Source organism: Algoriphagus faecimaris (assembly GCF_900101705.1).
Lineage (GTDB): Bacteria > Bacteroidota > Bacteroidia > Cytophagales > Cyclobacteriaceae > Algoriphagus > Algoriphagus faecimaris.
This window is the reverse complement of sequence record NZ_FNAC01000023.1, coordinates 1-57,671: the sequence shown is the minus strand read 5'-3', so window position 1 is coordinate 57,671 and position 57,671 is coordinate 1. Positions and strand designations below refer to the sequence as shown.

At 40.8% G+C, this 57,671-nt stretch carries 46 protein-coding genes, 1 tRNA gene and 1 pseudogene (1 of these 48 running past the window's edge); 39 read left to right on the top strand and 9 right to left on the bottom strand.

Features of this window, described 5'->3' with window-relative positions:
- Positions 1-446, top strand: the 3' portion of a protein-coding gene (gene pyrR, locus BLQ57_RS12810) for a bifunctional pyr operon transcriptional regulator/uracil phosphoribosyltransferase PyrR (RefSeq protein ID WP_087940265.1). The gene continues 103 nt to the left of window position 1, outside the view; 446 of the gene's 549 nt are visible here — the last part of the coding sequence; the start codon falls outside the window, past its left edge; its stop codon occupies positions 444-446.
- A 3-nt stretch (positions 447-449) separates the two neighbouring features.
- Positions 450-1,376, top strand: a complete 927-nt coding sequence (locus BLQ57_RS12805; RefSeq protein ID WP_087940264.1) for an aspartate carbamoyltransferase catalytic subunit — start codon at positions 450-452, stop codon at positions 1,374-1,376.
- A 90-nt stretch (positions 1,377-1,466) separates the two neighbouring features.
- On the opposite strand, the gene BLQ57_RS12800 is transcribed toward BLQ57_RS12805, so the two are convergent.
- The gene (locus BLQ57_RS12800; RefSeq protein WP_087940263.1) at positions 1,467-2,075 is read right to left on the bottom strand and encodes a hypothetical protein; all 609 of its coding nucleotides are present in this window, start codon (positions 2,073-2,075) and stop codon (positions 1,467-1,469) included.
- A 97-nt stretch (positions 2,076-2,172) separates the two neighbouring features.
- Here BLQ57_RS12800 and BLQ57_RS12795 point away from each other — a divergent pair, with 97 nt between their 5' ends.
- The 4 genes from BLQ57_RS12795 to BLQ57_RS12780 all read left to right on the top strand — a co-directional run bounded on the left by BLQ57_RS12795 (position 2,173) and on the right by BLQ57_RS12780 (position 6,705).
- Entirely contained in the window at positions 2,173-2,895 is a 723-nt protein-coding gene (locus tag BLQ57_RS12795) for an ABC transporter ATP-binding protein (RefSeq protein WP_087940262.1), read from the top strand.
- On the top strand, positions 2,882-4,516 hold the full coding sequence (locus BLQ57_RS12790; protein ID WP_087940261.1) for a putative ABC exporter domain-containing protein: 1,635 nt from the start codon (positions 2,882-2,884) through the stop codon (positions 4,514-4,516). The genes BLQ57_RS12795 and BLQ57_RS12790 overlap by 14 nt, the downstream gene beginning before the upstream one ends.
- 136 nt (positions 4,517-4,652) lie before the next feature.
- The gene (locus BLQ57_RS12785; RefSeq protein ID WP_087940260.1) at positions 4,653-6,020 is read left to right on the top strand and encodes a pyridoxal-phosphate dependent enzyme; all 1,368 of its coding nucleotides are present in this window, start codon (positions 4,653-4,655) and stop codon (positions 6,018-6,020) included.
- 7 nt (positions 6,021-6,027) lie between these two features.
- Positions 6,028-6,705: a DUF2189 domain-containing protein gene (locus BLQ57_RS12780; protein ID WP_087940259.1), complete on the top strand. Its 678-nt coding sequence runs from the start codon at positions 6,028-6,030 to the stop codon at positions 6,703-6,705.
- On the opposite strand, the gene BLQ57_RS12775 is transcribed toward BLQ57_RS12780, so the two are convergent.
- Positions 6,683-7,411, bottom strand: coding sequence for a lysophospholipid acyltransferase family protein (locus BLQ57_RS12775; RefSeq protein WP_317042231.1), 729 nt, complete (start codon positions 7,409-7,411; stop codon positions 6,683-6,685). The genes BLQ57_RS12780 and BLQ57_RS12775 overlap by 23 nt on opposite strands.
- Before the next feature lie 507 nt (positions 7,412-7,918).
- On the opposite strand from BLQ57_RS12775, the gene rpsA reads away from it, so the two are divergent.
- Complete coding sequence (gene rpsA, locus BLQ57_RS12770; RefSeq protein WP_087940258.1) at positions 7,919-9,688, top strand: 30S ribosomal protein S1; 1,770 nt, start codon at positions 7,919-7,921, stop codon at positions 9,686-9,688.
- Positions 9,689-9,745: 57 nt separating this feature from the next.
- On the opposite strand, the gene BLQ57_RS12765 is transcribed toward rpsA, so the two are convergent.
- The 3 genes from BLQ57_RS12765 to BLQ57_RS12755 form a co-directional block, all read right to left on the bottom strand.
- The gene (locus BLQ57_RS12765) at positions 9,746-11,959 is read right to left on the bottom strand and encodes a xanthine dehydrogenase family protein molybdopterin-binding subunit (protein WP_087940257.1); all 2,214 of its coding nucleotides are present in this window, start codon (positions 11,957-11,959) and stop codon (positions 9,746-9,748) included.
- Positions 11,960-11,962: 3 nt separating this feature from the next.
- On the bottom strand, positions 11,963-12,427 hold the full coding sequence (locus BLQ57_RS12760) for a (2Fe-2S)-binding protein (RefSeq protein WP_087940256.1): 465 nt from the start codon (positions 12,425-12,427) through the stop codon (positions 11,963-11,965).
- Between the two features lie 185 nt (positions 12,428-12,612).
- Positions 12,613-12,683 (bottom strand) — tRNA-Cys (locus tag BLQ57_RS12755).
- Positions 12,684-13,048: 365 nt separating this feature from the next.
- On the opposite strand from BLQ57_RS12755, the gene BLQ57_RS12750 reads away from it, so the two are divergent.
- The 22 genes from BLQ57_RS12750 to BLQ57_RS12645 all read left to right on the top strand — a co-directional run bounded on the left by BLQ57_RS12750 (position 13,049) and on the right by BLQ57_RS12645 (position 40,770).
- Entirely contained in the window at positions 13,049-14,311 is a 1,263-nt protein-coding gene (locus BLQ57_RS12750; RefSeq protein WP_087940255.1) for a c-type cytochrome, read from the top strand.
- 36 nt (positions 14,312-14,347) lie between these two features.
- Positions 14,348-17,434, top strand: coding sequence for a TAT-variant-translocated molybdopterin oxidoreductase (locus BLQ57_RS12745; RefSeq protein ID WP_087940254.1), 3,087 nt, complete (start codon positions 14,348-14,350; stop codon positions 17,432-17,434).
- Between the two features lie 17 nt (positions 17,435-17,451).
- A complete protein-coding gene (gene nrfD / locus BLQ57_RS12740) occupies positions 17,452-18,816 on the top strand; it encodes an NrfD/PsrC family molybdoenzyme membrane anchor subunit (RefSeq protein ID WP_087940253.1) in 1,365 nt (454 codons plus the stop codon).
- Between the two features lie 2 nt (positions 18,817-18,818).
- A complete protein-coding gene (locus BLQ57_RS12735; RefSeq protein ID WP_087940252.1) occupies positions 18,819-19,349 on the top strand; it encodes a DUF3341 domain-containing protein in 531 nt (176 codons plus the stop codon).
- A 13-nt stretch (positions 19,350-19,362) separates the two neighbouring features.
- Positions 19,363-19,989 (top strand): c-type cytochrome, encoded by a 627-nt coding sequence (locus BLQ57_RS12730; protein WP_087940251.1) that lies wholly within the window; start codon positions 19,363-19,365, stop codon positions 19,987-19,989.
- Between the two features lie 2 nt (positions 19,990-19,991).
- Positions 19,992-21,287, top strand: coding sequence for a quinol:cytochrome C oxidoreductase (locus BLQ57_RS12725; RefSeq protein ID WP_087940250.1), 1,296 nt, complete (start codon positions 19,992-19,994; stop codon positions 21,285-21,287).
- Positions 21,288-21,312: 25 nt separating this feature from the next.
- The gene (locus BLQ57_RS12720; protein ID WP_087940249.1) at positions 21,313-22,353 is read left to right on the top strand and encodes a cytochrome c oxidase subunit II; all 1,041 of its coding nucleotides are present in this window, start codon (positions 21,313-21,315) and stop codon (positions 22,351-22,353) included.
- Between the two features lie 9 nt (positions 22,354-22,362).
- Positions 22,363-24,249, top strand: coding sequence for a cytochrome c oxidase subunit I (locus tag BLQ57_RS12715; RefSeq protein ID WP_087940248.1), 1,887 nt, complete (start codon positions 22,363-22,365; stop codon positions 24,247-24,249).
- Positions 24,233-25,309: a COX15/CtaA family protein gene (locus BLQ57_RS12710; protein ID WP_087940247.1), complete on the top strand. Its 1,077-nt coding sequence runs from the start codon at positions 24,233-24,235 to the stop codon at positions 25,307-25,309. Before BLQ57_RS12715 ends, BLQ57_RS12710 begins: the two co-directional genes overlap by 17 nt.
- A 1-nt stretch (position 25,310) precedes the next feature.
- Positions 25,311-26,216 carry a heme o synthase gene (gene cyoE, locus BLQ57_RS12705; protein ID WP_087940246.1) on the top strand — a complete coding sequence of 302 codons (906 nt, stop codon included), beginning with the start codon at positions 25,311-25,313 and terminating at the stop codon, positions 26,214-26,216.
- 4 nt (positions 26,217-26,220) lie between these two features.
- Positions 26,221-26,802 (top strand): cytochrome c oxidase subunit 3, encoded by a 582-nt coding sequence (locus BLQ57_RS12700; protein ID WP_087940245.1) that lies wholly within the window; start codon positions 26,221-26,223, stop codon positions 26,800-26,802.
- A 27-nt stretch (positions 26,803-26,829) separates the two neighbouring features.
- Positions 26,830-27,606: a cytochrome c oxidase subunit 3 gene (locus BLQ57_RS12695; protein ID WP_087940244.1), complete on the top strand. Its 777-nt coding sequence runs from the start codon at positions 26,830-26,832 to the stop codon at positions 27,604-27,606.
- A 16-nt stretch (positions 27,607-27,622) separates the two neighbouring features.
- Complete coding sequence (locus BLQ57_RS12690; RefSeq protein WP_087940243.1) at positions 27,623-27,952, top strand: cytochrome C oxidase subunit IV family protein; 330 nt, start codon at positions 27,623-27,625, stop codon at positions 27,950-27,952.
- Between the two features lie 76 nt (positions 27,953-28,028).
- Positions 28,029-28,697 carry an SCO family protein gene (locus tag BLQ57_RS12685; protein WP_087940242.1) on the top strand — a complete coding sequence of 223 codons (669 nt, stop codon included), beginning with the start codon at positions 28,029-28,031 and terminating at the stop codon, positions 28,695-28,697.
- Positions 28,684-29,235: a DUF420 domain-containing protein gene (locus BLQ57_RS12680; RefSeq protein ID WP_087940241.1), complete on the top strand. Its 552-nt coding sequence runs from the start codon at positions 28,684-28,686 to the stop codon at positions 29,233-29,235. The genes BLQ57_RS12685 and BLQ57_RS12680 overlap by 14 nt, the downstream gene beginning before the upstream one ends.
- A gap of 11 nt (positions 29,236-29,246) precedes the next feature.
- On the top strand, positions 29,247-29,504 hold the full coding sequence (locus BLQ57_RS12675; RefSeq protein ID WP_394331267.1) for a hypothetical protein: 258 nt from the start codon (positions 29,247-29,249) through the stop codon (positions 29,502-29,504).
- Between the two features lie 54 nt (positions 29,505-29,558).
- Positions 29,559-33,263 (top strand): sensor histidine kinase, encoded by a 3,705-nt coding sequence (locus BLQ57_RS12670; protein WP_087940239.1) that lies wholly within the window; start codon positions 29,559-29,561, stop codon positions 33,261-33,263.
- Positions 33,264-33,303: 40 nt separating this feature from the next.
- Positions 33,304-36,774 (top strand): hypothetical protein, encoded by a 3,471-nt coding sequence (locus tag BLQ57_RS12665; RefSeq protein ID WP_087940238.1) that lies wholly within the window; start codon positions 33,304-33,306, stop codon positions 36,772-36,774.
- Positions 36,775-36,838: 64 nt separating this feature from the next.
- Positions 36,839-37,543 (top strand): SDR family oxidoreductase, encoded by a 705-nt coding sequence (locus tag BLQ57_RS12660; RefSeq protein WP_087940237.1) that lies wholly within the window; start codon positions 36,839-36,841, stop codon positions 37,541-37,543.
- Between the two features lie 3 nt (positions 37,544-37,546).
- Complete coding sequence (gene ispG / locus BLQ57_RS12655; protein WP_087940236.1) at positions 37,547-39,529, top strand: (E)-4-hydroxy-3-methylbut-2-enyl-diphosphate synthase; 1,983 nt, start codon at positions 37,547-37,549, stop codon at positions 39,527-39,529.
- Positions 39,530-39,601: 72 nt separating this feature from the next.
- Complete coding sequence (locus tag BLQ57_RS12650) at positions 39,602-39,796, top strand: DUF6728 family protein (protein ID WP_087940235.1); 195 nt, start codon at positions 39,602-39,604, stop codon at positions 39,794-39,796.
- Positions 39,797-40,020: 224 nt separating this feature from the next.
- Positions 40,021-40,770 (top strand): NIPSNAP family protein, encoded by a 750-nt coding sequence (locus tag BLQ57_RS12645; protein WP_087940276.1) that lies wholly within the window; start codon positions 40,021-40,023, stop codon positions 40,768-40,770.
- A gap of 44 nt (positions 40,771-40,814) precedes the next feature.
- On the opposite strand, the gene BLQ57_RS12640 is transcribed toward BLQ57_RS12645, so the two are convergent.
- Complete coding sequence (locus BLQ57_RS12640) at positions 40,815-42,446, bottom strand: ABC-F family ATP-binding cassette domain-containing protein (RefSeq protein WP_087940234.1); 1,632 nt, start codon at positions 42,444-42,446, stop codon at positions 40,815-40,817.
- 213 nt (positions 42,447-42,659) lie between these two features.
- Between BLQ57_RS12640 and BLQ57_RS21180 the strand changes: the two genes are divergently transcribed.
- The 4 genes and pseudogenes from BLQ57_RS21180 to BLQ57_RS12625 all read left to right on the top strand — a co-directional run.
- Positions 42,660-42,848, top strand: a complete 189-nt coding sequence (locus BLQ57_RS21180) for a hypothetical protein (protein WP_169712807.1) — start codon at positions 42,660-42,662, stop codon at positions 42,846-42,848.
- Positions 42,849-42,927: 79 nt separating this feature from the next.
- Positions 42,928-43,803: a GLPGLI family protein gene (locus BLQ57_RS12635; RefSeq protein WP_169712808.1), complete on the top strand. Its 876-nt coding sequence runs from the start codon at positions 42,928-42,930 to the stop codon at positions 43,801-43,803.
- Positions 43,800-46,451 (top strand): hypothetical protein, encoded by a 2,652-nt coding sequence (locus tag BLQ57_RS12630; protein WP_087941289.1) that lies wholly within the window; start codon positions 43,800-43,802, stop codon positions 46,449-46,451. Before BLQ57_RS12635 ends, BLQ57_RS12630 begins: the two co-directional genes overlap by 4 nt.
- Positions 46,452-46,825: 374 nt before the next feature.
- Positions 46,826-47,125: pseudogene (locus BLQ57_RS12625) on the top strand (DUF5118 domain-containing protein); the annotation flags it as partial.
- 389 nt (positions 47,126-47,514) lie between these two features.
- On the opposite strand, the gene sucD reads toward BLQ57_RS12625, so the two are convergent.
- Entirely contained in the window at positions 47,515-48,396 is an 882-nt protein-coding gene (gene sucD, locus BLQ57_RS12620; protein WP_087941291.1) for a succinate--CoA ligase subunit alpha, read from the bottom strand.
- 114 nt (positions 48,397-48,510) lie between these two features.
- On the opposite strand from sucD, the gene BLQ57_RS12615 reads away from it, so the two are divergent.
- Genes BLQ57_RS12615 through BLQ57_RS12595 form a run of 5 tightly spaced genes read left to right on the top strand, consistent with a single transcriptional unit; the run spans position 48,511 to position 55,505 of the window.
- Positions 48,511-51,954, top strand: a complete 3,444-nt coding sequence (locus BLQ57_RS12615) for an ATP-binding protein (RefSeq protein WP_087941292.1) — start codon at positions 48,511-48,513, stop codon at positions 51,952-51,954.
- Positions 51,955-51,986: 32 nt separating this feature from the next.
- On the top strand, positions 51,987-53,162 hold the full coding sequence (locus tag BLQ57_RS12610; protein ID WP_087941293.1) for a hybrid sensor histidine kinase/response regulator: 1,176 nt from the start codon (positions 51,987-51,989) through the stop codon (positions 53,160-53,162).
- 2 nt (positions 53,163-53,164) lie between these two features.
- Entirely contained in the window at positions 53,165-53,797 is a 633-nt protein-coding gene (locus BLQ57_RS12605; RefSeq protein ID WP_087941294.1) for an ABC transporter ATP-binding protein, read from the top strand.
- On the top strand, positions 53,794-55,041 hold the full coding sequence (locus BLQ57_RS12600) for an ABC transporter permease (RefSeq protein WP_087941295.1): 1,248 nt from the start codon (positions 53,794-53,796) through the stop codon (positions 55,039-55,041). The genes BLQ57_RS12605 and BLQ57_RS12600 overlap by 4 nt, the downstream gene beginning before the upstream one ends.
- A gap of 23 nt (positions 55,042-55,064) precedes the next feature.
- Positions 55,065-55,505: a hypothetical protein gene (locus BLQ57_RS12595; protein WP_092824115.1), complete on the top strand. Its 441-nt coding sequence runs from the start codon at positions 55,065-55,067 to the stop codon at positions 55,503-55,505.
- Positions 55,506-55,540: 35 nt separating this feature from the next.
- On the opposite strand, the gene BLQ57_RS12590 is transcribed toward BLQ57_RS12595, so the two are convergent.
- Positions 55,541-56,371, bottom strand: coding sequence for an aminotransferase class IV (locus BLQ57_RS12590; protein WP_087941296.1), 831 nt, complete (start codon positions 56,369-56,371; stop codon positions 55,541-55,543).
- 128 nt (positions 56,372-56,499) lie between these two features.
- On the opposite strand from BLQ57_RS12590, the gene BLQ57_RS12585 reads away from it, so the two are divergent.
- Positions 56,500-56,922: a hypothetical protein gene (locus BLQ57_RS12585; RefSeq protein WP_139162727.1), complete on the top strand. Its 423-nt coding sequence runs from the start codon at positions 56,500-56,502 to the stop codon at positions 56,920-56,922.
- Here the strand turns inward: BLQ57_RS12585 and BLQ57_RS12580 are convergent.
- Complete coding sequence (locus BLQ57_RS12580; RefSeq protein ID WP_087941298.1) at positions 56,919-57,365, bottom strand: c-type cytochrome; 447 nt, start codon at positions 57,363-57,365, stop codon at positions 56,919-56,921. The genes BLQ57_RS12585 and BLQ57_RS12580 overlap by 4 nt on opposite strands.
- Positions 57,366-57,671 lie beyond the last annotated feature (306 nt).

Genomic DNA, 57,671 nt, shown 5'->3' with positions numbered 1-57,671 from the left:
TTTTGGGGCTTCAACCAAGAGGGGTAATTCTATTGGATCATTTGGCCCCTGTTCTTGAGAGAATTTCGGGTAAAAAAATCCCTTTCGGCTATCTAGATGCTACTTTTCACAGAGATGACTTCAGGAGAAGAGATTTCCCTCTGAAAGCCAATGAAACGAAAATTGATTTTCTGGTTGAAGGGAAAAATGTCATTCTTGTAGATGATGTGCTCTACAAAGGCCGAAGCGTACGTGCAGCAATGGACGCGATGATTGCTTTTGGCCGTCCGCAAAAAGTCGAACTCATGGTACTGGTGGATCGAAAACTTACCCGCGATTATCCCATCATGCCTGACTATTTTGGTATTCGAGTCAATACCCTTGAATCTCAGTATGTAGTCGTAGAATGGGCCGCGCAGGGACAGGAAAAGGATGCAGTTTGGATCACAGAGAAAGTCAAAAATTAAACCATGTCTCAACTCAGTTCCCGCCACCTACTTGGAATCAAAGACCTCAGCGCAGAGGATATACAGCTAATATTGGACACCGCTGAGAACTTCAAAGAGGTGATCAATCGCCCGATCAAAAAGGTGCCTTCTCTCAGGGATATTACTATTGCCAATGTGTTTTTTGAAAATTCTACGCGAACTCGACTTTCTTTCGAATTGGCAGAGAAAAGACTTTCGGCTGATGTGATAAACTTTTCCTCAAGCAATAGTTCTGTAAAAAAAGGGGAGACTTTGGTCGATACGGTCAATAATATCCTTTCGATGAAAGTCGATATGGTAGTGATGAGACACAGCAGTCCGGGAGCCCCACATTTTTTGGCCAGAAATGTCAAGGCCAATATAGTCAATGCCGGAGACGGTACCCATGAGCACCCTACGCAAGCCTTGCTAGATGCTTATTCTATTCGAGAAAAATTAGGTAGCCTAGAAGGTAAAAAAGTTGCCATTATTGGAGATATTTTGCATTCTCGAGTTGCGCTTTCCAATATTTTCTGCCTGCAAAAAATGGGCGCCGAAGTGATGGTCTGTGGGCCCATTACATTGATTCCTAAGTATATCGAAAGTCTTGGGGTCAAAGTGGAACTCGATGTCAAAAAAGCACTGCAATGGTGTGACGTCGCCAATGTGCTCCGTATTCAGCTCGAGCGTCAGCAAATCAAATATTTCCCCAGTTTACGTGAATACTCCTTGTATTATGGGATCAATAAAAAACTCCTTCAGCAACTCGATAAGGAAATTGTGATCATGCATCCGGGACCGATCAATCGAGGTGTGGAACTCTCCTCCGATGTGGCGGATTCGAACCATGCTATTATTTTGGAGCAGGTTCAGAATGGAGTTGCAGTCCGTATGGCAGTATTGTATTTGCTGGCTGGTGCCAAAAATTAGATATAGCCTCAAAAAAAGCGGCTGTCTTTCCTAGTTCGACAGCCGCTTTTTTGTGTTCTAAAGAATTTTTAGTCTAAAACTTTTCCTTTTTTAGATACCTCTCCATCTGCCGCCACCCATGTAAAACCCAAGGGTAAATCCAAAATATTGATTGACGGCTTCACCAATGACTTGGCCTGAAGGGTCTTGTAAATTACTGTTTGGTACAAAATTGTATTCCGCTCCAAGCCTAAACTTTCCTAGTTCGACTCCCGCTCGGACCATTGGAGCCCATTCAAAAGTCGCTTCCAAATCTCCCACATCAGTATTATCAATAGTCGTAGCATCTACTTCTACTGCGCTGAGGGCATAGTACCCAAAACCCGCACCTATAAAAGGAGCAAAGTTGCTTCCGCCATTATTGAAATAATAATCAAGTGTGCCACTAGCGGAAACATTCGCAGAAACTTCTCCTTCATAATTATCATTCAATGTTGTTATGGTTACATCTTTTGCCAAGGCTGCAATTCCCATTCGAATACCCAAATTGAGGTTGTTTGCCAAGTTGATTTTAGGTTCTAGATTAACCAATGCACCTATCCCGCCGCCTTTTGGAAGAGCAGGACCAAAATCCATCCCGAATCGAAACTTACCAGCTTGCTGAGAAAATCCGATAGTACTGATAAGGAATAAGGTAAATAATAGGATAGGCTTTTTCATGGTAATAGGGGTTTATTGTTTTTCCTGTTCAAAAAAGATTCCATTTATTACAAACTTACCCATAAGTCATTTAGTTTTAGCAAAAAATACACTTTTCATGCTTCAAGTAAAAAACCTAATCAAAAAATATGGGAAGCACTTAGCTGTCGATGACGTTTCTTTTTCATTAGATGGCGGTGAGGTAGTAGGACTTTTGGGACCCAACGGTGCGGGAAAAAGTACTACCATGAAATGCATCGTGGGATTGCTGCGCAAGACTTCCGGAGAGATTACAATCGGCGGCCACGATCACTTATCAGTGGAGGCTAAGCGGTTTTTTAGTTATATCCCCGAGACGCCTTATGTATATGATTTGCTGACCGTGAGGGAGCATTTGCAATTTATAGCTCAAGCCTATGGTGTCACGGATTGGAAAGAAAAAGGGGAACAACTTTTGGATACTTATGATCTCATAGATAAAGCCGATAAACTGGGAAGAGATTTGTCTAAAGGGATGAGGCAGAAAGTGTCTATCTGCTGTGCGCTTCTCCCGGACCCGAAAGTTTTATTTTTTGATGAGCCCATGATTGGATTGGATCCTAAAGCCATCAAAAATACCAAGCGGATTTTTGCCAATCTCAAAGAAGCAGGGAAAACCATTTTAGTCAGTACACACTTGATTGATTCAGTGGAGACGATAGCTGATCGGATTATGATCATGAAAGATGGGAAAATACTTGGCAATGATACCATAGCCAATCTCAAGCGACAATTTGTGAGTCCAGAAAATGAAAGTTTGGAGGATATATTTTTAGAATTGACCAAAGATGCAAGAGATTAAGCTGCTGTTTAGAAAGGATTTATTTGTCCTGAAAAACAATCTCCTTTTAATTCTAAAAAACCCACTTCGTCTTCTTCCTTATGGGGGAATGCTTGCTTATTTCATCTTTATCTACACCATGCGGATCAAGGACAGAAATAAGGATGAGGTGTCACTACCCGAGCTCGGATCGGATGGATTGCCGGAAGTTGATTTTGCTGCGCAAAATATAATTGGCGGGATCACCGTACTGGTTTTGATTTTTTTTATTTATCAACTCTTTAGAGCCACTAAGAAAAACGTGAGTTTTTTTACGATGGCAGATGTGAATTATTTATTTACAAGTCCGGCAAAGCCCCAAAATATATTAATTTATTACATGGCGAGGTCTATTTTACCTTCCTTGGGCGGTAGTATTATCTTTTTGGTGTATGGTGCAAGTCAAATGGCTGGTACATTTGATTTTACGCCGCTTAATCTCTTCTTTTTGCTGTTAAGTTTTGCCTTGTTTTTCTTTTTACTTTCTCCTATTCGGTTTTTGGTTTATACTCTTCACACCAAATACGATTTGATGGAAGCCATGAAAAATGGAGTGGTAGTCATGGCTGTTCTGTTGGGTCTATTGGTTTTGATACCGGGATTAATGGCAGACAAGTTTTGGCAGGGAATGTTTTCTTGGATTGCTTCGCCTTGGTTTGACCTCTTTCCTTTTGTGGGATGGAGTAGAGGAATGATGACTTTTATTTTTCATGGCAATGTACTTTTGGCGAGTGCATTTCTAGGCCTGTATGTCCTGGCTTATTATGCAATTGTTCGTTTGGTAATACAGTTTTCGGGCTATTATTATGAAGATGTATTGGAGGCAACCAAAACCAATGAGGAGCAGCGAGATAAAGTCAAAGGAAAAAAAGAAACCTCTGAAGGTGCTTTTAGCCTCAATGCAAAAAAGCAGTTGGCACTTTCGGATTTTGGAGTTGGAGCAAAAGCATTTTACTGGCGGGGCTATGTGCATGCAAGTCGTCAAGATTTTCATCCCCTTTTTGGAGTTTACAGCTTAGTTTTGGTCGGTTTGGGGGTTGGTTTGGCTGTTTTCTCCCGATTTGATTGGTTTACCCACAAGGTTCTCAACTTCTATCTTATTGGCCTTTTGGGGTTTTATTTTCTGGCAGGTATTGGTAGGACTTCAGTGGGGGACCTGAAAAAGCCATACTTTTTTCTGATCCCAGCAAGTTGGTCAGCCAAATTCTGGAATGTGATCAAACTGGACCTCATTCAGATTCTGCTTTTTGCAGTAGCGATGGTGGTCCCGTCTGTTTTGATTGCAGATTTGCATCTTTTGGTGATTCCGCTGTTTACAGCCGCTATTTTGATCTCCTACCTTATCGGGCTAGCTATAAATCTGATCCCTCAAATCGCATTGGAAGAAAGTTGGGACAAAAAGCTGATCAAACCGCTCTTAATCGGAGGGGTTTTCCTTTTTGGGATTATACCGACGCTGATTTTTGCAGTGGCTATTTTTATTATTTTGAAGCAGTTTGTGTGGGTACTTCTGGTCCTTGTTCTCGGAATGGGATTTATCTCCGCAATTTTGATTCATGTGGTATTAGATGTCTTGAAAAAGCTGGAATTTAAAGAAGTTTAGTCCTTTTTCTCTTTAGAAAAACCTAAATCAGTAAAGCGTTTTAGCCCAAATTTTATTTTGTTTTCTTCGTTAGGGGTCAAGCAGTCAAGAAAAATCCTTTAATTTTGACCAACCAAATATAACAGTATAACAGCTCATGATTTACAACTCCATCATAGAAACCATCGGTAATACCCCGATGATCCGATTAAACAAGGTAGCTAAAGACATCAAAGGAGATGTACTGGTCAAAGTAGAATACTTTAATCCAGGAAACTCCATGAAAGATAGAATGGCTATAAAAATGGTGGAGGATGCTGAAAAGGCAGGATTATTAAAGCCGGGAGGTACCATCATCGAGGGGACATCAGGAAATACGGGAATGGGATTGGCCCTAGCGGCGGTAGCAAAAGGATACAAGTGTATTTTTACTATGGCCGATAAACAGTCCAAGGAAAAAATCGATATTCTCAAAGCGGTCGGGGCTGAAGTGATCGTCTGCCCGACCAATGTGTCTCCTGAAGACCCACGGTCATACTATTCGGTTGCCCGTAAACTTAATGCAGATATTCCCAATTCCTTTTACCCCAATCAATACGACAACCTTTCCAATACCGCTGCTCATTATGAGACGACGGGTCCAGAAATCTGGAAGGATACGGATGGCAAAATCACTCATTATGCAGCTGGTGTAGGTACTGGAGGTTCTATGTGCGGGACGGCTACTTTTTTGAAGGAGCAAAACCCAGACATTATCACCGTCGGAATTGATACCTATGGTTCGGTTTTTAAGAAATATAAAGAGACAGGTGTTTTTGACGAAAAAGAAGTTTACCCCTACTTGACTGAGGGAATCGGTGAGGATATTTTGCCCAAGAATGTAAATTTTGATGTCATTGATCACTTTGTAAAAGTGACTGATAAAGATGCCGCTGTAATGACCCGTCGCTTGGCGAGGGAAGAAGGCCTATTTGTTGGCTGGTCATGCGGCTCTGCAGTTCATGGAGCACTAGAGTGGGCCAGAGAAAATCTTAAAGAAGGTGATCAGATGGTCATTATTTTACCGGATCATGGTACCCGCTACCTTGGCAAAGTGTACAATGACGACTGGATGCGCAATCATGGATTCTTAGAAGATAAAACTTACTCCACTGCCCGTGATATTATAGCGAAGCGCCCGTCGAATTATTCTTTGATTTCGGTAAAGAAAAATGATGCAGTTAAAGAAGCGATCGCATTAATGAATAAGACTAGTGTGTCTCAGATTCCTGTGCTTGATGGAGATGAAGTAGTTGGAAGTGTCACTGATACCAAGTTGCTCAGTAAAATTATCGAAAACCCAAGTTTAAAAGACGCTTCAGTGGAGGATGTGATGGAATCTTCCATGACTTTTGTGGCTGGAAATAGTACCCTAGACGTGCTGTCTTCGATGATAGAGAAAGAGAAAGCTGTACTTGTACGAGATGGCAAAGGGCAAACTCATATCATCACCAAACACGATATTTTAGAGGCATTCACCAATTAATAGAATTTTGAAAGATCCGCGAAAAATTGAGGAAATCCTCAACAAACCCATCTATTTTGATATAGATAAAGCGCTGAAACGAGGCTGGGAACTCTTCAAAGCGGAGCCTGCTATTTTGGTCATCTACACGATTTTAGTAGTGGGGCTGTCTGGTGGGGTTTCCTTTTTGTTTGAAGACTTTTCGACCATTTTCAGCTTATTGGTGGGGCCTGCACTCACAGCGGGTTACTATTTGCTGGGCAATCGAATATCGAGAGATGACAATATTGAGTTTTCCGATAGTTTTGAGGGATTCAAGTTCTGGTTTCCGGTGGTAGTGGTGAGCCTAATCACTGGCTTGTTCACTATAGTGGGATTGATATTTTTGATTCTTCCCGGGATTTATTTGGGAGTGGCTTACAGTTTTGCGATGCCATTGGTGATATTTGGAGGCTTCGAATTCTGGACAGCTATGGAGCTTAGCCGCAAATTGATTACTAAAATCTGGTGGCGTTTTTTCCTCTTTCTATTGCTTCTCTTAGTGATCAATCTTGTCGGGGCCTTGTTTCTCTTAGTGGGGTTACTCATCACGATTCCTGCTAGTTACATGATGGTCTATGCAGCGTTTGAGGATTTAAGTGGGGATCTTTTGGATGAAGATACTTCCGGGGATAGCCCCATCTTCACTCATGAGTCAGAATCATAGCCTCTAGTCTGCCGCGGCATTTATCCGCAAATTGATTTACCGCATTTTCGGATGGGGAGGGAGGATTGATTGCTTCTGAAAAATAAATCCGCACCTTTCCCGGACGAAGCAAAATAGACCCACGCCTCATGATTCGATCTGCTCCTATGACAGCCATGGGGAGCACGGGAATTTTTGTTTCTACAGCCAATCTAAAGGCGCCTTTGTGAAAGGGGAGTAAAGTCTCCGAACTGTCGTTTCGGGTGCCTTCAGGAGCTACTACAACAGATTTACCTTGGGAAAGGATATTCACCAGTTTTTTGATGCTTTCTTTTCTCGATTCGGTAGACGTTCGATCTACCCAAATGGCCAGCTTGCCAACCACCCAGCCAAAAAATGGAATTTTGGATAATTCTTTTTTACCCAAAGCTCGAAGTACCTGGGGAATGGCCATCGGGATTACAGGGGCATCGATAAAGGAGCGGTGGTTGAAGATATAAATATAGGTCCTCTTTAAATCGATGTGTTCTCGTCCTTCTATTTGAAAGTGAATGCCAGAGAGAAAAGACCATATTCCAGCCCAAAACCTAATAAAAATAAAAGAAATTCGGTCTCCTTTGTCTGAAAGCAGGATCGGCAAAACGATAAATACTCCAAATACCAGCATTAAAGCTATAAATAAAAGTGCTGAATAAATGGTATAAATCCATTGAAATAGCTTAATCATTCCGAAAATTACTTATTTTTGGGTTCGTAATAATCCTTTCACTCTTTGCTTGCAAAGCCCCACAAGAATAAAATCTTGATGGGGCTTTTTTTCAGTTCAAAAATAGAACTTCCACAAATAGAATACCCATATAGACAACAAGAAGCTCTATTTTTTTAAAGGCCTCGCCCCTTTGCTTGGATTAATTCTATTGGGTTTTTAGTAGTTTGAATGTTAAATCGGTGGACTTACTCTTTATCTTGCACAGGTAGTTAGTCTAAGGTGAATTTTTTTGGTGTAGCGCTAAGACATTTCATCTGATGTGGAAAGAAGGTTTTACCATGCGTACGACTACGGAAGATCATATTTTTCAACACAGCTTTCTTGAAATTACAGAAAATCAGTACCTTTGCAGTCCGTTCGGGTGAGCGGCATGTTTTAGAATGTTCTAAAGCATTGATTTACAACTAAAAAACCACTGTTTCATGACCCGGAAACAGCCGGGATTTTCAGGGTCATTTACTTATTATGTCTAACAAAGAAGATTTTAACTGGGAAAACTTCGAAACCAAAGGATTCGGAGAAGGCTATTCTAAAGATCAGCGAGAGCAGATGGCCGCCATGTACGAAGGTACATTGAATGAGATCACAGAAAAAGAAGTGATCAAAGGTACCGTAGTAGGTGTGAACGAGAAGGACGTGATCATCAACATCGGCTTCAAATCCGACGGATTAGTTCCTATCAGTGAATTCCGTGATCTGGAATCAATCAAGCCTGGGGATGAAGTGGAAGTATTTATCGAAGAGCAGGAAAATGCACTCGGTCAATTAATCCTTTCCCGTAAAAAAGCAAAAATCGTCAAAGCTTGGCAGGATATCGAAAGCGCTTTCGAAAATGACAGCGTGATCGAAGGTCTAGTGAAGCGTAGAACTAAAGGTGGTTTGATCGTAGATATCTACGGTGTAGAAGCCTTCTTGCCAGGTTCTCAAATTGACGTGAAGCCTATCAGAGATTTTGATATCTATGTAGGTAAGAAAATGGAAGTGAAAGTGGTGAAAATCAACCACGCTAACGATAACGTAGTCGTTTCTCACAAAGTCTTGATAGAAAAAGACCTAGAGAAGCAAAAAGCGGAAATCCTCAACAACCTGGAAAAAGGTCAGGTGTTGGAAGGCGTAATCAAGAACATGACCAACTTCGGTGTATTCATCGATTTGGGTGGTGTGGATGGATTGCTTCACATTACCGATATCTCTTGGGGACGTATCAACCATCCGGAGGAAGTACTCGAGTTGGATCAGAAGGTTCAGATCGTGGTATTGGACTTCGACGAAGACAAGAAGAGAATTTCTTTAGGTATGAAGCAATTGACAGCTCATCCTTGGGATTCCTTGGCTTCCAATTTGGAAGTGGGATCAAGAGTACAAGGCAAGATCGTCAATGTAGCTGACTACGGTGCCTTCCTAGAATTGGCTCCTGGAGTAGAAGGTTTGATCCACGTTTCTGAAATGAGCTGGTCTCAACACTTGAGAAATCCAGCCGACTTTGTTAAAGTGGGTGACGAAATCGAAGCTGTAGTCTTAACTTTGGATAAGGATGATCGTAAGATGTCTTTAGGAATCAAGCAATTGACCGAAGATCCATGGACTAAGGGCGATATGTCTACTAAATATTCCGTAGGTACCAAGCACAAAGGCGTGGTAAGAAACTTGACCAACTTTGGTCTTTTCCTAGAATTGGAAGAGGGAATCGACGGATTGGTTCACGTATCTGACCTTTCTTGGACTAAGAAAATCAAGCATCCATCTGAGTTTGTGAAAGTAGGAGATGAGCTAGAAGTAGCTGTTCTTGAGCTTGACGTAGACAACAGAAGATTGGCTCTTGGTCACAAGCAGTTGGAAGAGAATCCTTGGGATACTTTCGAAACTGTATTCCCAATCGGTTCTGATCACAAGTGTACTGTAGTTTCTAAAAACGATAAAGGTGCTGTACTTGAGCTGCCTTACGGATTAGAAGGATTTGCTACTTCTAAAAACTTGGAGAAAGCTGACGGTTCACAAGTAGAAGTAGGCGAATCGCTTGACTTCAAAGTGATGGAATTCTCCAAGGATGACAAGCGAATTGTTCTTTCCCATACGGCTATCTTCCGTGAGGATGTGAAGCCTGCGCCAGCTCCTAAGAAGCCAGCGAAGAAGAAAGAAGATGCTGCTGATAATTCTCCTGCTGAAAAATCTACCTTAGGTGATTTGGATGCTTTGGCAGAATTGAAAGAGAAAATGGAAGGCGGAAAGAAGTAATTTCTCAGACGCTAAGGCAATAAATTGAAAGTGGCTACCGAAAGGTGGCCACTTTTTTTATGCCTCGAAGTACTCCTTCAAGGGCAGTTTTCTGACCCGCCTACCCAAAGCTGAGGAAAGGGCATTGACAATCGCAGCGGCGACTGGGCCTTGGGCTGCTTCCCCGGCGCCAAGTGGTTTTTCTTCTGGCCGATTGATGATGTGCACCTCGATTTCGGGAATGGAATTGGCTCTCAAAATCGGATAAGAACTCCAGTCCTTGCTTTGAATCCCTTCCGAGTCAAATTTAACTTGTTCCAAAATGGTCCAACTGGCAGACTGAATCATTCCACCTTCAGTTTGGTTTTTGAGTCCGTCTGGATTAATGCATTGGCCTGACTCGATTACACCCGTTAGTTTTTTTAAGCGAAACTTCTTGGAATCAGAAGCAGGTTCGATTTCAGCCAATACTGCGAAATAAGAAGCTGAATTTTTATACTTGGCAAAGGCGATTCCAAAAGTAGATTTTTCATTCAAAGATTTTTCGTTCCAGTTGGTTTCAGTTTTGAGCTTTTCCAAAACTGCAATTGCACGTTGGTCTTTCAGATTGTTGATTCGAAAGTCAAAAGGATCCTGATTGGCTAGTTGGGTCAGTTCATCCATAAAACATTCCAAGGCAAAAATATTCCCATAAGCGCCTAAGCTCCTCAAGGCAGAAGTTCGTAAAGGTCCGTCGTAATTTGACAGCAGGATTTGGACATGGGGAATGTCATAAAGTGGAGGAGCATTGCGATAGGAACCTCCTGAAAAACCACTTTTTTCAAATTCAAAAGGGTTTTCCAGGTGCCTTGCCGAAATGTAGTGACCGGCTCGTCCATTGGGTCGGGTACTGTGTGCATCCGACCAGATGTGACTGTTCCAAGCGATAATATTTCCTTTCTCATCTACAGCTGCCTCCAGTTTTACTTGCATGGCCGTGCCATAAGGTTCCCACTGATGCTCGTCTTCCCGCATCCATTGGAGACGAACTGGGATATCTGGTATTTGTTTGGCGATTAAAGACGCTTCTGCCGAGACATCATCGGCGCTATTGTGTCCATAACAACCTGAGCCTGGCATTCCGATACAGCGAATGGATTCTTTTTCTAAATTCAATAAATCTGCCAGCGTATTTTGTAAAGGATAGACACCCTGAGTCGGAGACCAAACCGTCAGGTTCCCGTTTTCCCATTTTGCCACGGCACAACCTGTACCCATAGAACCATGTATGTGATAGGGTTTTTGGTAGATAGCAGAGATTTTTTTGGAGGACCGGCTTAAAACGTCCGAACTATTTCCTTTGGATTCTACCTCTACCGGATTTTGGGAGGTTTGTTCCATGTGCTCAAAGAGCGCAGATGGATCAACCGAAATTTCACTTTTTTCCCATTCCGCCAATTCTTTGGCTTTTTGCCATGCTTTGACAGCCTGATATTCTCTTCGAGCAACAATTGCCACGAAGCTTCCATCGATGATTACTTTTTTGACTCCATCGATCTTTAGAATTTCATTAGTGTTCAGTTTTCGAAGCATGGAACCGTAAACTGGAGGATGAAGGACTCTTGCATGGAGCATACCGGGAAGCCGGAGATCATGGACAAAATGCGCATTACCTCTAACCAAGTTTTCGATGTCGGCCCTTGGGATGGATTTTCCTACGATTTGATGAGTTTTCGGGTCTTTAAAAGGGGCTTGGTCATTTACCTTTTCCTCTATAAATCTCCCTTCCAATAAATCCCAGTAGCTGATTTTTTGGTTTTGGGGGCCAGTTAAGTTTCCTGATTTAACTTTTATTTGATCTTCAGATATATTCCATTTTTTGGATGCCTCTCTGATCAAAACCCGTTTTGCGTTAGCGGCAGCTTGTCGGATGGCGGTTCCACTTCCCTCTACCGAGTTGCTGCCGGCAGTATAGCCTTCATTGGCAGTTTGCCCTGTATCTCCATTGATGATATGACAAATTTCAAAAGGTACTTCAAGTTCTTCTGCTGCAATTTGAAGCAGAGCCGTTCGGATTCCCTGTCCCAATTCCTGCTTCCCGGTGAGTACAGTTACATGACCGCTTGCATCGAGCCTTATCCAAGAATCGATGATATCACGACCTGCATGAGGTCTCTCAGGAATGCCATCGTATAGCAATTTAGGATTAGGGTCTTCTTTAGGATTACACTGAATCAGAGGAAAAAGATTGAACCCAATCAGGAGTTGCCCTGAGGTTTTAAGAAAATTTCTTCTATGGATGGATAGGGACATGGACTATTGAATTTTTTTGGCAGCAAGTTGAACAGCCTTGAAAAAACGGGAGTGGGTACCACATCTGCATAGTACTGTTTGAAGTGAGGCTCTGATTTGCTCCTCACTGGGATTTGGATTTTCTCGCAAAAGACCTACGGTGGCGATCAACATTCCATTCAGACAATAGCCGCATTGTGCTGCTTGGGTCTCAATAAATGCCTCTTGAACAGGATGAAGATGATTTTCATTTTCTAGACCTTCTATGGTCTCGATATTTTTGCTTTTAAAGTCTTTACAGGGTCTACGGCAAGTGAATTGAGCTTTACCATCGACAAGCACCATGCATGCACCACACTGATGCAGTCCACAGCCGAACTTGGCACCGTTCAGCCCAAACTCTTCTCGTAAAATATATAAAAGTGGCTCTTCAGGATCTACAGTTACTGAATGAGATGTCTTATTGAGTTGAAAATTGATAGTTTCCATTAGATCGAGTTAAAGAAGAAGTTATAAGTTAAAAAATCTTTAACCCAAAAGCTACCCCTGTTTTTTTCAGGGCGTTATTGAAGGCTGAATGGATTATGTCAGCTTTTTTCAATTACAGCGGAATGTGGGAGAAATCTGTAGGATAAAAAAAGAAAAGCATCCATTATCATGGATGCTTATTGGGGAGGTCGCGAGCGGATTCGAACCGCTGTACAAGGTTTTGCAGACCTCTGCCTAGCCACTCGGCCACGCGACCTTAATAAATCGGAATGCAAATGTAGGCATTTAACTAATTGAAGCAAAAGTGGAGGTGATAATTATTTCAAAAAGAAAAGAAGTCCTATGTAGATTGTTGATTTTTAAGTTAAAAAAAAACGTGCAAAATCTTGTTTTTTAAATGTGGACAAAAGTGAGGTTTTACAGTCTTTATTTATAAAGATTCTAAATAAATAACAAACAACAGGGGTGATACTAAAAAACTGTTTATCAGATCATTATGAGCTGTTTTATCACATGTCTAAGCAAAACTTATGCTTATAAATCTTATTTGAAAAATAAACCTCGGGTACTACCTTTGCAAGGGTTATTAAAGACCAATTAAACTATTTAATTAGCTATAATATGTTATCCAAACGCTCGTTAGTAGGGGTTCAATTGAATTTCCGCACGCTGGCAGTGCTGTTTTTCCTCTTGATCGGTACGCAAGTATTTGCGGCTGATCCGGCAGTGGTAGAAAGTGATGAAGCCATTGCAGCTGGTAAAACAGTTTTCAACGCAAACTGTAAAACCTGTCACAAACTGGACCAGAAAGCTATAGGTCCGGCATTGAGAGGAATTACCGATCGTCAGTCCATTGAGTGGGCCAAGAGTTTCATTAAGAATTCTCAAGCTGTTATTGCTTCAGGAGATGATTATGCCAATAAGTTGTACGCTGAGTACAATAACTTGATGATGCCTTCTCATGAATTTCTTAGTGATGCCGATCTTGACAACTTATTATCCTACATCGAATATGGAGATAAGGTAGATCCAGCAGCTCAAGCAGCCGCCGCAGGTACTGAAGGCGCTGTTTCAGGAGGTGGAGGAGGTATTCCGACTGAATACCTTACGATTATTGTAGTAGTCTTATTAATCGTTTTATTGTTGATTTTGATTGTGTTGGGATTGATCATTTCTGTCTTGACCAAATACATCGACAAACAAGATTTGCCTGAGGACGACAAGGAGTTTGTTTCTCAGAAATTTAATCTTGGTAAAGTTCTGAAGAGCGATGGATTCATTATCATTGTCACAGCATTAGTTGTCGCTTTGGTGGCTAAGACTGCGATTGATGGACTATATAATGTAGGTGTGCAGCAAGGATATGCGCCTACGCAGCCAATAGCTTATTCTCATGCACTTCATGCGGGTACTTTAGAAATCGAGTGTCAGTATTGTCATACTGGTGTAGAGATTGGAAAGTCCGCTAACATCCCTTCTGCTAACATTTGTATGAACTGCCATACGCATGTACAAAATGTACAGGGCAAAGAGGGTATCTCTCCAGAAATTCAAAAAATCTACGACGCAGTAGATAACAATAAGCCAATCGAATGGGTCAGAGTACACAACCTTCCTGATTTGGCTTATTTCAACCACTCGCAACACGTGAAAGTGGGTGGTATCGAGTGTCAGACCTGTCATGGACCAATCGAAGAAATGGAAGTAGTGTATCAGCACTCTTCCTTGACAATGGGCTGGTGTATTGATTGTCACCGACAAACCGAAATTGCCGCAGATGGCAATGAATACTACGATAAGTTGGTGCAGTTGCACTCTGACTCCAAAGATGCTCTGAAAGTGAAAGACATCGGCGGCCTTGAGTGTGCAAAGTGCCACTATTAATTTATCTAATTCGCAAATTCATTCCTAGATCATAAAATGAAGGAAACTAAAAAAACATACTGGAAAGGGCTGGAGCAGCTCAAAAATGATCCAGAGTTTGTAAAGCATGCCGACAGGGAATTCCCCGAGCTTCCTTCCGCATTGGGCGAGGATGGCAGTGCTTCCAGAAGAGATTTTCTAAAAGTGATGGGCTTTAGCCTTGCAGCAGCTTCCTTAGCTGCCTGTGAAGCTCCTATCAGAAAGGCTATTCCTTATGTGAATAAGCCAGTAGATATCAACCCTTCTATTCCTAATTATTACGCTTCTACATTTGCATCCGGTGGTGATTATGCCTCTGTGGTGGTAAAAACACGGGAAGGAAGACCTATCAAAATTGATGGAAATGAGCTTTCACCTATAAACAAAGGAAAAGTAAATGCTATCGTAGAAGCTTCAGTGCTTTCTTTGTATGATAAGCATCGGCTTACAGGACCATCTGTCAATGGGGAGAAGACCGATTGGGCAGCAGTAGATGCCCAGGTGAAATCTTCTCTTGCAGGAGCTGGTTCTATCAAAATCGTAACCAATACTATTCTGTCTCCATCCACGGAGAAGGCGCTAGATCAATTTTCAGAAGCTTTCGGTAATGTGGAAGTAATCACATATGATCCATTATCCAATTATGGTATCAGTAAGGCTGCAGAAAGTTTCTATGGAGAGGCTGTAATCCCTTCCTATCACTTTGACAAGTCTAAGACGATTGTTTCTTTTGGAGCAGATTTCCTAGGTACTTGGATTTCCCCTATTGAGTTTGCTGGTCAATACGCCAAAACCCGAAAGATTAGCAAAGAAAGACCTGAGATGTCCAGGCACTATCAGTTTGAGTCCAATCTGTCAATGACTGGTGCTAATGCTGATTACAGAACGCCCATTAAAGCTTCTCAGAGCGGTTTGGCCGTTTTAGCTTTGTATAATCTTATTGCTAGAAAAGCCGGTGCTTCTACAGTTTCAGCTCCTGCGATGGAACTTACGCATTTAGATAAAGCTGCCAATGACCTTTGGGCTTCAAGAGGAGCCTCACTGGTAGTTTCAGGATCAAATGATCCCAATGTTCAGATTGTGATCAATGCAATCAATGAATTGTTAGGAAATAACGGTGTAACGGTAGACTTCTCCTCTCCTGTTTTCTTTAGAAAAGGGGATGATGCCAAAATGAATCAGTTTGTAACTGATTTGAATGGTGGCAGAGTAGGTGCTGTGGTATTCTACAACTGTAATCCAGTATATGATCACGCTAGAGGTGCAGAAATTGCCGAGGGAATCGCCAAAGCAAAAGTTAGCATTTCTACCAATGGCACTCCAGATGAGACCGCTTCTTTGGTTCAGGTTCAAGCACCAGATCATCACTTTTTAGAGTCTTGGAATGATTTTCAACCAAAAGCGGGTCATTATTCATTGGCCCAGCCTACAATTTCTCCTTTGTTTGATACACGTCAAGCTCAGGACTCCTTCTTGGCTTGGTCTGGAAGTACTATGAATTATTATGATTTTCTTCAGCAAAACTGGAGAGAATCTCTTTACGATATCGCTGGTGAGGGAGCTCCTTTCCAGGAATTCTGGGACAGATCTCTTTTTAATGGTGTATTGAGTGTGCCCACATCAGAACCAACAGCTCTAACAGCTAAAGGCGATGTCTCTGCTGCAGCATCTGCTGTGGCCAGCGCTTACAGTGCAGATAACTCCGCTCCTGAGTTGGTAGTTTATTCTAAAGTAGGTATAGGTAACGGTACATTTGCCAATAACCCTTGGCTTCAGGAAATGCCCGACCCTATTACCAAAGCCACTTGGGACAACTACCTCACTGTATCCCAAAAATGGGCTATAGATAATGGTGTGACCATGGTAGAAGAGAATACTCAAAAGGCTTCTGTCACCGTTAATGGCAAATCACTTATCCTACCTATACTTATCCAGCCAGGTCAAGCTGAAGGTACTTTTGGTCTTGCTTTAGGTTACGGTCGTACTAAGGGCGGTCGTGTGGCCAATGGAGTAGGAGTCAATGCCTATGACTTGCTAGATAGCAGTAAAGGTTTCGTGAATTTTGACATCACTTCTGGTGTAGATGTTCAGGTAACTGGAGACAGCTACAAAATAGCCCGCACTCAGACACATCAAACTTTCATGGGGCGTGAAAACGTCATCCAAGAAGCTACTTTAGCAGATTACAAGCAAGATGCTTCTGCGGGTCGATACAAGCCTGAGATTTATAAGGACGGGGAATTTATAAAACCATCTAAAATCTCACTTTGGAAGGGACATCAATATTCACAGCACCACTGGGGCTTGGCAATTGATATGAACTCTTGTATTGGTTGCTCAGCTTGCTCTGTCGCTTGTCAAGTAGAAAACAATGTGGCTGTAGTAGGTAAGCAAGAAGTCTTGAATAGAAGAGAGATGGCTTGGATCCGTATCGATCGCTATTATTCTTCTAATGCACCAGCTGATGATTTGAAAGGAATGGAAGTAGCAGCAGGAAATCCTGAGGTGACTTTCCAGCCTATGATGTGTCAGCAGTGTAATAATGCACCATGTGAGACAGTATGTCCTGTGGCAGCAACCACTCACTCTTCAGAAGGTCTGAACCAAATGACTTATAACAGATGTATCGGTACTCGTTATTGTGCAAACAACTGTCCGTATAAGGTACGTCGATTCAACTGGTTCAAATACCATGACAACACTGATTTTGCTGGTGTAAACGTAGCTCAGAATGATGATTTGGGTAAAATGGTACTGAATCCTGATGTCACTGTCAGAGTACGTGGTGTCATGGAGAAATGCTCCATGTGTGTACAGCGAATTCAAGCCGGTAAACTTACCGCTAAGCGTGAAAAGCGTAAAGTACAGGATGGGGAAATCAATGTGGCTTGCGCTACTGCTTGTCCTACAGACGCTTTGGTTTTTGGAGATATGAATGATCCAAACAGCCGAGTTTCTAAGCTTTTGAAAATAGAGGAAAATACCACCTCAGCTTTGAAAGAAGTAGGAGAAGAAAGAGCCTATCACGTATTGGAAGAAATCAACGTGAGTCCAAACGTTTGGTACTTTACCAAAATCAGAAATAAAGATAAAAACGAAGCGTAATCATAATTTTACAAACTATGCAGGTTACTTCATCCGTACGTCAACCGTTAGTTACAGGTGGTAAAACTTACCATGATGTGACACATGACGTGTCCCGACAGGTAGAAGGTAAGCCATCAGTGGCTTGGCTTTTAGCCTTTTTAACAGCAGCAGGCGTCTTAGCTTTAGGCTCTATCGCACTTATCGCTACGCTGTGGGAAGGAATTGGAATGTGGGGATTAAATAAGACAATTGGTTGGGCTTGGGACATCACCAACTTTGTGTGGTGGGTCGGTATCGGTCACGCCGGTACTTTGATTTCAGCCGTTTTGTTGCTTTTCAGACAAAAGTGGAGAACATCTATTAACAGGGCGGCAGAGGCGATGACAATTTTCGCTGTAATTTGTGCTGCAATGTTTCCAGTTATTCACATGGGGAGACCTTGGTTAGGTGCTTATTGGGCTTTGCCTTTACCTAATACCTTTGGATCCTTGTGGGTAAACTTCAATTCTCCTTTGCTTTGGGATGTTTTTGCAATTTCAACCTACTTCTCAGTGTCTCTGGTATTCTGGTACATTGGATTGATTCCTGATTTTGCTACCATCAGAGATAGGGCCACTGGACTGAGAAAAGCTATCTATGGTGCTTTATCCTTTGGATGGGATGGTGCTGCTAAAACTTGGATGCGATACGAATCAGTATCATTGATCTTGGCAGGTTTGGCTACTCCTTTGGTACTTTCTGTTCATACGATCGTATCCTTTGACTTCGCAACTTCAGTGATTCCGGGATGGCATACTACGATCTTCCCCCCATACTTTGTGGCAGGTGCGATCTTCTCTGGATTTGCGATGGTATTGACCCTGATGATCATTACCAGAAAAGTATTCAAACTCGAAGACTACATTACCATTGGACACATTGAGTTGATGAATATTGTGATCATCATCACAGGCTCCATAGTAGGTATCGCTTACATTACGGAATTCTTTATCGCTTGGTATTCAGGAGTGGAAGCAGAACAATACGCATTTATAAATAGAGCTACTGGACCTTATTGGTGGGCATACTGGTCCATGATGACCTGTAATGTAATTTCGCCTCAGCTTTTCTGGTTCAAAAAGATCAGAACCTCCATTGCAGCTACCTTCATTTTGTCACTTGTGGTAAATATTGGGATGTGGTTTGAGCGATTTGTGATTATTGTAACTTCCCTGCATAGAGACTTCTTACCATCATCTTGGGCGATGTTTTACCCAACTTGGGCTGATGTTGGAGTTTACCTTTTCACCTTCGGTTTATTCTTCACCTTATTCTTCTTGTTCGCGAAGTTCTTCCCTGTGATCAATATGGCAGAGGTGAAATCTGTATTGAAGTCTTCATCTGAAAAACCTTTAAAATAATCATGGAAAGAGATACGCATTTTATATTGGGTGTATACGAAGACGAAGATGTCCTACTCCATGCAGTAGAGCAAGTTCGGACTTCAGGAGTCAAAATTCATGAAGTTTACTCTCCTTATCCTGTCCATGGTTTGGAGCATGTATTGGGTTACAAAAGAAGTAAGCTTCCTATTGCCGCATTTTTGTTCGGTATATTAGGTACTTCACTTGCTTTGACCATGCAGTTTTACATGATGAAGTTTGACTGGCCTATGATTATCGGAGGTAAGGATTTTGCGGCTGTACCAGATTTTATCCCGGTTACTTTCGAAATGACTGTTTTATTGGCAGCATTTGGAATGGTAGGGGTATTCATGGTTAGTTCTAATCTTAAGCCTTGGGCACAGCCTCGCATTTTCGATGTGAGAATTACTGATGACAAGCATGTCATGGCAATTGACATTGCTAATAATAGTGCTTTGGATCAGGAAAAAATCAAAGAAATATTGAAATCTTCTGGTGCAACAGAGATTAATAATAAAAGTTTTGAATAGTAATATCTGCGATATGAAGTTTGGAAAATCAATTGGTATTCTTGGTGTAGCTGCAGCAGGAATATTATTGGGTGCCTGTACAGCCGGTGGTGACAACCAAGGTTTGGAATATGCGCCTCAGATGTATCACTCTGTTGCCTATGAGCCTCTTACTCAGATTACAGATGAGACTCAAGGAGACTGGTTGTCAAATAGAGAAGATGGTAAAGGTGAATTTTACAACAGTAATATTTACAATCCTCATAACATGAACATGAGAGAGCCTGTAGCCAATACTGTTCCCAGGACCAAAGACGGGTATTTACCTTATCGTCTGAAAGCGTTTGAATTGGAAGAAGCCGCCTTAATCGAAAATCCAGTGGAGCTTACTGATGCAGTTTTGGATGAGGGAGAGACGCTTTACATTCAATATTGTTCTACTTGCCACGGAAAAGGTGGAGAAGGAGATGGTAAAGCTGGAGAAATCATCGGTGGTGTCGCCAACCTTAAAGGTGGTGCATACATAAATCTTCCTGAAGGCCACATTTTCCATGTGATCACCAAGGGTAAAGGTAGAATGGGAGCGCATGGTTCTCAAATCACTCCTGAGAGTCGATGGAAGATCGTTCATTATGTTAAACAAGAAATTCAGAAGCAATAATCATGGCTCACGACGTACAGAATTATAATTTGGATCAAAAATTTGATTTCAATGCGGGCATCAAAAAGTCAATCATGACTGTTTTGATTATTGGTGCTGTTTTACTTGCTATAGGTGTAGTGATGTCTATGATGGGGGGCGGTCATGCTGAAGAAGGTGCTGAGGCAAGTGGACATGCTTTTCATTGGTATGAGAGATTATTTGCTAATATCTGGATCAATAATGTTTATTTCACAGGGATTGCCATCGTAGGTGTATTCTTTTTTGCCATTCAGTATGCTGCTCAAGCAGGCTGGTCAGCACCTATCACTAGAGTTATGCTAGCTCTTGGTAATTGGTTGCCATTTGCTGCTGTATTAATGGTGGTTGGCTTCTTTGTAATGGGACACAATTTGTTTCATTGGTGGCATGCAGAACTATTCGATCCCAATTCCTCTGAATATGACTCCATTATAGATGGAAAAGGTGCTTTCTTCTACTGGCCTTTAGAAAAAGGAAGCTTCCCAATTTTCTATATTGCGCGGATGGTTATTTTCTTTGGATTTTGGATTTTCTTCTTCAATAAGTTTAAGAAAATTTCAGCTGCTGAAGATCAACTAGGTGGTACTCAGCATTGGTTTAAAATGAGAAGTTGGTCCGCTTATTTCTTGGTTTTCTTTGCGGTATCATCTTCGATCGCAGCATGGGACTGGGTGATGTCAATTGACACGCACTGGTTTTCAACGCTATTTGGTTGGTATGTGTTTTCTTCTTGGTTTGTTGCCGCTCTTTCAGCGATTACTCTTATCACGATTTTCTTAAAGGGAAAAGGATATTTGGAAATGGTCAATGAAAACCATATTCACGATTTAGGAAAATTTGTTTTCGGTTTTTCTATTTTCTGGACGTATCTGTGGTTTTCGCAGTTTTTATTGATTTATTATGCCAACATACCTGAAGAATCAGTTTATTTCGTTGAGAGATTGACAAGTGATGTGTATGGACCGTTCATTTTTGTAAATATTGGTCTGAACTTTGTCCTTCCGTTCTTAGTTTTAATGACAAGAGATTCTAAAAGACATGGTGTGTTCTTAAAATTAGTCTGCACCTTGTTGATTTTCGGTCACTGGATTGATTTCGTATTGATGGTTCAGCCTGGTACGCTTGGACACAATGGTGGAATTGGATTGATGGAAATCGGAATGCTCTTAGTATTTGGTTCAGTTGTGGCGTTGGTTGTGTTAGGAGGACTAGCCAAAGGAAACTTGATTCCTAAAAATCACCCAATGCTTGAAGAAAGCTATCATCATCACATTTAAAATAAATAATCCTAAATAGTTTCATATGTACGGGTTTCTAATTGCAGTTGGTGTTCTATTGTTACTCTCCATCATTTGGATGGTTTATAGAATTCAAACGCTAGTATCGGTTGTAAAAGGGTCAGATAAAAAGATCGCCTCGGGTAGCAATAAGGTTAATGCTTTCTTGTTTGTGGTATTTCTTGTCGCTATAGGTGGGTTAATGTTTTGGTATTCAATTAAGGAATTTGATAACTACCAACTTCCTATTGGTTCTGAACACGGTGTAGTCACAGATCAATTGTTCTGGGTTACAATGGCTGTCACAGGCGTGGTCTTTATAATTACTCACATTTTGCTATTTATTTTTCCATATAAATATCAGTATCAAGAAGGCAGAAAAGCCTCTTTCTATCCTGATAATAACAAATTGGAAATTATTTGGACAGTAGTTCCTGGTGTGGTACTAGCAGGTTTGGTTATTTCTGGATGGATGGCTTGGTCAGACATCACGGCTCCTGCACCCGAAAACGCCCACGTAGTAGAAATTATGGGTTATCAATTTGCCTGGGATATTCGATATCCGGGTAAGGATAATGTTTTAGGAGATTATGATTATCGACTTACCTCGGCTCAAAATTCTATGGGAATTGATTTTACGGACAAAAATTCAGTAGATGATTTTCCATCTCCTGTAGTGGTGATACCCAAAGGTGAGCCTGTATTGTTCAAAATTAGAGCTAGGGATGTGCTACATTCAGTCTTTGCACCTCATATGAGATTAAAAATGGATGCGGTCCCAGGTATGCCTACTAGATTCTGGTTTGTACCTACAAAAACTACCGCGGAAATGCGAGAGGAACTCGGTAATCCAGACTTTAATTATGAAATCGCTTGTACCGAGATTTGTGGTAGAGGTCACAACAGCATGCGTCGTGTGATCGAGGTAGTGGAGCCTGCAGCTTATCAAAAGTGGGTATCCGAACAAAAAACTTTCATTCAAACGAATCCTGCACTGGCAGAGGGGATAGAAGTTGAGGTGAAGGAAGTGGCAGAAATTCAAATAGAAAGTACTAACAACAAATAAATAAAGATTATGGCTACAGCAACAGTTGCGTCTCATGATTCTGCAGCTCATGATCATCACGATCACGAGCATCATGATAACTTTGTAACCAAATATATTTTCTCTACCGATCACAAGATGATCGCGAAGCAATATTTGGTGACAGGTATCTTTTGGGCACTCATCGGAGGTTTCCTTTCAATCCTATTTAGATTGCAATTAGGATTCCCTGAGATGAATTTAGAGTTTCTTCGTCCTCTTTTGGGTGGATGGATCGACGACGCTGGTAAATTAGATCCCACTTTTTACTTGGCTTTGGTAACAATGCATGGTACTATCATGGTATTCTTTGTATTGACAGCTGGTCTTAGTGGTACCTTTTCCAACTTCTTGATTCCGCTCCAGATTGGTGCAAGAGATATGGCCTCAGGTTTCATGAACATGCTTTCCTACTGGTTCTTCTTCATATCCGGTGTGATCATGTTTATTTCCTTATTCATCAAAACTGGTCCTGCTGGTGGTGGTTGGGTGGTTTACCCTCCTTTATCAGCCTTAGAGCAAGCTATCCCTGGATCTGGATTGGGAATGACGCTATGGTTGATTTCCATGACCTTCTTTATTGCTTCCTCCCTTTTGGGTGGTATCAATTACATCACTACAGTAATTAACTTGAGAACAAAAGGGATGTCATTCTCAAGACTTCCTCTTACCATATGGGCTTTCTTTCTTACTGCTGTAATTGGATTGCTTTCATTCCCAGTTTTATTTGCTGCTGCTTTGTTGTTGGTGTTTGACCGAAGCTTTGGTACTTCTTTCTATCTATCTGATATTTATATTGGAGGTGAAGCTTTACCTAACACTGGAGGTAGCCCTGTTTTGTATCAGCATTTATTCTGGTTCTTGGGTCACCCTGAAGTTTATATTGTATTGCTTCCTGCATTAGGTATTACTTCAGAAGTAATTGCAACAAATGCTCGTAAACCAATTTTTGGTTACAAGGCAATGATTATTTCCATGTTGGGAATTACCATTCTATCCTTCATTGTTTGGGCACACCACATGTTCGTTTCTGGGATGAACCCATTCCTAGGATCTATCTTCATGTTCCTAACCCTCATCATCGCAGTTCCTTCAGCTGTTAAGGTATTTAACTATTTGACTACCCTTTGGAGAGGTAATTTGATATTTACGCCGGGGATGTTGTTTTCAATTGGTCTTGTTTCCTTCTTTATTTCCGGTGGTCTTACTGGTATCTTCCTTGGAAACTCTGCTATTGATATTCAGCTTCACGATACTTATTTCGTAGTGGCACATTTTCACTTGGTGATGGGTTCTGCTTCTTTCTTCGGATTGATGGCAGGTGTATATCATTGGTTCCCTAAGATGTTTGGAAGAATGATGGACGCTCGCTTAGGATATGTTCATTTCTGGTTGACTTTTGTGGGTGTATATATGGTATTCTTCCCTATGCACTACATCGGTATAGCTGGATTCCCAAGAAGATATTACTCTTGGACCAACTTTGAGTTTTCGAACATGTATACAGACTTAAATATGTTTGTATCTGTGGCCGCAATTATCACCTTTGGTGCTCAATTTATATTCTTGGTGAATTTCTTCTACAGCATGTACAGAGGAAGAAAGGCAACAGAAAATCCATGGAGATCCAATACCCTAGAGTGGACTACACCTATAGAACCTGGACATGGCAACTGGCCTGGCGAGATTCCTACGGTTTACAGATGGCCGTATGATTATTCTAAGCCTGGTGCAGCAGAAGACTTTATTCCTCAAACCGTTCCTCTATCAGCTACTCCTGAGTCAAATTTGCCACATGAGCAAGAACAGGTACAATTGGAGATGGAAATTATGAAAGAAGAGTCGGAGGAGTTGGTCACCAATGAATCAAAACACTGATAAAATATTAAACAGCTTCCGTCGAATCAGTACGATTACGGTGGTAGCTGTTTACTTTCTCATCCTTGTGGGTGGGATTGTGCGTAGCACTGGTTCAGGTATGGGATGTCCCGACTGGCCAAAATGTTTTGGGAGCGTGATTCCACCTACAAGTGTGGATCAGCTCCCAAAAAATTATCAGGATATTTATCTTGAAAAGCGTTTGGCTAAAAACGAAAGGTTTGTAGCTAGTCTTGAAAGAATGGGATTTGAGAAAACGGCTGAAAAAATCTCCAATGACAAGTCTATACTTGTAGAGGAGGAGTTTAATGCTACAAAAACCTGGATTGAATACATCAATAGATTGATTGGAGTTGTCATTGGTTTCCTTATTATCCTTACAGTTTGGAAATCCTTTAAGCTATGGAAAACAGATCCTAGAATCACCCTATTGTCCATCTTCTCACTGGTTCTCGTGCTGTTCATAGGATGGATTGGGTCTCTTGTAGTGTCTACTAATTTACTTCCATGGATGATTACTATTCATATGGTGCTGGCACTTTTCCTTGTTTGGATTTTGCTTTATGTAAATCAGCGTTCATCATTACTTCTTGATAGGAAAAGCGTTAGTGTTCAATTTCCTGATAAGATTAAATGGATTCTCATTTTAGGTACATTCCTAATGTTTGTCCAAGTTGTGCTTGGTACACAAGTAAGAGAAGAGGTTGATCATGTGGCTGAGAGCCTAGGTAATTTGTTGAGAGATAATTGGGTTTCTCAGTTAGGAATTAGTTTTCTAATTCATCGTTCTTTCTCTCTTGTCTTGTTGGGCGTTCATGTGGTTTATTTCTTTTGGGCATTCAAATACACCCTTAGAAATTCACCTATCAATGTTTGGACTCAAGTATTGATTTTATTCATATTACTTGAAATTGCTTCAGGGATCGGTATGGCTTATTTTGGTATTCCTGCCTTTCTTCAGCCCATACATTTATTACTCGGTTCGCTGATATTGGGGGTTCAGTTTATATTGATCTATCAATTTAGCGCCAATAAAAAGTACAAGTTAAATCAAATATGAAATGAGGACAGTTGAAACAGCTGACCATGTGATTATAGGTTTTGTTCTAGGAAGAATTAGAGCATACTCTGACTTGCTTAAGTTCAGGCTTTCAGCACTTGTTACCTTTTCTGCCATTTTTGGCTATATACTAGGATATACAGGTGTTAATTTTGGATGGTCAGGGCTTTTAGGTCTTTCTTTAGGTGGATTCCTGATTTCAGGAGCTTCAGGTGCTGCCAATGAAATCATGGAGAGAGACTTGGATAAGCTGATGAAGCGTACGCAGAATCGGCCCCTTCCTTTACAGTTGATTTCTTTAAAAGAAGCCTATTGGTTTACGACCATTATTGCGATTATAGGTATCTCCTTGCTTTGGTTTTTTACTAATCCTTTGACCACTTGGTTGGGGATTTTAAGTATGGTGTTATATGTTTTTGCTTATACACCTCTCAAGCGAGTAGGGCCTATTGCCGTATTTGTAGGAGCAATTCCTGGTGCTATGCCTCCTTTGTTAGGTTGGACCGCCGCTACGGGTGCTATTTCTTATGAAGCAATGATTATCTTCGGTATCCAGTTTATTTGGCAATTTCCTCATTTCTGGGCTATTGCTTGGGTAAGTGATGAAGATTATAAGCGTGCGGGATTTAAGTTGCTTCCAAATGGGGGTGAACAAGATTTGAATACTGCCATTCAAATCATGATCTATACCCTATTTTTGTTGCCTTTGGGTTTATTGCCCATGTATTTTGGTCTCACAGGTCTTAATTCAGGGATTGTAGCTACTGTTTGTGGTGTGCTTTTCCTCGCACAAACTTTCTCATTAATGCGTGATTGTTCCCGAAAGTCTGCGTTAAAAATAATGTTTGGTTCTTTTCTCTATTTGCCGATAGTGCAGATAGCTTATTTACTGGATAAAATGCCTTAATGCTATGGAAAAAGAACTTAAATACGTCGATTTAGTGGAGCAGCCTATCTCCATGCATCCAAAGAAATTTGCACTTTGGCTGTTTATGGTGACGGTGGTAATGATTTTCGCCGCATTGACAAGTGCTTATATTGTAAGGCAAGCGGAGGGAAATTGGCTGGATTATAATTTACCTTCTATCTTTTGGGTTACCTCTGGAATAGTTGTACTGAGTTCAGTGTTTTTGCAGTGGGCTTATTATTCTGCTAAAAAAGATAATATCACCAACCTTAGGATCGGAATGGTTGCTTCAGTCGTTTTAGGAGTCGCCTTTTTGGTGGGGCAATGGTATAGTTGGGTAGCTTTGGTAGACATAGAAGTGTTTTTTGTGGGTAACCCTGCTGGTTCATTTCTTTATGTATTTACCGGATTGCACGCGCTTCATCTTATAAGTGGTGTGATATTTCTGATTATTGTATTAATTTCGACCTTTAGATATAAAGTCCATTCCCAATCAATGAATACCATGGAAATGGCCACTACGTATTGGCATTTTCTTGGTGGATTGTGGATTTATCTATTCATGTTTCTTCTTCTGAATCATTAAAATTAACCTGGTACAAATAAATTAATTATGTCTGCGCATTCTACTGCATTAGGAGTAAGCTCAAAAAGAGGCGTCTGGGGAGGTGGTAACGAACCCCTGAAAGCCAGCTATGGAAAACTGATGATGTGGTTCTTCCTACTCTCCGACATTTTCACATTTGCGGCTTTTTTGATTAGCTATTTAGCTATTCGAGTTAGTTATCCTGCTTATTCAGGTCCTGCTGAGTCATTTGTCGGCTCTAACGAATACTGGCCGGTACCTGAACTTGTATTTGAAGCTGTGCCTTTCCTTCATGGAATTCATGCTCCGTTGGTTTTTGTGGGTATCATGACGTTTATCCTCATCTCAAGTTCGGTGACTATGGTATTGGCGGTAGAAGCTGGTCATAGAAACGATAGAAATGATGTAGTGAAGTGGATGCTTTGGACTATTCTTGGTGGGGTTACTTTCTTAGGATGTCAAGCATGGGAATGGTCTCACTTCATTCACGGTACCGATGCGGGTTCTGTTTTGACATACATCAATGGTCTTAATAGAGAAGTGACTGAAACTGTTTTTGGAGCTAATCTCATGGTAAATGAATATGGGCCTGCGGCTTTTGCTCAGTTATTCTTCTTCATTACTGGATTCCATGGCTTCCACGTTACCATCGGAGTGGTTTTATTATTCTTAGCATTCTATCAAGCAGCAGTGGGAGTGTATGATAGAAGAGGACATTACGAAATGATCGAAAAGATCGGTCTTTATTGGCACTTCGTAGACCTAGTTTGGGTATTTGTCTTTACCTTATTCTACTTGATCTAACAGAAATTCGATTACTATGGAAATTCAAGATACTAAATCGACCCTTGAGGTAACTCCTCGTAACAACGAGAAGATTAAAAAAATCTGGAAAACTGCTGGTATTTTGCTAGCACTTACTATTGCCGAGTTTATCATGGCTTTTACCATGGATAGAGGCATCCTTCTCTATGTACTGTTTATTCTTCTGACCATCTGGAAGGCTAAGTACATCATGATGGAATTTATGCACTTAGGAGATGAGGCCAAGCCTCTCTTTTATTCTATCATCGTACCCTTGATTTTCCTTGTTTGGTTGCTGATAGCCTTAGCCAAAGAAGGTACTGATATCTTTATGATGCGTTGGTAGAATTAATTTATAATAAATTCAAAAAAAGTAGGTTGGAGTGAGACACTTCAACCTACTTTTTTGTTAAAAGCATATCATGAGAAGTTTACGAATCCTACAGGGCCTTGTATTGGTCTGTATATTAATGGTCCCAGTATTGATTGTTCTTTTCCTCAAGAGCTTTGGGCAAAACCAATACGATTTGCCTATTCTTTATCCTTACGGAATAGATGATCCCTTTGAAGAATGTCCTGCAACTGACAGTACTCAGCATTACATTCCTGAGTTTACTTTTACCAATCAAAATGGCGAAGCGGTGGGAAGAGCAACAATGGAGGGCAAAGTAACTATATTGGATTTCTTTTTCACTTCTTGTCCAAGTATTTGCCCCATTATGTCCAAGGAAATGGAGCGTGTCAATGACATGTTTAGAGAAGAGAAACAAGTGCAAATTTTATCTATAAGTATAGATCCTGAATACGATACGCCTGAAATATTGAAAGAGTATGCAGAGCGGCATGGTGCTCAAGCTGGAAAGTGGGATTTTCTCTCAGGACCAAAAGATGAGACCTACGCCTTAGCAAGGTGTGGATTTGCTCTTCCCACCTTAGATGGATTGGGCAATCCTGATGATTTCGTCCACAGTGATAAGTTTGTGCTGATAGATGAACAGGGTCGAATCAGAGGATATTACAGTGGCACGAACAGAGAGGATGTAGATTTGTTAATGTTGGAGACTAAAGTACTATTATATGGAAGCAAATAATTCAATACTTGAAAATGAGGGTAAAGTTAAGAACTGGATTATCTTCATTTCTATCTTGGTGCCCGTTGCTGTGGCTGTTTTACTCTTTATGCCTCAAAAGGTAAATGTTGGAGCGGATTGGGTTTACTTTTTACCCCATCTAAATGCTATTATCAATACTGCGGCTAGTCTAGCCTTGATTTTAGGTTTGGTTTTTGTCAAAAAGAAGATGTATTCCTACCATGGGGCGACAATGAGTGTAGCCTTCGGTCTTGGGGCTATATTCTTGGTTTCATATGTAATTTATCACGGGGCTGCCGAGAGTACTCCATTTGGAGGCGAAGGATGGATTAGAAGTGTTTACTATTTTTTATTGATCACACACATCATTTTTGCTGCTGTGGCACTTTTTCCGATTCTTTTCGCTTATTATTATGGGTATACAGATCAGCGGACCAAGCACAGGAAGGTAGTTAAATATGCTTACCCAATTTGGCTTTACGTATCTGTGACGGGAGTGATTGTGTACTTGATGATCAGTCCTTATTACAATTTCTAAATGATCCTGAGATGATGAAGCGAAGTATTGGTATTACAATCTTGACCTTTTTGATCACTATTGGGTTTCAATTGAACACTTGGGCCCAATGTGCTATGTGTAGGGCAAGTGTAGAAAACAATGTCAGTAATGGAGACACAAGTATAGGTGCAGGATTAAATAACGGGATTTTGTATTTATTCGTCATGCCCTATTTGATAGCAACTGTCATAGGAATTCTCTGGTATCGAGCAGCAAAAAAAAGAAAGTCCAAATTGGCAATTCGATAAATGGAAGAAAGCAAAGTTTGATAGCGAACTTTGCTTTTTCTATTTTTAGACCAAATGAACCACGAACTCCGTAGGCTGATTATTTTAATCAGCGCCTTTTCTTTATTGGCAGTCCTAATACTCAACTTCTTCTTTTTTCAAAAAGGTGAGGAAGAGTCTTTTTTTGAGGCCCTGCAAGAAGAAGTATTAGAGGTAGATCGGGAGTTTGATGAAGACTTTATTCAGGTTTTGATGGCGATAAGGCCTGATGAAGACATTACTTTCGAAAAAATAAGTACCCCTTATCATAAGCACCCTTTTTTCATACTTGATGGAGAAAAAAGTTTAAAATTTTGGTCAGACTTTACTGTTTGGCTGGACTTCGATAATGTCGACTTGAGTAGAGAGTATCAGCTACTTCAAGATCCGTACGGTACTTTTTTACTCAAGAATCGAAAAATCAGTAGAAATGGGGGTAATTTCTACATGGTTCATGCTTTTAGGTTGATTTGGCCAGGCACGATAGAAAATGAATACCTGAATTCGGGACCCAATCAGCGCTTATTTGGAAATGATCAGTTGGCGATCAAAGCTTTGGATGAGGATTCAGAGTTTAGTGTGACCAATGCTGCGGGGATACCTTTATTTGGGATAGATTTTAACTTTGGATATCGGCCTGCTGGTAGACTTTCAAATCCTGCAATACTGATATTTTTTGTTTCGGTCTTTCTACTTTACTTTATTTTGAGTTCAGACTTTGTTCTCAATCAATGGAAGAAAGGACGAAGATGGAAGGCAATTGGCTATGGATTCCTAATTGTATTTGCCTTTCGAATGGTGATGTTGGTTTTGGCTTTCCCCGGCACCTACTTTAATTTTGGACTTTTTGACCCATCTCAATATGCATCCTCCTGGCTAAACCCTAGTTTGGGTGACCTGCTTTTGAATACGCTTTTCGGTGTCTTTTTAATCGGTATGGTGATTTTTCAGTTGGCTTCAGAGCGTACCCATCAAAAGATGAAAATTCTTGATCAGCGTCAAGATTTGTTCCTTTTTGGAGCTTTGGTTTTTGTATTACTGACTCTGTGCTTTGGACTAATTTGGAATTTACCGGGAGATTTGATTTCCAATTCCCAATGGCCTCTTGATATTACTTCGATTCCGACGTTTGGCTGGTTTGAGGGGATTAGTTTTCTGATCATTTTTCTTTGGTCCGCAGTTTATGGTTTATTATCACTTACCTTAATTAGCCTATTATTTGAGTTGGAGCAGCGGAAGGTTTTCTTCTACAAGTCCATTTTATTTTTGGGGCTTCCGGTCAGTCTTGGTTTACTCTTTTGGGATATTTGGATGGCAGTAGCTTGGACGATTCATTTGTTTTTTTTGCTTTTGGTGGTTAGGGTTCAACTTTACCGTAATGTATTTCGCCTTGGGCTCAATACCTTCTTGACTTTTTTCTTCACCAGTTTGATCGTAGCGATGATTGCAGGCATCAGTACCTTTCAGACTGAAGGAGAAGAGTTGAATCAAAGTAAAACACGCTTTGCCAATCAGAACTTGATAGAAAGCGATGTAATGACTGAGTTTTTTCTCAGTGAGATATTTACAAGGATCAAATCAGATTTGTTTATCCAAAATAGGCTAGCAGATCCACTTTTGTCCAAAGAACCCATTGAGACTAAAATCAGGCGTGTTTATTTGGATAATTACTTTGATCAATTTGAAGTTAAAATCCGGATTTTTTCTTCAAATGGACAAACCTTAGCTGGAGACCCTGATTCTCGATCTTTGGGGGAATTGAGAGATCAGTACATCAAATCTGACTATTTGACCTCACTTCGGGATTTATATTTTGTTCGAGGGAATGAGGGCAATTTGGGGAATCAATTTGTAGGCTTTCTACCCATAGCAAGAGATACAGATCCTCTTGGTTTGATTTATCTGGAGCTCAAGCAGCTTAGAGTTCAGCCGGGATCGGTCTATCCCAAGCTTCTCTTGGATAAAAAGTACAACAATCAGCTAGATCCATCTCGCTTTGATTATGCGGTATTCAAAGAAGGAGAACTTGTCCGAAATGCAGGGGCCTTTAACTATTTGAATTCGGGGCTTTACGAAAGATTGGAGGATAAAAAATTACAGGGATCAGGAATTCATGAGGCAGGCTATCATCATTTGGGAATTCAAAATGGTGATGAACTGATTGTGATTTCCTCACCTAATCAGCCCTTTTCCTATTTTTTCGGAAATATTTCGCTCTACTTCGTGATTTTTGTCTTTTTAACCTTTTTGACCATCCTTATTAACACGATTGTCAAAGGCTATAAAAACTTTGAGTTTAATTATTCGACTAAACTTCAGCTTTATCTCAATTTTGCCTTTTTCTTCCCGATCATCATTATCTCTATCATCACAATTGGTCTTTTGGCAAATAGTTACAGAGCCGATTTGGATAGACAGTACATCCAAAAGGCAGCATTGATCAGAAGTAATCTGTCGAGTTTTCTAGGGAATAGGCCGGTAGGTCAGATCAATCAAGATGCGCTAAATGAAGAGGTGATTTCCCTCGCAAATACCGTAGCAGCCGATATTCATATCTATTCCAATGAAGGGAGATTAGAAGCCACGAATCGATCCAATATTTTTGATAAGAAAATTCTTGCTCCTCGTATCAATCCTCGAGCACTCTCTGAGATGATGGAGCAAAATCAACTTCAATTTCTTGCAGAGGAACAAATCGGTAGGTTAAAGTATAAAGCGGTTTATTTGGCTATCCCTTCTACAAGTGAACAAGGAGTGGCAGCGATCCTGTCGGTTCCCTTTTTTGAATCAGAAGCTGAATTGAATTCCTTGATTTCTGATGTGCTCAGCAATATTTTCAATGCTTTTGTCATCATCTTTATTCTATTTTTGATTGTATCCTACTTCGTTTCCAAGAATCTGACCTTGCCATTTAAGCTGCTCACTCAGAAGATAAAGACGACAAATCTTGAAAACAACGAACCTATGCTCTGGGAGAGTAAGGATGAAATTGGGCTCTTGGTCAATGAATATAATAATATGCTCTTCAAGCTGGAAGCGAGTAAGAAGGTGTTGGCTTCTACTGAGAAAGAATCCGCCTGGCGGGAAATGGCAAAACAAGTGGCTCATGAAATTAAGAACCCACTAACTCCTATGAAGCTGACTTTGCAGCACCTGCTTAGGCTGCAAGAGGCAGGTCGCTTGGATGACTTGCAGAAGCTTCGGACTTCCTTGGAGACACTCATCCATCAGGTTGATGCCCTGAGTGGGATAGCTTCTTCTTTTAGCACTTTTGCCAAAATGCCTTTACCGAAAAATGAGCGCCTGAATTTTAAATCTTTGGTGATTCGAGTTTTGGATTTATTTAAGAATGATGAGAGGGTGCAGCTTCACTTTAAGGATGATTCTTTCGTCGAAGAAATACCCATCATGGGCGATGATAAATTATTTGGAAGGGTGATTTCAAATTTGATCATAAATGGCGTGCAAGCGGTAGATGAAGGTCAGGTAGCGGAAGTGAGAATATGGCTTTGGATGACTGAGCAGGCGGTTTTCTTAGAAATCACTGACAACGGAAAAGGTATTCCTCCTGAGCTTAGAGATAAGATTTTCATTCCCAATTTCAGTACTAAATCGACTGGTTCTGGATTAGGTTTAGCGATTGCCAAAAGTGGAGTAGAAACCGCCGGTGGTAAGATTTGGTTTGAAACGGAGATGGATAAGGGCACCACATTTTACTTGACCTTTCCCCTAGCTGAATAATCTCCTATTTTAGTACCTTGGACCGATAAAGAGGTGCGATTTGAAAAAACAGCTACTTTTCTGGGTTTTGATTTTGCTGGGTGTTTTGACCTCTGAGGTAGCCGCACAGGTGAATTGTCGATGGATTTCAGTAGAAGAGCTGAGACAGGGAGTAGAATTGGACTCACTGTCAGGGATAGAAGAGACGATCCTTTTGAGGGATAGCCTTGAACAGCGGTATGCTTTCCGCTTTGACCTGAGTTCCAATCGTATTCAACTGATCGATGAAGTACCTAATTTCATCTCTTCCCTACAGCTTTGCTACCGTACATTTAATATCAGATTTGATAGGCCTATAGCCAAGCGCAGTCTGGAAGTGGATTATGATTCTACGGCAAGATTTACCGACAATCGAAACGTACAAGCTCTGGATTGGGACTTGAATGAGGAGTTGTTCCCTAGTACTTCGCTTTACAAGAGTGGAAGTCTTACCCGGGGGATCTCTTTTGGAAATGCTCAGAATGTCTTTGTGAACTCTAGTCTCAATCTGCAGCTTGAGGGAGAGATATCAGAAAATCTTCGAATCAGAGCTAGCATTACCGATCAAAATGTTCCTTTTCAGCCTGAGGGAAATACGCAACAGATACAAGATTTTGATAATGTTTTGATTGAGCTGTTCAATGATGATTTCCGATTGGCAGCGGGAGATGTGGTTTTGACGCAGCGTCAATCTGAATTTTTGCGGTATTACAAAAATGCTCAGGGTCTTCAACTGACTACTCAATATAAAATGGGGGAGGAATGGAAAGCGAGTACCCAAGCTTTTGCGTCCGTGGCCAAAGGTAAATTTGCTTCCATTCAAGTGCCGATTTTGGAGGGAGTTTTGGGTCCTTATCGCCTCAATGGTCCAAATAACGAACGTTTTGTTATTATCATGGCTAATTCAGAGCGGGTGTTTCTGGATGGCAAGTTGCTTCAGAGAGGTTTTAATGCTGATTACGTCATAGACTATAATCAAGCTGAAATCACCTTTACTCCGAAGGTTTTGATCACCCAATATTCCCGCGTTAGGGTGGACTTCGAATATGCAGAGCGAAATTATTCTCGGTCCATAGTAGGTGCCAATCATCTTCAAACGAATGGTAAGGTAGACTTGTATCTGAATTATTACCAAGAAAAGGACAATCGGAATAGGCCTCTGTTTGCGGAATTTTCTAACGAGGAGCTGAGTTTGTTAGCCTCAGTAGGAGATCGAATTGAGCAAGCTAGAATCCCCCGGATTGACAGTGTGGCCTTTGATCCCACTCGGATTCTTTATGAGCGCATCATCGAGGAGGATGAGCAAGGGAATTCTTTCGTCTATTATCGCTACTCTACGGATCCGAAAAAAGCTTTTTTTGACCTTTCCTTTGCGCAGGTAGGACAAGGTAATGGCGACTATCGTAGAGTGAATCAATTATCAAATGGAACCGTCTACGAGTATGTGCCTCGATTGAATGGAATCTCCCAGGGAGATTATACCCTATTGACACAGCTCGCAGCTCCTGATAGTAAAAACATGCTTACGGCAGGTGCACGATTTAACTTGAGCGACAAGGATAAAGCTTACACTGAATTTGCACTTTCAAATCGTGACCAAAACTTGTTTTCTGATATTGATAATCAGGATAATCAAGGTTTTGCCATGAAGGTTGGATATGAGGCTGGGCAGCGGGATATCTCACTTTTGAAAGGGTATAAGATTTCTGGAAAGACAGAACTTGAATACAATTCGACTCATTTTAATTTTATTGACCGTTTTCGCTATATAGAATTTGATCGGGATTGGGGGCTGACCACAGAAACCCTGAATAATGCCGCCCCGGAGCGCTTATTTCAGGCAGGAGTCAATCTGGACAAAAACAGTAAAAATAAATTTCATTATTTATTTTATGCCCGTGACAGAGGAGATGTTTTGGCGGGTGTGCAGCATAAAGCGACTTGGGATTTTCAGCTGGGAGATCGATTTCAAGTCAACAATGAGTGGTTTAACCTTACTAGTGAACTGAACTCTGCTAATTCGGAATGGGTCCGATACTTGGGAAAGGTAGCCTATCAATCTAAATTAATAGTGCCTGGCTATCAGTTTTCCTTAGATAGAAATGTACTCAGGCAGGCAGAGACAGATTCTGTCATCAGTACGGCAATGAATTTTCGTGAGCACTTAGTTTTTCTTCAAAACCCGGATAGTTCCTCCTATACTTTCCGATTGGATGCTGCCTGGAGAACAGATAAATTACCATTTGCTGGAGTTTTACAAGATGATACGGAAGCTTTTACTTCTAATTTTTCTTTTGGCAAACAGTGGAAAAGTCATCAGTTGAATAGCACCTTTACCTTCCGCCGCTTGCAGTTTTTACAGCGAGAGTTGCCTGTGGAGGAAACGGTGATGGGAAAGCTGGATTATAGCGGCAGTTTGGTAGGGAATCTGATACGCAACGAATTGAGTTATGCTATCGGAAATGGGAGGGAGCTTCAGCGGGAATTTGTTTATATCCCAGCGCCGAATGGAGACGGAACTCATACTTGGCGGGATGATAATGAGGATGGGATTCAGCAGCTTAATGAGTTTTACTTAGCCATCAATCCAGAAGAAAAATTATATATCAAGATCTTCGTGCCTACAGATACTTATGTTCAGGCTTATACCTCACTGTTGAATTATAGAGTTCAGGCCCGATTGCCTGAGACTTGGAAAGAAGCCAAAGGACTGAAGTCTTTTTTGTATAAGTTTTCAAACACATCCAGCTTGAGTGTAGAGAAGAAAATTACTTCTACTGATTTTTTAGATCGAGTTAATCCTTTCATCGGAGGGATTAATCGGGAGGAGATTTTATCCTTGAGACAGGTGATTCGCTCCAGTTTGTTTTTCAACCGGGCTTCAGCAAGGTACGGTTTCGACCTTTCGCTATTTGACTCGCAATTGAAGCAGCTACTTTCAGGAGGTTTTGAGGATTTGATTCAGAAAGATTGGAAATTGAATACTCGGTATAATTTTTCTCCTCGATCTACCCTGAGAGTCCTTGGGGGATCGGGGAATCGGATTTCTTCGTCTGATTTTTTAGATAATCGAAATTACCATATTCAGCAAAGGACTCTCGGGCCTGAATTTGCCTGGCAGCCGAATGCTTATTTTAGAACTACAGGGACATATTCCTTTACTTCAAAAGAAAATATTGATAATGAGGAGTTTCGCGAGCTGGCAGCCGTGCATCAGTTGGGATTGGATATCCGCTATGCGAAAGCTATAAAAACCACCTTGACGGGGAATTTAAAATGGATTCAGATTGATTACAATGGGCAGGCAAACTCTCCCGTAGGCTATGAAATGCTACAAGCTTTGACAGAAGGAACTAATATCACCTGGTCGATAAATTGGCTACAAAAAGTGGGTAATGGCCTTCAGGTCAATGTGGCATATGAAGGAAGAAATTCACAAGGGTTAAATCGTATAGTCCATATCGGACGCATGCAAGTCTCTGCGCTCTTTTGATAAAAAAATGTAACTTTGTTCCACTTAGATAGTTGTCATACTAACTATTAAAACACGAAATAAAATGCCTAATAGCATATTAGTTACCGGTGGCACCAAAGGCATCGGAAGAGCGATCATCAAGAGGTTTGCAAAAGAAGGTTTTGATATCGCTACCTGTGCCAGAAATGAATCAGACCTCAAGCATCTCAAAGAAGAATTAGAAAGTCAGTACCCTGCTATAAGAGTTTTAGCAGAAGTTGCTGATTTGTCGAAGAAGGAAGTCGTTTTGGCTTTTTCAGCTAAAGTAAAAGAGTTTTGTACTCCGGATGTTTTGGTCAATAACACAGGTTTGTTTTTGCCTGGAGCGTTGCACGATGAGCCTGAAGGTAATTTTGAATTGATGATGCATACTAATCTTTTTTCAGCCTATTATATGACAAGGGCTTTTACCCAGGAGATGATCAATCGTCGCTCAGGTCATATTTTCAGTATAGGTTCTATTGCAGGACTGACAGCCTATCCTAATGGAGGAAGCTATGCGGTTTCCAAATGGGCTATGCTCGGATTGACTAAATGTCTACGAGAAGAAATGAAGCCGCATCAGGTCAAGGTCACCTCGATTCTTCCTGGTGCTACTTACACTGCTAGCTGGGAAGGGGTGGATTTGCCTATAGAGCGATTCATGAAGGCTGAGGATGTAGCGGAGGCAGTATGGGGAGCCTATAACCTTTCGCCACAGACCGTGGTTGAAGAAGTAATTATCCGTCCACAACTTGGAGATTTATAAGCCATGGAACCTACCACCAATACGCTTGATTTTCGCTATTGCGATAGCCTGACCAAATACGTCCGAAGAAAAAGTATCCCTGTCAAAATCGGGGATGTAATCATCGGAGGTGATAATCCTATCGTAGTGCAATCCATGACCACAGTGGATACGATGGATACACAGGGCTCAGTGGAGCAATGCATCCGAATGATAGAGTCGGGCTGTGAGCTGATTAGAATTACTGCTCCAAGTATCAAAGAGGCAGAAAATCTGAGAAATATAAAAGCAGAGCTACGTAAGAGAGGTTATAATACTCCTTTGGTAGCAGATATCCACTTCACACCCAATGCTGCAGAGATCGCTGCGGGTATCGTCGAAAAAGTGCGAATCAATCCGGGTAACTATGCGGATAAAAAGAAATTTGAAGTCATAGAATATACGGACGAAAGCTATCAGGAGGAATTGATGAGAATACGTGAGCGATTTCTCCCTTTGATTAAAATCTGTAAAGAAAACGGTACGGCGATGCGCATAGGTACCAATCACGGTTCACTCTCGGATAGAATCATGAGTAGGTATGGTGATACGCCTTTGGGTATGGTCGAGTCCGCCTTGGAGTTTCTCCGAATCTGTGAGGATGAGAATTACTATGATATCGTGATATCGATGAAGTCATCCAATACGCAGGTAATGGTGCAAGCATACAGGCTATTGGTGCAGAAGCTCGATGAGGGAGGTTTCAAGCCTTATCCTTTGCATCTAGGTGTGACTGAAGCCGGTGAAGCAGAAGATGGTAGAATCAAATCAGCTGTAGGAATAGGAACACTCCTGGAAGATGGACTCGGAGATACTGTCCGCGTCTCATTGACAGAAGATCCGGAGTTTGAGGCTCCTGTTGCCCGGGCACTGATCGAGCGATATGCCTATAGGTCATCTCATGATATGATTCCTGAGATTAAAACTTACCCCCTTCGTCCCTTTGAATATTCCAAAAGAATCAGTGCAGAGGTATTTAATTTTGGAGATCATAATGTTCCTAGAGTGATCACAGACATTTCCAGAATGGATCGTATTACCGAAAAAGAAATCAAAGCGGTAGGCCATTTTTATCTCCCCGAACTGGATAAGTGGAAGATGAATGATCAAGGATGTGATTTTGTGTACACAGGCATCAATCCGATTCCTTTCATGCTTCCCAATGGGATGAGAGAGATCCAAGACGCATCAGTCTGGGCTCATATGAAAGACCAAAAAAATAAATATCCTCTCTTTACTTTGGCAGAATATAAGGTCACGATGAACTTTCACCCAGAGCTCAATTTTTTAGAAATAAACGACCTTCAGGTGGAGGAGGCCATCAATAGCCTCGTGGGAAGAAAAGACACAGTTCTAATCCTCAAAACAGAAAATACGCATACCATGCCTGCTTTAAGAAGGGCTTTTGTGAGTTTGCTCGAGGCGGACTGTAGGGTGCCAGTGACAGTAAAGGTCAGCTATCCTGATCAGGCTGCCGATCAGACCATGCTTTATGCAGCGACGGATGTAGGAGGACTTCTTGTCGATGGACTCGGGGATGGGATAATGCTGTCATTGGAAAAAGAAGGTTTCCATACCAGAGTGGAGGTCATTGAGCAGATCAAATTGCATAATTCGGTTTCTTTTGGAGTATTACAGGCGGCTCGGACGAGAATGTCAAAAACCGAATACATTTCTTGTCCTTCCTGTGGACGCACGCTCTTTGACTTGCAGGAAACGACTGCTATGATCAGAAAGCGAACTGATCATCTCAAGGGGGTCAAAATCGGCATCATGGGTTGTATCGTGAATGGTCCTGGCGAGATGGCGGATGCAGACTACGGCTATGTGGGCTCTGGAAAAGGAAAAATCACCCTCTACAAAGGCAAAGAAGTAATGAAGCGATCAGTGCCTTCAGAAAAGGCGGTAGATGAATTGATCAATATCATTCGTGAGGATGGTATGTGGATAGAACCAGAATCCATCTAATCTACAAGTCTGTCTTATACTTAAAATAAACTATTCTGTAGCACAACCTGTTTTGAGAGAAATCAGCAAATTATGTCAGATAACAATAAAGTAAAGGAATTCTTCAAACTTGGTGAAGTAGGTAATTACTTTATCCGAGTATTTAAAAAATCAGACCCCAATCAAAAGTCAAATTTGAACTTACGGATGATGCATGGAATTAATAAAATTTCAATCATTGTATTTCTATTTGCCATCATTGTATGGACATTGAAGCGCCTGATGTAATCGGCCTCATTCTACTGCTGAAATCCCGAATGCTCTAATAATAGGATTCGGGATTTTTTTATACAGAAAGCTAACATCCAAAAATCGAACATCTTGCTAGCTCTCGGCCGAAAAGTATTAGTCTATTTGATCAAAAATCACCAAAGGAGTAATAAGGGTTTTAGAGTTGGATTTTTAGGGCTATTTTGGAAAATAAATCTATTCACCTATTCAACCCAAAATCGATGAAAAAGCTATTAGCCGGGATATTTTCCCTTTTCTTGGTATTGCAGCTTCAAGCGCAGCAGTCACCGTTTACCAAATCCACGTATTTCGAAATGAGGACCTACACTGCTCATGAAGGGAAATTAGCTGATTTGGTCAAAAGATTTGAAAATCATACGACCAAGCTATTCGAAAAGGCAGGAATGGAGAATGTAGCTTATTTTTCACCCTTGGATGAATCGGATAACACCTTGACTTATATTTTGGGTTATCCCGATGTCAGTGCAAGAGATCGCATGTGGCAGTCTTTTTTAAATGATCCCGATTGGAAAAAAGCCTATGAAGAATCACGCAAAAACGGACCCTTGGTTAAAGATATTGTAGAAACCTACATGGTCTTGGCTCCGGAGCTCAATGACCTTCCCATGCCTATGCCGAGTGGAGTGTTTCAGTTGAGAACCTATTATTGTTTTGATGGTAAAATAGAGAATATTCAGGCGAGATTCAGAGATCATACTCGAGCGCTGTTTGAGAAGCAAGGCCTGAAGAATTATCCCTATTTTCTTACTGTAGAAAAAGACGGTTCACAGCCCAAACTCATTTATTTATTGGGGCATGACAATCAGGAAGCCTATGAAAGAGCCTTTCAGAATTTTGCCAAAGATCCGGAATGGATCAAAGTAAGAGATGCTTCTGAGCGGGATGGAAAAATTGTAGAGAAAGTAGACGCTAAGTTTTTTAAAGCTTTGCCTTTCTCCAAGATGAAATAATGGAGTAAAAAATCCCGAGTAAATGGCTCGGGATTTTTTTGAGTTTACCGTTCTACTTCTTTTAGGTTTTCCAGCTTTTTATTTCGGAGAAACCCGTTGATATCTTCGAAATGCTCCTTAACTCTTTTATTGCCAAATTCGAAAACTTTGGTGACCAAGCCATCTAAGAAATCCCGATCATGAGAAACTACGATCAAAGTACCGTCGAAAGCTTTCAAGGCGTCTTTGATAATATCCTTGGTTTTCATGTCGAGGTGATTGGTCGGTTCATCAAGGATCAATAGGTTGACAGGCTCGAGGAGAAGTTTAATCATCGCAAGACGGGTTTTTTCTCCACCGGAAAGGACCTTTACTTTTTTATTGATGTCGTCTCCTTTAAACATAAAGGCGCCGAGCAAATCTTTGATTTTCGATCTGATTTCACCGACAGCTATTTGATCTATAGTTTCGAAAATTGTCAAGCTTTCGTCTAGTAATGAGGCCTGATTTTGAGCGAAATATCCAATCATGGAATTATGTCCAAGTTCGCATTTCCCTTCAAAATCAATTTCTCCCATAATCGCTTTGATCATGGTGGATTTACCTTCTCCATTTTTACCGACAAAGGACACCTTTTGTCCACGCTCGATAGTCATGGAGGCGTCTTTGAAGACCAGGTGATCGCCATAGCTTTTGCTCAATTCCTCTACGATCACAGGGTATTTGCCCGATCTAGGTGATGGAGGAAAGCGCAATTTCAAGGCTGAAGTATCTACTTCGTCTACTTCTACGATATCGAGTTTTTCCAGCATTTTCACACGGGATTGTACTTGTAGGGTTTTGGAGTAGGTTCCCTTAAATCGCTCAATAAACTGAGTAGTTTCGGCAATGAATTTCTGTTGCTCTTCGTAGTGCTTTTGTTGTTGCTCTCGACGCTCTTTCCGGAGCTCTAGGTAGTGGGAGTATTTGGCTTTGTAATCATAAATTCTACCCATCGTCACCTCGATTGTGCGGGTAGTGATATTGTCTACAAAAGCTCTGTCATGAGAAATCACTACAACAGCCTTGGCTTTATTCATTAAAAAATCCTCCAGCCATTGGATGGATTCGATATCCAAGTGGTTGGTAGGTTCATCCAGCAGAATTAAGTCTGGCTTTTGGAGCAAGATTTTGGCTAGTTCGATCCGCATACGCCATCCTCCGGAAAACTCTGAAGTGGCTCTTTGCAAATCTTCCCTTTCGAAGCCAAGCCCTAAAAGTACTTTCTCTACCTCCGCCTCGTAATTTACTTCCTCGATTGCATAAAATTTTTCGCTCAATTCGGAAACTTGCTCAATCAGCTTGTAGTATTCTTCTGATTCATAATCGGTGCGCACAGTCAGCTCTTCATTAATTTTTTCGATCTCAGCCTTCATATTGAGGTAGCTGGCAAAAGCTTTTGCCGTCTCATCAAGGACAGAGCAATCGTCTGAGGTCAAGAGATGCTGGGGAAGGTATGCAACCACAAAGTCCTTTGGAGCGGAGACCATACCGGAAGTAGGTTTGCTTTGGCCTGCTATGATCTTAAGTAAGGTCGATTTACCAGCTCCATTTTTACCCATCAGAGCGATTTTGTCATTTTCATTGATGGCGAAGGAAATATTACTGAAAAGTGCCGTACCTCCATGCTGCACGGTCACATTGTCTACTGATAGCATAAATTTGAATTTGAAGCCGCAAAGGTAAGGAATGAGGGTTGATTTACTTAAGAAATGTCTTCTCAATGAAAATTCAACTGGATTAAATCGGAAAAGTAATCATAGGCTTGATTTTTATTTTATCAAAAAAATCTTGAAATGAATTGCATATATATATATATTAGAAGATAACTTATTTAAAACATTTTAAATATAAAAAAAATCAAAAAAAATATGTCTTTTGTAATATTGATAGGTTTAATATCGATATTGCCGTCATTTGCTCAGGAGTCAATCCCTGAATTTGGGTGCGTCCCATTTATGACCACTTGTGGAGAAGCGGCTATTGCTTGTGGTTTTTCAGAAGCAGAGAGGGTCCAAGATGCCGCACATTGGGAAAATTTTTTCTGTGGAAATCCGTAATCAGGATAGACAGGTAGATTTGAATTCTCCCTGTTTATTTATATGTACAAGAAAATTAGAATTCAAAATGAGGCTATCAATGAAAATATTAAATTCCAGTTTAGTTTTTGGTCAAATTAAAATCACTGTTTTTCTAATTGCTTACATCTCTGGAGTTCAGTTGTTTGCTCAAAATAATAATTTCGCCTTTTTCTACGAAATGGAATACTCCAGGGATACTACTGACTTGGAGCTAAAGGAAAAGGAGCTGATGGTGCTGTGGAGAATGGGCGATTCCAGTCTTTTTCAGAGCTATTCGGGATATCAAAAAGATTCCGTTTATGCTATTTATCTGAATCAGGCAAAGCAGAATGACAAACTAGGAAAGGAGGCAGGGAGTATTGATCTTACTCAGATGCTACAGCAAATGGCAAAATATCCCGCGGCAAAAGTACAATACAAAGTACTTAAATCCGGTGAAGATGGCGATATAAGGCAATACCGGAAGTTATTCAAAAATGAATATGTGTTTTCTGAGCCATCTGATAATCTAGCTTGGAAGTTTACTGACGGGGCTAAGGAGATTTTGGGCTTTGACTGTCAACTCGCAAGAGTAAGCTATTCGGGGAGAGAATATTTTGCTTGGTTCACTCCAGAAATCCCCTTCAATGATGGGCCATATATTTTTGGCGGTTTGCCAGGATTGATATTGGAATTATACGATGCAGATTGTCATTATAATTTTAAATTAGTGGGTGTTGAAAATCGAGAGGTGGACTTTTCTAAGCAGTTGTCAGATAAAGCTATTGAAATTGATAAATTTAGATTTTTTAGACTCGAAGATGAGTTTAGAGATAATCCATTAAGCCAAATGAGTGAAAGTGATGCGGGAAAAGTTTCCGCCTCTGCTGTGGCTCAAGTGCAAGAGAGGCTTAAGTCCTCAAATAATCGCCTTGAACGAATCCTTAAAAAATGAAAGTAAGTGCTGGGTATTTTTTAATGGTCTTACTGATTATAGCGAATTTTAAGACAGTGAATAGCCAAACTATTCTATCCGGAAAAATACAAAATTTAACCAACCCCAGCATTCAAAAGGGAGTAAACGTCTTAATCCAGGCACAAAAAGATTCTGAGATTTTAGCCTTTGATGTGAGCAATGGAGATGGAAGTTTTTCATTGACAATTGATTCACCTCTGGATAGTTTGTGGTTGATCGCAAAATCGCTGACCATCGAGACAGTTGAGTTAAGAATAGCTAATACCTCCCAAGTGATAGAAATTCCTGTCGAAGAGTCTTTCCTTGAGTTGGAATCATTCATGCTTGAAGGAGCAAAAAGCCCTATTTCTCAAAAAAAGGACACCTTATCTTATGATATCGATGGATTTTCTGATCAAAATGACAAGGTTTTAATCGATGTTCTCAGAAAATTGCCTGGTATTGAAGTAAACCCTAATGGGTCTATCAATTACAAGGGAGAAGCGATACAAAAATTCTACATCGAGGGGCTTGATTTGCTGGAAGGTAGGTATAATCTTGCTACTAAAAATATGCCCGTGGATGCTGTTAAATCTGTGGAAATTTTAGAAAATCATCAGCCTGTAAAAATTCTTGATGGGTTGGAATTTTCTTCCAAATCCTCTTTAAATGTCCGGTTGAAAAAGAAAAATGTACTCATTGGTAGAGGTTATTTGGGAGGGGGATTTCCAGGGATTTGGGATGTCAAAGCCGCTCCTATGATTTTTAATGATCAATTTCAGTCTATTGTTAGTCTTGGGACTAATAACGCGGGGAAGGAGCTTTCTGATGAATTAACAGATCTTGGGAATCAGATTGCTACATCTGGAAATGAGGTAGTTAATGAATGGTTTCGGCCAGCTGGTTTTAGAATGGGTACTAGCCAAGACAGCCGTTTTATTTTTAATAAAAGTATCTTGGCTTCGGTCAATACCCTGAAAAAGAACTCAAAAGATATCCAAGTGAAATCTGCCATAGACTATTCTAGGGAGGATGTGAGTAACTCTTTTTTGATTCAAAGAACTTACTATTTGGATGAGGGAAATGTTGAAGTCAGTGAAGCAGGGACTTTGGATGAAATCAGGGACCGACTAAACCTAAAAATAAATCTTACCAAAAATGCAGAAACAGACTATTTCTACAATCAGTTTGATGCTTCTTGGGTTAATTCCCGTTACCGAAGTGACGTAATATTTCAAAATCAAAATTTGATTCAGGATATAAACAGCCCTGATATCATTCTCTCCAATTCTTTTCGGAAATTGATCAAAAAGGGAGAAAAGGTATTGGATTTTAATTCGTATGCCTTCTTTTTATCCCAAACACCTAGGTTAGAAACGACACCTCCTTTCTTGGGTTTTGCGGACTCTCTCCAAACAGCAAGTGAAAGTTTACAAAGGGTTCGGTTTAATTCCTACCATTTTAACAATTCACTTTCTATAAAAAATATGAGACTTTTGGGCCTCAATACTACTTCAAGTTTTGGGGTTTTGTTGAAAAATTCAGTTTTGGGCTCAGCTACCTATTATAGAGAGTCTTTAATAGGGTTCCCTTTCCAAAATAATATCCGGCTTAGAGAAGCCTCAGGTTGGGCTTTGGTTTCTGCTGAAAGGAATACCAAGAAGTCTAATTTAAAAATTACTATTCCTGTAAAATTTGCTAATCTTCAGCTCCGGGAGGTTTTTGAAGAAATGAGTATCGAAAGTCCTAATCGTTTGTTTTTAGAACCGACTCTCTTTTTTTCTTGGGAGGCATCACCATATCTTAGTTTCAGAAATTCAGCCGCAAGAAAAGTAACCATTGGTGACCTTTACGATATTTATCCCGGCCAGATATTTCTAAATTATCAAACCATCCAAGTCAAAAATGCTCCTATTCCTATTTTTAAGTCTAATAGAGTAGCTTTTAGCCAAAGTTTTAAGGATCCCCTCATTTCTCTATTTGCCAATTCTGCCTTTTCGTTAGCACATATCAAGCGTAATGTATTGATGAAAAACCAGGTGTTGGAAAGCGGTCTGGTTCAGTTGAGTTCCTTTGAAAGGGAGAATATTGAAAAATCCTTCTCTTGGAATGGCGATATTAGTAAGTATTTTCCTAGAAGAAAAACCACAGTGGCAATGGGCTCAGCCTACAACTGGATTCAAAGGGAAATAGCTGTAAATGATGTTTTTCAAAACTTAAATTACAAACAATTGAATGGGTATTTGAAAGCTGTATACAGAAAAACCGGGAAGATTAATTTTGAATTGAGGTATGATTTATCATTAGTCCGATCAGCTACTCCAAATGCTTTTGATAATGAATCCATTATTTCTACACCATCCTTTTCTTTCCTCCTTTTACCGAATCAGAAACAAACAGCCAAATTAACTTTCGAGTCGTTGAGTATCAGTTCAAATGTAGTAGAATCAAAGTCCACTGTTAGCTTTCTTGATTTCACTTACAATATTAAGTTTCCGGCTAAGCGAATAGAGTTCTCTGTTGTTGCTACCAATCTGTTAGGTCAAAATGAGTGGGCGAGGATCTCTAATTCATCTTTTATCCTTGTCGAAGAATTTAGAACCCTTAGGCCAAGACAATTGATGCTTCGTGTAGAATATGCATTATAATTATTTATTTGAGGTATAGTATAAACCTTAATTAATTGAGAGTAAATCTTAGGGACTAAAAAATCACCTTGGTTTCCTGCCTACGGATGATAAGGCTTCAAGTGCAAGCTTAGATTCTGAAAATCATCTTCATATTTCATTTTTCAAAATTCGAACTTACCGATCATAAATGTCTGTTTGTTTCACTTGGTTTCAAGGCTACTTTTCTACTCGATTTTACTAATTGCTATTTAAAAATATTTTCAACTGTTACTTGTTCTATTCCTCCTAATTTCAAGTGTGAGTTACGGTCATAAATTAATAGGAAGAATGTGGCTGCATCTACTCCTTAAACTACAAAGTTAGGAAAATAGAGTCCGTTTAAAAAATATCAAGACATCGGTACAGCGGGTACGATTTCTAATGAGGGATTATTCAATGTCCATACCGTAGGGAAAATTCGGTATTATGAAATTTCTTTTGACTTGTTGAATACCGACTTGTTTTTGGCCAGTATTATCTCCAAAATCGTAGATGGCCTGAATGGAGAATATCTAAATGCAAGATCCAAGACCTATGAGCAGGTAATTCGCTGGTTGAGAGTCGAAAATAAAATTCAATTAAAGTCTATTTCTTTAAGAAGTGTGGACAATGGGAATGAAGCCTATACTCGGGCGGCTATGTTGAGTGATTAGTATATAGGATTGTGGTCAGAACTATCATGTTCTAAACCTATCGAATAAATCTACAGCGCACTCATGTGGAAAGATTGGCTTCACCCATGGAGTAAGATGCTAGAAATCGTTCCGATATCGGTGCTCCTGCCCGTGCCGAATTGATGAGTATCCAATCCGTAGCGCGAACTTCCAGTTCGCGCTACTACGCAAGAGTTATGCAGTTTCAACTGAAAGATGTGGATGCGATGATCGAAACGGTTCTAAAGGGAGAATAAAGATTGAATAATAAACCAAGCCTTTGTGAAATTTCTGTAGGCTTGTTTTTTTTATATGAAAACCATAAAAAACCCACTTTGAAATAAATCAAAGCGGGTTTTAACTTTATAAATTGGATGGAGAATTGGAGATTAAGCGTTTACGCCTAATACTTTGGCCATCACTGCTCCGATTTCTGCGGGTGATTCAGCTACGTGGATACCGTTTTCCTTCATAATTCGCATTTTGGCAGCTGCAGTATCGTCAGCTCCACCGATGATTGCTCCGGCATGCCCCATTCTTCGACCTGGAGGTGCTGTCTGTCCAGCAATAAATCCTACTACAGGCTTTTTGTTTCCAGTTTCTCGAATCCACTTGGCAGCTTCTGCCTCGTAGTTTCCTCCGATTTCACCGATCATGACGATCGCATCAGTTTCTGGATCTTCCATCAGAAGTTGTACAGCCTGCTTGGTAGAGGTTCCGATGATCGGATCTCCTCCAATACCGATAGCTGTCGATACTCCAAGCCCCGCTTTAGCCACTTGATCGGCAGCTTCATAGGTCAAGGTCCCGGATTTAGAGACGATTCCGATGCGTCCCGGCTTGAAAACAAAGCCCGGCATGATACCTACCTTAGCTTCTCCTGGAGTAATGACACCAGGGCAGTTGGGGCCGATCAAGGTAACACCCCGCTCTTTAATATAAGGCTTAGCTTTCATCATATCAGCCACAGGAATACCTTCTGTAATGGTGATGATGACTTGAATCCCTGCATCTGCAGCTTCCATGATAGCATCTGCCGCAAAGGCAGGTGGTACAAAAATAATGGAGGTGTCTGCACCAGTCTTTTGAACTGCTTCCTCTACTGAATTGAATACGGGTCGCTCCAAATGAGTTGAGCCTCCTTTACCTGGAGTGACACCGCCTACTACGTTGGTGCCGTATTCGATCATTTGCTGTGCGTGAAAAGAACCCTCAGACCCAGTGAATCCTTGTACGATTACTTTGGAATTTTTATTGACTAGTACACTCATGCTTCGATTTTTAAAGTTTGGCACAAAAATAAGAGAAACCACACGCTCACAAAAGATTTGATTAACATTATATAGGTTATTTGACATCGAATTTCTTTTTCTAACTTCGCTTCTGTGGGAAAATTCACTCGAGTTCTACTTCTTTTTCTCTTTTTGGGGACAATTGCTTCTCAGGGTTTGGCCCAGACCTTTAAGTATAATACTGCTCCTAAGGGAGTGAAACTGCCTGTTCAAAATATTTTTCAAGTGGAGCAAGACAGTTTGGGTAGGGTGTGGTTTTCGACTTCTCGCGGAGTTTTTTATTCTGATGGAATTCAGACCTATGCTCTTCCAGATTCGATCTACTCAAACTTCGATTTTCAAGTTTCCATTCATAGGGATGAGTCAGGTTTGGTTTGGCTTTTTAACAATTCTGGCCTACCTAAGCTACTCAAAGGGGGATATGGTACTTGGGAAGAAGTGAAAATTGATTTCAAGCTTCACGAGGAGCCAAGTACATCTATTCGATTCCAGACTTTTGGTAAGGAAGAGGAACAGATTCATTTTTTGGAAACACGGTATCAGTTTCTTTTTTGGAAAGAGGGAGAAAAAGCTACAGCGATCAACCGCGATTTGGAGTCTGCAGGAAGATTGATTTCCATTGAAAAGATAGATGGGGAATTTTATGGGTTTTTCAGAAACGGAACCTATCGTATCCACGGGGATAGTTTGGAGCAGCTGAAGTTTGATGGGTTGGATTTACCTACTTCACCTTACCTTGTCAAGAAGGCCCCCGATGGCCAATTTTATTTCTTGGGAGAGGATTACTTGGCAAAGGGCAATCAATTGGCTTTTCCTAGCGAATGGTTAGACAGAGGATTTACAAAGGATTATTTTTTTGCATCGAATTATTATGGATTAGATTTTAATAAAGGAAGTGTTTTTTATCATTTCAATTCTCCTTTGCAGAAATTGAAATTGGATCAGGATAGCGCTTTGGAGCTGGACTTGGAATTTGAGTTGAACTCGTTTAGCATTCAAGATTTCTTGGTAGATCGGGAGGGAGTATTGTGGATGACTACCAATAGAGGACTAGTGAATACGAATGGTCTGATATTTCAGAATTATGGATTTTGGAGGTCAGAGATGTTAGGAGAGGAAGTCACTGCGATTCATAAAATACAGGATGGAGAGTTTCTTTTTGGATTTAATAATGGAATACAGCGCTACTCCAGGTATAGACTGCAGACCATTTATCGGGATGAGTACCCGGAAGGGATACCCACCGGGCGTATTATTAATTTTGCACAAGGGGGGAAGGGAGAAGTTTGGTTTTCGGCTAATTGGTCCGGAGTGGGGCTAGTTGATGTAGAAACTAATCGTGTTCAGACATTTCGTGCACCTGATGACATTACGATATCTTCTGTGCAAGTGGTAGGAGGGATGCTCATTGCTGCAGGTCCAAGGGCTATTTACAAAGTGCCCGTCTCCACAAGAGGCGTACAGATTTTCGAAAAAAACTTGGTCAGTCAAGCTGAAAAACTACTGGGGGATTCATTTTTCTACCTTCGAAAAGCCTCCTTGCTTTCCGACGGTCGGATGATTGTACTCAGAGCATCCAAGCTTGATAATCCTAAGCCGGTCGTAGAAAACGAAGACCTGTTGATTGCGGAAGGCTATGATTTTCTGGAAACGGAAGAGGGTCTTCTCTTAGGTACTGAGGGAGGCGTGAAGGTATGGGATGGAGCACAGTTAAGACCGTATTTTGTAGGGGGGGGAGCCATTGATCGGCCAGTTTTTGTATTGATAAAAGACAGTGCTGGAGGAATTTGGGCAGGTACTGATGATGGGATTTACGGCTTGATTGATGATGAAATCTTTCATTACAATGAGTCAAATGGCTTGATAGCAAATGAAACCAATCGAGGGGCTTTAGTGGAGGCAGATAGCAGTAGTTTGTTGATTGGTACTGTGAGAGGGTTTTCGATGTTTTATCGATCTGAGGATTTTTTAGCTTCAGGAAGTCCTAAGGTGAGTTTTTCTAAGATTAGGATCGGTGAGACTGCACTGAATAATGAAAAATTGATAGTCCCCAATGAGCAAAACTCTATGGAGGTAGATTTTTCTGCTGTAGGATTCAATGAGCAAGAACCTCTTTGGGTGCATTATCGATTGCTGGGATTGAGCGATGAATGGGAAATAAATAAAGATCCCAAGTCTGCCACTTTGTTTTTTGGGAATCTTCCTCCCGGTGACTATCAATTTGAGCTTAAGGCCTCCTATGGTGGGATGAATTTCTCAGAGACCATTTCAAGTGTACCTTTCAGAGTTTTGAAGCCGTTTTACTTGAGAGCCTGGTTTTTAACGCTATTGGCAGCAGTATTTGTTGGGATTGGAATTTTGATCAATATCCTTTTCAGGCAATTGCAAAAGGTGGGCTTATTGGAAACTGCATTTGACCAATCAGACAAAGAAAAGGTTTTTCTGGAACAGCAGTTTAAAAACGTATGGAATAGCTCTAAGGATGGCCTCGCCCTAAGCTATGATGGAGAGACGATTATAGCTGCTAACCCTGCCTTAGCCAATTGGCTGAGAATCGAGAAAGAAGAGCTTTCAGGTAAGAAATTTAAAGATTTGATCTTCAGTCATGTTGATAACGACTCCTTTTTTAAGCGATTTCAAGAGGGGATGGCCAATATCGATGAAATGGGTTTTGAAATGGAGGCAAGTTTGGTCTTGCCCGAAGGTAAATTTGAATTGGCACTATTCAATCGACTGATTCAAGATGGGGGTGTCAGTGAAAAAAAAGTAATCTTGACGGTGCTGAGAGATATTACTTCCGAAAAAGCAATTGAGACGAAACTGAGAGAAGCTAAGGAAGAAGCTGAGCAAGCCAACCGATTCAAGACTAGCTTACTTTCTAATGTAAGTCATGAAATCAGGACCCCACTCAATGGGATAATCGGCGGCACGGAGCACATTATGATGACACAGCAAGAGGATAAAAAGTTACTGGGACAACTTGATATCATTTTGCAAAGTGGAGAAAGATTATTGCAGACGATCAATTCTATTCTTGACATGGCAAAAATAGAAGCCAATAAAATGGAGGTGGTGTACAGCCCTACCTTGATCAAAACTTTTATTGAGCAGCTTTTAAAATCCTACCAACCCCTTGCGTTCAAAAAAGGGCTTGAAATCAATGCGGTACTTCCCAAGGAGGATTCAGAGATCCTAATAGACCGGAGGTTTACGGAGATGATTTTGAATAATGTCATTGGCAATGCAATAAAGTATTCTGGAAAAGGTACAATAGGTCTTGAGGTTGACGTGTCTAAAAATCAGTTAGGTTTAGAGATTATCGACCAGGGTGTGGGAATGTCAGAAGCTTTTCTGAAACGCATTTTTGATCCATTTGAGCAAGAAAGTACGGGGCATCAGCGGCAATTTGAGGGTACTGGTCTAGGCATGAGCATTACCCGCCATCTAGTCGATCTACTCGGAGGAAAAATTCTCATTGACAGCAAAAAGGGAAAAGGCACCCGAGTTCGCATAGAAATCCCCTTGCCGAATTCATAATTTTTGTATTTTCAAAAAATAATTTCAAATACATGTTTAGCCTAAAGGTACTTATTGTTGAAGATGACTCAGTTTCTGCACTTTTATTGAAGCGGGCTCTGGAGAAAAATAATCATACTATAATCGGGATAGCAGACTCCGGTGAGGTAGCCCTTCAGATTTTGGAAGAGGAGTCCGCGGAGATCGTTATGATGGATATCAATCTGTCAGGAGAGCTTGATGGGATCAAAACCACTGAGATCATCAATGAAAAGTTTGATATTCCTGTAGTTTACCTCAGCGCTAGCTCAGATGCGGAAACGCTGAATAAAGTAGTGGGTACCAATCCAAGTGCCTATGTCATCAAGCCTTTTAATATCCGCGAGCTGAATATGGTGATTGAGTTGGCTATTTTTAAGGATAGAAAGGAAAAGGAGCTTCAAAAGCTTAATAATGAACTGGAAGAAAAAGTCAAACAGCGTACCGTGGAGTTATATGAGGCCAACAAAGAATTGACCAAGGCCTTGGAGAAAGAAAGAGAAATCAATGAGTTGAAATCAAGGATTGTACTCAATGTTTCCCATGGATTTAAGACGCCTTTGACTTCGATTTTGAGTTCTGCGCAACTTCTGCAACTGTACGCCGAGAAAGATCATCCTTTTAAGCAAAAGATTAGTAAACATGCGATGAAGATCGAAAATTCCGTTCGCGCATTGAATAATTTGCTGACCTCTGTCCTCTTTTTTGGGAAAGCCGACGCCAATATGATGGAGTACAAACCCAAGAAAATGTTTGTGCAGGCCTTTATCAAAGAGGTTCTTGACACGATTAAGGCGGGAGTAGAAAACAACGTAAAAATAAAAACAGAGCTGGGTGACCTTCCAAAAGTCATAGTTTCTGATAGCGATCTCTTATATCAAGTTTTTGAAAACTTACTTTCCAATGCAGTGAAGTACTCCAGAGATGGAGGAGAAGTCAAATTCGAACTTCGATACGAAGACGGGCATCTTTTGGGAAAGATTCAGGATAAGGGGATAGGCATTCCCAAAGGAGAAAAGGACAAGTTATTCGATCGTTTTTTTAGAGCTCATAATGTGGGGATTGTTGAGGGTTCAGGTTTGGGCTTGTCGATTGTCAAAAAATGTCTGGAAGTATTGAAAGGGGAGATTACTTTTGCCACAGAAATGGGAAAAGGGACAACCTTTGAAGTGAAGATTCCCGTAGACTAAGCATGCTATTTTATACCAAAGATCTAAGCTACTCCCATCCGGGGCAGCCTTTATTAAAATTTCCAGATATTCAGCTACAGCCTGCTGAGTCTTTACTGGTCTTAGGACAATCTGGAAGTGGCAAAACTACCCTTCTAAACTTGCTTTCCGGCTTGCTTTCACCTGCAAGTGGACTCATCCATTTAAATGGAATGGAGCTTACAGGATTGAAAGGGGATCAGCTGGATCTGTTTAGGGGAAAAAATATTGGCATAGTCTTCCAGAAACCCCATTTACTTGCGCCTCTTACGGTGAAAGAAAACCTTGAAATGGCCCATTTTTTAGCCAAAACGTCCGGGCAAGCTATTCCCGCATTGTTAGACGAATTGGGAATGGGAGCTAAATTAAACGCATCTGTACAGACGCTCAGTGAAGGAGAAGCCCAGCGGGTATCAATTGCTAGAGCGCTGGTAAATTCTCCCAAGCTGATTTTGGCAGATGAACCTACATCAAGTTTAGATGATGAAAATACCGAACGAGTGATCAACTTACTCAAGCAGCAGGCAAAAAAGATCGGTGCAGCTTTGGTCATAGTAACACACGATCAGCGAGTTAAAAATCATATCTCCCACTTTATTGAGGTAAAAACATCATGAATATTTTTAAGCTAAGTTGGAAATATTTGACCTTTAAGCCTCTCTCTACTGGTTTAAACATGCTTTTGTTGGCTTTAGGTCTGGCGATTATTACTGTCCTTTTGCTGATTCAGGATCAGTTTGAGAAAAAGATGACCCAGGATGCAGAGGGGATTGATCTAGTCGTCGGTGCAAAGGGGAGTCCTTTACAAATTATTCTTTCGTCAGTATATCATATTGATTTTCCCACGGGAAATATTCCTATGAAAGAGGCCATGAGACTTTCTCAGAGCCGTTTGGTCAAAAATGTAATTCCTCTCGCTTTGGGGGATAATTATCAAGGGTACAGGGTAGTGGGGACCAATCATGACTACCTCGACCTACAGCAAGTCACATTTAAGGAAGGAAAAGCTTGGGAGCGGCCCTTTGAAATGGTGCTTGGAGCGGTTGTGGCCGAGCAAATTGGCTTGGCGCTAGGAGATGAGTTTATAGGAAGTCATGGGATCAGTGAAGGAAGTCATGATCACGAAGCTCATGCTTACAAAGTGGTAGGGATATTAGAGCCCAGAGGCACAGTTGTAGACCGATTGCTAATGACTTCGGTAGAATCTGTTTGGCTGACTCATGATGAAGAGGAGGCTAAGGAGGAAAGCGAGGTAGCACATCAGGAGAAATACCATGCAGAAGTAGCCAAAACCGGCTTCCCCGATACTGAGGAGGATAGGGATGTGACTTCTCTGTTGCTGCAGTACAGAAGTCCCATGGCTGCAGTACAGTTACCTCGAATGATCAATTCGGGAACTTCTATGCAAGCGGCCTCTCCTTCCTTCGAGATGTCACGCTTGTTTGAGCTTTTAGGAGTGGGAGTGAGTCTTTTGCAGGGACTTGCTATTGTCTTGATCGGGATTTCAGGTTTAGGGATTTTTATAGCGCTTTATAATTCCTTAAAAGAACGAAAATATGATCTTGCTATCCTGAGGGCTATTGGAGCGTCCAAATTTCAACTTATGCTTATGATCTTCCTTGAGGGATTAATTCTGACTTTTTTGGGGGCTGTTTTAGGCATTTTGCTAGGACATTCTTTTTTGGCAATTTTAATCTCGCAAAATGATCAGGGAGTGGTTTCTTCGCTACAGCCGTGGATTTTCTTAAAAGAAGAACTTTGGATAGTGCTTTATGCGTTAGCTGTGGGAGTTGTGGCTTCGCTGATTCCAGCATGGACAGCTTATCAAACAAGCATTGCAAAGCAACTCACAAAAGCGTAATTAGCAAACTCAAAATTAGATTTATGAAAAATATACCGTATTTCATCCTTTTGATTGGTTTTTTGGGGATTCTGCCTTTTCAGACAAATGCCCAAAATGATAATGTCTGGAGAAATCTGTCCGAGGTGAGTTATAAAATCAGCGAGGATAACTTTGGGGAATTGTATGTCCCTGTGTTTTCTGATAAAATTAAAAATCTGGAAGGTACTGTTGTAGAAGCAGATGGATACATTATCCCTTTTGAGGGGATGTTTAAACCTGAGCATATTATCCTTTCTAGTCTACCCTTGGCAGAATGTTTTTTCTGTGGATCAGGTGGTCCGGAGACAGTTATGGAAGTGATGCTTTCCGATCCGATTAAATATACTTCCAAAAGAGTCAAGGTGAGGGGTAAGCTTCAGTTAAACTCCAATGATCCCGAAAAGTTGATGTATATTTTGACCGAGGCTACGCTCTTGAATTAAACTAAAAAAAACAGCTGAAAAGCTGTTTTTTTTGTTTATGAGTTTACACTTGTGTTTTGACTTACCATTGCTCTAAATCTTTCCAACAATCCAAGAGTGACTGGACCGGGTTTTCCTGTGCCTATTTTTAAATCATCGATTTGAGTGACAGGAAGGATGACTTTGGTAGTACTGGTGATAAACGCCTCATCTGCATCTCTTATTTCCTGAAAGGTTACCGGGCGAATTTGCGCACCTCCTGCAAGTTCAATGACATTCTTCCGTGTGATTCCTAGTAAAATATTACTATCAGGAGTGATCAGCTGTCCATTTTTTACGATGAAAAAGTTACTTCTTGAGCTTTCGCTGATGTAGCTACCCTGATAATACAATACATCTTCTGCTCCCTGTTTTTTCCAACCGGCAGAGTGCCATACCGCAAGCGCATAGTTGGTAGTTTTGATTTCTGCGACTGGTCTCACGTATTCAAGACTGAGTAATTTTATTCCATTTTGGTACTTATCTTCACTTGGGAAGCTCAAGGATTCGGCAAAAATAAACAACTTCCCCTCTCCCGGAGAAAAATGATTTTCGGAAATTCCACCGCTCAGTACCATTCTTATTCCTCCTTCTTTTAAATCATTTTTTTGGATCAGTTGATGGATTATAGTCCTTAATTCTTCTCTATTATAAGCTAAAGGAATATAGGTACGCTCTGCAGAGCGGATGAATCGATCGAGGTAATCTTCCAAAAATAAAGGCTGGTAATTGACGGTTCTGAAAAAATCAAAAATCCCATAACCTCTGATCAGTCCAAGGTCGGAAGGGTGAAGGGCGGCAGCTTCGGTAGCAATAATTTTTCCGTCAGCAAAGCAAAATGGTTTCATAGAATCGATATTTAGAAGGCCTAAAATTACTAAGCATTGAGTATATTTAATACATTTGGGGGTCTAAATACTTTAATAAGATTTTATCAAGATAAAATATTAACTACTCCATGAAAAATCCAATGATCATGAAAAGAGTTACTTCGCTTTTAATTTTAGTAACTATGTATTTTTCGATTGCATGTCAACCTACTTTAGAGGAGACTAATAGTCAACTCCGAGAGGAGGTCATCGCAGTTCATGATGAAGTGATGCCCATGATGGGAAAACTCAAATCCTTTGAGAAACAAGCTCAAGAAAAGATCGCAAAGTTGGAGCAGGAAGAAAATGTGGATGAAGCTCGAGTCGAAGAATTAAAAGCATTGGCTTTTGACTTGAATAAAGCTTATGATGGCATGTTTGTTTGGATGAGACAGTATGAGGTAGAGGATGGGGATAAAAGCCCCGAAGAGGTGGAATCTTACCTTAAAGAACAATTGGTTTTGGTTTCAAAGGTAAATGAGGACATTACGGCGGCTTTAGAAAAAGCAGAAAGAGTCATCGGCGCTTAATAATTTTCAGGTTTTTCTCTTAAATATTTCTCCACCTCAGAGGAAGAAATCACTCCTTTTTGCTCACCCCAGATATTGTAGAGGTAAGTAGTGATTTGAGCTATCTCGAGAGGTTTCAGCGATGGGTTTGCAGGCATGGGTTGATCATAGGTTTCCCCATTGACTACTATTTCCCCCTTTTGTCCATGGCGAATTAGCCAAACTGTCCTGTGAACACTTGCTTTGAAATAGTCTGATTCCTTGATCGGAGGTATTAATTTGCCTAATCCAATTCCGTCCACCTGATGGCAATTAGCACAGTAGCTATCGTACAAGCTTTTGCCAGCAATGGCAAATTGCATCACTTCTGGATTTGAGATTTTTGCCAGCTCATTTTCATCATTGGTAGATTTTGGTGCGCAGGACCAAGATAAAATCAGAGAAAAAAAGACTATCCATTTCATGTGTTTATAATTTGTTTCTTTTTCATTTTTAGGTAAAGGAATAAAAAGACGCTAAGAAGTTAAATTTTCATGTTCATGCTCACGGCAATACTCCTGTGTGCTTAGCGTCTGATGTCAATTTCATGTACGGGGTTTCGTTGTTTTCACAACGATGTTTCAACCTCCAGTAAAAACCGACCTTTGTTTTTTTATGCTACCTTTTCCTTGTTCAGTTCCACTCCAAGTTCCCTGAGTTTGTCCAGGTAATGTTGGATCTGTCTGTCCTTCTTTCGGCTTTCCAAGTATTCTGCTCCGAGTTCTTTGTAT

Coding starts and splice junctions, on each gene's coding strand:
- BLQ57_RS12805 (WP_087940264.1), top strand. CDS start 450: ATGTCTCAACTCAGTTCCCGCCACCTACTTGGAATCAAAGACCTCAGC.
- BLQ57_RS12800 (WP_087940263.1), bottom strand. CDS start 2,075: ATGAAAAAGCCTATCCTATTATTTACCTTATTCCTTATCAGTACTATC.
- BLQ57_RS12795 (WP_087940262.1), top strand. CDS start 2,173: ATGCTTCAAGTAAAAAACCTAATCAAAAAATATGGGAAGCACTTAGCT.
- BLQ57_RS12790 (WP_087940261.1), top strand. CDS start 2,882: ATGCAAGAGATTAAGCTGCTGTTTAGAAAGGATTTATTTGTCCTGAAA.
- BLQ57_RS12785 (WP_087940260.1), top strand. CDS start 4,653: ATGATTTACAACTCCATCATAGAAACCATCGGTAATACCCCGATGATC.
- BLQ57_RS12775 (WP_317042231.1), bottom strand. CDS start 7,411: ATGATTAAGCTATTTCAATGGATTTATACCATTTATTCAGCACTTTTA.
- rpsA (WP_087940258.1), top strand. CDS start 7,919: ATGTCTAACAAAGAAGATTTTAACTGGGAAAACTTCGAAACCAAAGGA.
- BLQ57_RS12765 (WP_087940257.1), bottom strand. CDS start 11,959: ATGTCCCTATCCATCCATAGAAGAAATTTTCTTAAAACCTCAGGGCAA.
- BLQ57_RS12760 (WP_087940256.1), bottom strand. CDS start 12,427: ATGGAAACTATCAATTTTCAACTCAATAAGACATCTCATTCAGTAACT.
- BLQ57_RS12750 (WP_087940255.1), top strand. CDS start 13,049: ATGTTATCCAAACGCTCGTTAGTAGGGGTTCAATTGAATTTCCGCACG.
- BLQ57_RS12745 (WP_087940254.1), top strand. CDS start 14,348: ATGAAGGAAACTAAAAAAACATACTGGAAAGGGCTGGAGCAGCTCAAA.
- nrfD (WP_087940253.1), top strand. CDS start 17,452: ATGCAGGTTACTTCATCCGTACGTCAACCGTTAGTTACAGGTGGTAAA.
- BLQ57_RS12735 (WP_087940252.1), top strand. CDS start 18,819: ATGGAAAGAGATACGCATTTTATATTGGGTGTATACGAAGACGAAGAT.
- BLQ57_RS12730 (WP_087940251.1), top strand. CDS start 19,363: ATGAAGTTTGGAAAATCAATTGGTATTCTTGGTGTAGCTGCAGCAGGA.
- BLQ57_RS12725 (WP_087940250.1), top strand. CDS start 19,992: ATGGCTCACGACGTACAGAATTATAATTTGGATCAAAAATTTGATTTC.
- BLQ57_RS12720 (WP_087940249.1), top strand. CDS start 21,313: ATGTACGGGTTTCTAATTGCAGTTGGTGTTCTATTGTTACTCTCCATC.
- BLQ57_RS12715 (WP_087940248.1), top strand. CDS start 22,363: ATGGCTACAGCAACAGTTGCGTCTCATGATTCTGCAGCTCATGATCAT.
- BLQ57_RS12710 (WP_087940247.1), top strand. CDS start 24,233: ATGAATCAAAACACTGATAAAATATTAAACAGCTTCCGTCGAATCAGT.
- cyoE (WP_087940246.1), top strand. CDS start 25,311: ATGAGGACAGTTGAAACAGCTGACCATGTGATTATAGGTTTTGTTCTA.
- BLQ57_RS12700 (WP_087940245.1), top strand. CDS start 26,221: ATGGAAAAAGAACTTAAATACGTCGATTTAGTGGAGCAGCCTATCTCC.
- BLQ57_RS12695 (WP_087940244.1), top strand. CDS start 26,830: ATGTCTGCGCATTCTACTGCATTAGGAGTAAGCTCAAAAAGAGGCGTC.
- BLQ57_RS12690 (WP_087940243.1), top strand. CDS start 27,623: ATGGAAATTCAAGATACTAAATCGACCCTTGAGGTAACTCCTCGTAAC.
- BLQ57_RS12685 (WP_087940242.1), top strand. CDS start 28,029: ATGAGAAGTTTACGAATCCTACAGGGCCTTGTATTGGTCTGTATATTA.
- BLQ57_RS12680 (WP_087940241.1), top strand. CDS start 28,684: ATGGAAGCAAATAATTCAATACTTGAAAATGAGGGTAAAGTTAAGAAC.
- BLQ57_RS12675 (WP_394331267.1), top strand. CDS start 29,247: ATGATGAAGCGAAGTATTGGTATTACAATCTTGACCTTTTTGATCACT.
- BLQ57_RS12670 (WP_087940239.1), top strand. CDS start 29,559: ATGAACCACGAACTCCGTAGGCTGATTATTTTAATCAGCGCCTTTTCT.
- BLQ57_RS12660 (WP_087940237.1), top strand. CDS start 36,839: ATGCCTAATAGCATATTAGTTACCGGTGGCACCAAAGGCATCGGAAGA.
- ispG (WP_087940236.1), top strand. CDS start 37,547: ATGGAACCTACCACCAATACGCTTGATTTTCGCTATTGCGATAGCCTG.
- BLQ57_RS12650 (WP_087940235.1), top strand. CDS start 39,602: ATGTCAGATAACAATAAAGTAAAGGAATTCTTCAAACTTGGTGAAGTA.
- BLQ57_RS12645 (WP_087940276.1), top strand. CDS start 40,021: ATGAAAAAGCTATTAGCCGGGATATTTTCCCTTTTCTTGGTATTGCAG.
- BLQ57_RS12640 (WP_087940234.1), bottom strand. CDS start 42,446: ATGCTATCAGTAGACAATGTGACCGTGCAGCATGGAGGTACGGCACTT.
- BLQ57_RS21180 (WP_169712807.1), top strand. CDS start 42,660: ATGTCTTTTGTAATATTGATAGGTTTAATATCGATATTGCCGTCATTT.
- BLQ57_RS12635 (WP_169712808.1), top strand. CDS start 42,928: ATGAAAATATTAAATTCCAGTTTAGTTTTTGGTCAAATTAAAATCACT.
- BLQ57_RS12630 (WP_087941289.1), top strand. CDS start 43,800: ATGAAAGTAAGTGCTGGGTATTTTTTAATGGTCTTACTGATTATAGCG.
- sucD (WP_087941291.1), bottom strand. CDS start 48,396: ATGAGTGTACTAGTCAATAAAAATTCCAAAGTAATCGTACAAGGATTC.
- BLQ57_RS12610 (WP_087941293.1), top strand. CDS start 51,987: ATGTTTAGCCTAAAGGTACTTATTGTTGAAGATGACTCAGTTTCTGCA.
- BLQ57_RS12605 (WP_087941294.1), top strand. CDS start 53,165: ATGCTATTTTATACCAAAGATCTAAGCTACTCCCATCCGGGGCAGCCT.
- BLQ57_RS12600 (WP_087941295.1), top strand. CDS start 53,794: ATGAATATTTTTAAGCTAAGTTGGAAATATTTGACCTTTAAGCCTCTC.
- BLQ57_RS12595 (WP_092824115.1), top strand. CDS start 55,065: ATGAAAAATATACCGTATTTCATCCTTTTGATTGGTTTTTTGGGGATT.
- BLQ57_RS12590 (WP_087941296.1), bottom strand. CDS start 56,371: ATGAAACCATTTTGCTTTGCTGACGGAAAAATTATTGCTACCGAAGCT.
- BLQ57_RS12585 (WP_139162727.1), top strand. CDS start 56,500: ATGAAAAGAGTTACTTCGCTTTTAATTTTAGTAACTATGTATTTTTCG.
- BLQ57_RS12580 (WP_087941298.1), bottom strand. CDS start 57,365: ATGAAATGGATAGTCTTTTTTTCTCTGATTTTATCTTGGTCCTGCGCA.